This window comes from Agrococcus sp. AC640b, assembly GCF_979255995.1.
The window spans coordinates 1-46,395 of the sequence record NZ_CEEDMM010000022.1; the positions used below are offsets into that span (position 1 = coordinate 1).

Here is a 46,395-nt window from a genome sequence, read left to right on the forward strand (position 1 = left end):
GGGGGCGGGGGGGGCGGGCTCGCCGGCAGCCCGGCGCCGTCGAGCGAGTGCACGCGGGCGAGCGCGGACGCCATCGCCGCGGCGATCGCCATCGGGGCGAGGGTCGCGTCCGGCGCGCCGCCGGGCAGCAGCGTCGTCACGATGACGGGATGCCTCCGGTCGCCGCCGTGCGCGACGAGCCGCGGCACGAGGTCGCCGAGCGTCTCGATCCTGCGCAGCACCTCGACCTCGCGTCGCACGGCGTCGTCGCCAGGCGGGAAGCGGCGCACCACGAGACGCGCGTCGCCGTCGGCGACGACGATCGTGAGCGCATGCTGCCCGCCGGAGAGCGTCCGGAGGGGAGCGACGCTGCGGCCCAGCAGCTCGCTGGCGGCTGCGGCGAGGGCGACGGCATCGGGGTCGGGAGACGGGTGCACCCGACCATGATCCACGACGCGTCTCTCCACAGGGTTGTCCACACCTGTGCAGAAACCACAGCGGTGTGATTCGAATCGTTCGAACGTTCGCTGTGCGCCCCTGGGAACGCAGCAGGCCCGCACCGATCTCGGTGCGGGCCTGCTGGCGACGGTGCGGGGCGCCGGCTACTTCCAGCGCGTCGTCATGAGGAAGCCGACGAACATGATGCCGAAGCCGATGGCGATGTTCCACGGACCGATCGACTCGATGGGCAGCATCGAGCCGGAGATGTAGAAGACGATGACCCAGAGCAGCCCGACGATGATGAAGCCGAGCATGACCGGCACGAACCACTGCGGGTTGCGCGAATCCTCCTGGTCGCGCGATGCGCGCGAGCGGGCGATGCTGTTCCTAGCCATGATCCGCGAGTCTACCTCAGCACGCCGCGTAGACTGCTCGCGTGCCGACGACTCCCCGCCCTCGCCGCCGCACGACCGTCGGTGGCGTGCTCGGCGAGCTGCTCGTGACGGTCGGCGTGCTCGTGCTGGGCTTCGTCGGCTGGCAGGTGTGGCTGAGCGACGACATCCTGGGCGGCCAGCAGCAGCAGGCGGCCGAGACGTTCGCGCAGTCGCTCGCAGGCGAGTCGCCGGAGGGCGAGCCCGCGACCGAGCTGCGCACCGACGATCCGCCCGTCGCAGAGGCTCCCGCCGCGCAGGAGGCGTTCGCGGTCGTCTACATCCCACGGTTCGGCAACTTCCAGCGCGTCGTCGGCGAGGGCACGAGCCGCTTCGTGCTCGACTCGCTCGACCTGGGCCTGGCGCACTACGACACCTCGGCGATGCCGGGCGAGGTCGGCAACTTCGCGATCGCAGGCCACCGCAACGGGCAGGGTGGGCCCTTCACGCGGCTCGACGAGCTCGTGGTCGGCGATCGCATCTACGTGCAGACCGCCGGCATCTGGTACGTGTACGAGTACCGCGACAGCGAGTACGTGCAGCCGACGCAGGTCGACGTCGTCGCCCCCGTGCCGAACCAGCCCGACGCGGTGCCCACGGATCGGATCATGACGATGACGACGTGCCACCCCGAATGGTCGGCTGCCACGCGACTCATCACGTACTCCGTCTTCGTCGGCTGGTCGGAGACCATGCCCGCGGAGCTCGCGGCGATCCAGGGAGGTGCCTGATGTACGGCGCGCTGTGGAGGGTCATCCCCGGCCCGTGGCCCGTGAAGACGCTCGTCGTGCTCGCGCTGCTGGCCGCGGTGGTCTACGCGCTCATCTTCCACGCGTACCCGTGGGTCATGCAGACGTTCTTCCCCACGCCGGATGCGACCGTCGCATGACCCGCATCCTCGTCGTCGACAACTTCGACAGCTTCGTCTACACGCTCGCCGGCTACCTCTCGGAGCTCGGTGCAGACGTGGAGGTCGTGCGCAACGACGTCGTCGACCCCGCCTCGATCGTCGAGTGGGATGCCGTGCTGCTGTCGCCAGGGCCCGGCACGCCCGCCGAGGCCGGCGCGTCGATCCCGATGGTGCACGCGGCGATCGCCCATGATGTGCCCCTGCTGGGCGTGTGCCTCGGGCACCAGGCCATCGCCGAGGCGCTCGGCGGCGTCGTGACGCACGCCGAGCAGCTCATGCATGGCAAGACCTCGCGGGTCGTGCACGACGACGCATCCGTCTTCGAGGGGGTGCCGTCGCCGTTCACGGCGACCCGCTACCACTCGCTCGCCGTCGTCGAGGGCACGGTGCCCGACGCGCTCGCCGTCACCGCCCGCACGGAGTCGGCGAGCGGCGACGGCGTCATCATGGCGCTCGAGCACCGCGAGCACCCCGTGTGGGGCGTGCAGTTCCACCCCGAGTCGGTGCTCACCGAGGGCGGCTATCGCATGCTGGGCAACTGGCTCGAGCGAGCCGGCCTCGCAGGCGCTGCCGAGCGGGCGTCGTCGAAGGCGCCGCTCGTGGCGTTCGGCGACTGACGAGCAGCACGGCCCGAGACGCACGGATCGAGACGCATCGGCTGGGTCCCGCACCCTGCGCGACGCCGACGGTCACTCGCCGTCGGGCTCCTCCGTGGGCGGTGCCGGCTCCTCGCTCGGCGGGGACGACGGCGCGGGCGGCGGCGGAGGCTGGCCGTTGCAGTAGGTGAGCGTGATGGTGCCGCCCTGCGGGTGCGAGCCGGGCGCGAGATCCTGCTGCACGACGCGGCCGCCCATGCACGACGTCACGAACCGCTGCAGCACCTGGTAGCCGACGTCCGGCGACTGCATCGTCGCGACGGCCTGCGCGATCGGCTGATCGATGACATCGGGGATCGTGACCTCGCCGCTGGAGACCACGAGCGTGATCGTGTCGCCCTGCGACACCATCGTGCTCGCGGTCGGCTGCGTGCTGAGCACGGTGCCGGCCGGCAGCGACGGATGGTTCTCGGTGACGACGGCCTCGGCGACCTGCAGGCGCTGGCCCTCGATGGCGTTCGTCGCCTCGACGACCGTGTTGCCGAGCACGTTCACGAGCGCGAACGGCGGCGGCCCGCTGGAGACGAAGATCGTCACGGGGGTGCCTGGCGACACGACGGTGTCGGCAGGCGGATCCGTGCGCAGCACCGTGCCCGCGTCGGCGTCGTCGACCGTCGGGCGCACGCTGGGCGAGAGCCCTGCCTCCTCGACCGCGGCGCTCGCCGCCTCCTCGGTGAGCCCCGTCACCGACGGCACCGTCGACGACAGTCCCGCGATGGGCAGGTTCGGTCCCTGGCTCACCGCCCAGAAGACGATGGCGACCACGAGCACGCCGATGAGCGCGATGCCGCCCCACAGCCATGCGACAGGCGGGCGCGACTGCGGAGCCGGACGGTAGTCGTCGACGTCGAGCACCTGGAACATCGTGGTGGCCGCGCCGCCCTGGACGCCGGTGGTGAAGATCGCGGGCTCGTCGTCGTCGACCTCGACGACCTCGCCGACGAGCGCGGCCTCGAGCGCCTCGCGGAACTCGTCGGCCGACTGGAAGCGCTCCTCCTTGCGCTTCGTGAGCGCCTTGAGCACGACGGAGTCCATCGCGGGCGAGATGCCCTCGCGCAGCGACGACGGTGCGGCGGGCTGCTCGGAGACGTGCTGGTACGCGACGGCGACGGCGGTGTCGCCGCGGAACGGCGCCCTGCCCGTGAGCATCTCGAACAGCATGACGCCCGTGGAGTACAGGTCGGTTCGTGCGTCGACGACCTCGCCGCGCGCCTGCTCGGGCGAGAAGTACTGGGCGGTGCCGAGGATCATGCCCGTCTGGGCGACCGACGTCGACGTCTCGCTCACGGCCCGGGCGATGCCGAAGTCCATGACCTTGATGTGGCCGCCCGGCGTCACCATGACGTTGCCGGGCTTCATGTCGCGATGCACGATGCCCGCGCGGTGCGAGTACTCGAGGGCCGTGAGGATGCCCTTCGTGATGCGCACCGCCTCGGACTCGGTGAGCGGCGCCTCGGCGATGATGTCCTTCACCATGCGGCCGTCGACGTACTCCATGACGATGTACGGCACCGAGACGGATCGGCCGTGGCCGTCCTTCGTGACCTGCTCGCCGGCGTCGAAGACGCGCACGACCGTCGGATGCGACATGCGCGCCGCCGACTGGGCCTCCTGCCGGAAGCGCACGCGGAAGTCGTCGTCCTCGCCGAGCTCGGGCTTCAGCAGCTTGATGGCGACGAGGCGGTCGAGCCGCCGGTCGCGCCCGCGGTGCACCTCGGCCATGCCGCCGCGCCCGATGAGCTCGCCGATCTCGTACCGGTCTCCGAGCACGTCGAGGGACGCGATGACGTCGGTCATGCGCACCCCCTCCCGGACCGGATGAGTCTAGCGGTCTGGAGGGGGTGCGGACCTGTGGCGCAGGTGGGGTGCGTCAGGGCGTCTCGGACGGCGGCGTCGACGGTGCGGGCTCCTCCGAGGGCGGAGGCGTCGTCGGGTCGGGCGTCTCGACCGGGGCGGTGACCGTGAACGTCAGCGGCGGCGACGCGGGGCTCGTGAGCGTGTCGCGGCCGGATGCCGCGCAGCTGACGATGTACGTGACGGTGTACTGGCCCTCGGACACGTTGTTGATCGTGACCCTCGTGCTCGAGTCGGTGACGTCCTGCGTGTTGCCGGTCGGGAACGTGATCGTCGAGACGTACGACGTCGTGTATCCGGCGGGGCACGACGAGACGTCCCACGTCACGTCGACGTTCTGTCCCGGAGCGATGTCGGCCTCGACGACGCCGTCTGCGAGCACGGGCGCCGCCGTGGGCGCGTCGAGCGTCGGCATCGGCGCGTAGATCGTCGCCTCGATCGCCGTGCCCGGTGCCACGGGCCCCGTGGGGTTCACCGAGTAGACCGTGCCGGCATCCCCTTCGGTCGGCGCCGTCTCGTCACCCGTCTGCACGTCGGCGACGAGGCCCAGGTCGTCCATCGCGTCGCGGAACTCGGCCTCCGTCATGCCCAGGTAGTCGTCCTCCGAGATCTGCACGGTCTCGATCGTCTCCGACGGCGTCGGCTCGGGGCTCGTCGACGGCTCCGGATCGCCGCCACCCTGACCGAACACGGCCCACGCGAGCGCGAGGAGGCCCGCGATGAGCAGGATCGCGCCGATGATGATGACGGGCAGCACCCACGGGCGTCGCTTGCGCTCGTCGACGGGCCGCTCGTCCTCGATCGCCACGGGCAGCGCTGCCGTCGCGGGATGCGACTGGGTGCCGATGACGCGCGTCGTCGCCTGCGTGGGCGCATCGATCGTCGCGAACGAGTCGGTCGAGGCGATGCCGGGCACGATCGCCGCCGCACCCGCGATGTCGCCGCGGCGCAGCATCGTCGCAGCACGCGAGAGGTGCGCTGCCGACGTCGGGCGGTCGGCGGGCTTCTTCGCGATGCACGACAGCACGAGGTTGCGCACCGGCTCCGGCACGGTGCCCGGCAGCTCGGGCGGGGCGTCGTTGATGTGCGCCATCGCGATCGCCACCTGCGACTCGCCCGTGAACGGACGCCTGCCGGCGAGGGCCTCGTAGGCGACGATGCCGAGCGAGTAGATGTCGGTCGCGGGCGCGGCCGGCTGCCCGCTCGCCTGCTCGGGCGAGAGGTACTGCACCGTGCCCATCACCTGGCCGGTCGCCGTGAGCGGCACCTGGTCGGCGATGCGTGCGATGCCGAAGTCGGTGATCTTCACGCGACCCTCTGGCGTGATGAGCAGGTTGCCGGGCTTGATGTCGCGGTGCACGAGCCCCGCCTGGTGGGCGGCGTGCAGCGCGGCCGACGTCTGCGCGACGATGTCGAGCACCTTGTCGGCGGGCAGCGTGCGATCGCGGTCGAGGATGGCGCTCAGCGGCTCGCCGGGCACGAGCTCCATCACGAGGAAGGCGCTGCCCTCCTCCTCGCCGTAGTCGAACACGTTGGCGATGCCCTCGTGGTTCACGAGCGCCGCATGCCGGGCCTCGGCGCGGAAGCGCTCCAGGAACCCCGGATCGCCCATGTACTCGTCCTTGAGGATCTTCAGCGCCACCGTGCGGCCGATGACGAGGTCGCTGGCCTGCCAGACCTCGCCCATGCCGCCGATGGCGATCCTCGACGTGAGCTGGTACCGCCCACCGAAGGTGAGTCCGCTCGTTGGTCTCATGAGTTCAGCACCGCCTCGATGATCGCCCTGCCGATGGGTGCGGCGACCTCGTTCGAGGTGTCCGCCGCGATGTTCTGCTCAGGGACGACGACGACGGCGACGGCGACCTGCTGGCCATCCGCCCCCTCGCCGAAGCCCGTGAACCACAGGTTGTAGGGGCTGTCGCCCGACTCGTCGTTCTCGGCCGTGCCGGTCTTGCCGCCGACCGTGACCCCTGGGATGGCCGCGTTCGACGCGAGACCCTGCTCGACGCCCTGCACCATCAGATCCTGCATGGTGTCGGCCGTGGACTCGCTGATCGCCGATCCCAGCTCCTGCGGGGCGGGCTCGGCGAGCACGTCGAGCGAGTCGGTGTCGATGACCTCGTCGACGAGCTGCGGCTGCATGAGCGTGCCGCCGTTCGCGATCGCCGCCGTCGTCATCGCCACCTGCATCGGCGTGACGCGCACGTCGTACTGGCCGAACGACGTCAGCTGCAGCTGCGACGGGTCCAGCCCCGTCGGGTACGTCGACGGCGTGACCGACATCGGGATCTCCAGCTGCTCGCCGTAGCCGAACGCGGCCGCCTGGTCGGCGATCGCATCCTCGCCCAGCTGCTCGCCGAGCTGCGCGAACGGGATGTTGCAGGAGTAGATGAGCGCGTTCGTGAGCGACACCTGGTCGCCCTCGCCGCCCGGGCACTGCTGCCGCGTCGCGTTGAAGATCGGCGTCGAGGTGCCCGTGAGGTTGAGCTCGGCGGGGTTCGCGAACGTCGAGTCGGGGGTGGCCTCGCCAGACTCGAGCGCCGCCGCCGTCACGACGAGCTTGAACACGGAGCCCGGGAAGTACAGGTCGCCGCCGATCGCGCGGTTCACGAGAGGATCGGTGGGGTCGGCGAGCAGCGCGTCGTACGCCGCGATCACCGCGTTCGTGTCGTGGTTGGCGAGGGCGTTCGGGTCGAACGACGGGTTCGACGCGAGCGCGAGGATGTCGCCCGTCGCGGGATCGATCGCGACCGCGGCACCCGTCGTGCCAGGTCCCGCGGCCTGCAGCGCCGACATCGCAGCCTCCTGCGCGGCGGGATCGATCGTCAGCTCGACCGACGAGCCCGACGGGTCCTGACCGGTGATGAGCTGCTCCACCTGCTGGAAGAACTGGCTCGACGCCTGTCCCGTCAGCTCGTCGTTCATCGCACCCTCGATGCCGCTGTTGCCCTGCCCGAGCGTGTTGTAGCCCGTGACAGGAGCGTAGAGCGCGCCCTGCGGGTACTGGCGCTGCCACTCGTAGACGTCGCCGGACTGGGTGCTCTGCGCGACGGCGGTGCCGTCGACCAGGATCGATCCCCGCTCCGTCGCGAACGACGCGAGGATCGTGCGCGAGTTGCGCGGATCGTCGCGCAACGCGTCGGCCTGCGCCCACTGGATGATCGACGACGACCCGAACAGGGCCACGAACATGCACACCAGCAGCAGGCTGACCCTCGACAGCTCGCGGTTCATGCGGTCACCACCCTTCGTTGCATGCGCACCGTGTCGCTGAGCCTCAGCAGCAGCGCCACGATGATCCAGTTCGCCAGCAGCGCCGAGCCGCCAGCCGCCATGAACGGCGTCGTGAGGCCCGTGAGCGGGATGACCCGGGTCACGCCGCCCACGACGATGAACACCTGCAGCGCGATGACGAACGAGAGTCCGACGGCGAGCAGCCTCGTGAAGTCGTCGGAGCCGAGGTAGCCGATGCGGATGCCGCGCGAGACGAGCACGAGGAACAGCGCGAGGATCGCGAAGACGCCGACGAGTCCGAGCTCCTCGCCCATCGACGCCATGATGAAGTCCGACTCCGCGTGGGGCACGATGCCCGGCCTGCCGAGCCCGAGGCCCGTGCCGATGACGCCGCCGGCCGCCATGCCGAAGATGCCCTGCACGAGCTGGTACGAGCTGCCCGAGGGGCGGTCGAACACGTCCTGGTCGAAGGCGCGCAACCATCCCTCGACGCGCGCCTCGACGCGGCCGATGCCGAGCCCCTCGAGCACCGAGGGGTCGAGGCGCAGCAGCAGGAACGCCACCACGATGCCGAGCGCTGCCGACAGGCCGCCCGAGACGACCCAGCCGATGCCCTTGTCGGCACGCCACCGCTGGAACGCCATCCACGTGAAGGCGCCCGTGATGGCGAGGAACGCGAGCACGATGACGCCGATGCCCACGCGCTGCATCCACTCGGCCTCGCCACGCGTGAGCAGCCACAGGAGCGCACCCGCGAGGACGACGAGCACGAGGCCGATGATGATCCAGGACCGGCGGCCCGTCGCGACGTAGAGCATGACCGTGAACAGGCCGAAGTACAGCAGGCCCGTGCCGAGGTCGCCCTGCACGACGAGCACGAGCATGCACATGACCCACACGACGGCGATGGGCCCCAGGTCGCGCAGTCGAGGCAGCTGCAGGCCCAGCACCTTGCGGCCGGCGATCGACAGCGAGTCGCGGGCCGTCACGAGATAGCCGGCGAAGAACACCGCGAGGGCGATCTTCGCGATCTCGCCCGGCTGGAACGAGAACGGGCCGAGCTGGATCCACACCTGCGCACCGTTGATCTCGGCGCCGATGCCGGGGAGCATCGGCAGCAGCAGCAGCACGATCGCCACCGCCATCGCCGTGAACCGGTAGCGCAGCAGCACGCGATGGTTGCGGATGAGCAGCAGCACGACGATCGCGGCGACCATCGCGATGCCCGTCCACGCGATCTGGCGGATGCCCGCGGCATCCCATCCGAGGTCGGCGCGGCCGATGTCGATGCGGTAGATCATCGCGATGCCGAGGCCGTTGAGCACGGTCGCGATGGGCAGCAGGAACGGGTCGGCGTCGCGGGCGACGAAGCGCAGCACGATGTGCAGCACGAGCGTCATGGCGGCGAGCCCGCCGAACAGGTACAGGAGGGTGAGGTCGACCGCCTCGAGCGCGCCGACCTGCACGAGCAGCATCGCCCCGCCCGCGATCGCCCAGGCGATGACGAGCAGGAACAGCTCGAGGGCCCGCAGCTTCTGCGGGTTGCGGATGCGCACGCGGATCGCCTCGGTCGCGTCGCGCAGCTGGATCATGCCGGTCTGGAGCGCGTTCGTCATGGCGACGGCACCTCCAGCCGGTCGATGATGCGCTGCGCGGCGTCGAGGTCGTCGGCGTTGATCGTCTGCTCGATGCGCTGGCGCTCGAAGTCGCTGAGGTCGTCGAGCTCGATGTCGGTGACCTGCACCTCCGACGACAGCACGATCGGGCCCACGTCGCTCTGCACGCCCTGGTAGATCGTGACGTAGCCGTCGTCGTTGGCGCCCACGAAGTAGCGGGTCTGCGTCCACGCGTAGAAGCCGAGGCAGCCCGCGACGACCGCGATGACCGCGAGGGCGACGCCGACCGTCCAGGTGATGCGCCTGCGCAGCTTCCACCTGCGGTGCTCGGCGAGCAGCTCGGCGAGGTACTCCTCGCTCTCGGGCTCGAAGTGCTCGTAGGCAGGCTGCTGCTTCGCCTGGATGGGATGCAGCAGCAGCTGGGTGAGGCTGAGCGGGGCGGCCTCGGGCTCGATGACGTCGTAGTCGATCTCGCCGGCGGCGCTGCCGACCGTCTGCGGCTCGACGCTCGAGGTGGGCGACTCGTCGACGTCGACGACGACGACGGTCACGTTGTCGGGCGCGCCGTGGCTCAGCGCCTCCTGCACGAGCCGGTCGGCCGTCGCTGCGGCGTCGCGACGCTGCCCGAGCAGCTGCGCGAGCCGTGACTCCCCGACGACGCCAGACAGGCCGTCGGAGCACACGATCCACCGATCGCCAGGCTGCACGTCCTCGAGGAGGCCGTCGACCTCAGGATGCGTCTCGATGTTGCCGAGGACGCGCATGACGACGTTGCGTCGCGGATGCGTCTCGGCCTCCTCGCGCGTGATGCGGCCCGCCTCGACGAGCTTCTGCACGAACGTGTGGTCGGTGGTGATCTGCGTGAGCGCGCCGACGCGGTAGCGGTAGATGCGGGAGTCGCCGATGTGGGCGATCGCCATGCGGTCGCCGACGCGCACGATGCCGGACACCGTCGTGCCCATGCCGACGAGCTCGGGGTGCTCGCGCATCGACGACTGCAGCGTCTCGCCAGCCGACTGGATGGCGTCGCGCAGCTCGTCGAGCGCCTCCTCGGCGCTCGCGTGCTCGTGATCGGCGTCGCGGAGCCTGCGGATCGTCAGCGCGGAGGCGACGTCGCCACCGGCGTGGCCACCCATGCCGTCGGCGACGACGAAGAGGTGCGCGCCCGCATAGCCCGAGTCCTGGTTGTCGCTCCGGACCCTGCCGACGTGGCTGCGTGCTGCCGCGAGCGCCACGTCACCGCCTCAGCTCGAACGTGGTGGTGCCGATGCGCAGCTCCACGCCCGGGGTCACGGGTGCCGATCCGGACACGCGGCGGCCGGCGACGAACGTGCCGTTCGTCGAGCCGAGGTCCTCGATGCGCCACTCGTCGCCGCGCAGCACGAGGCGTGCGTGGTTCGACGACGTGTAGTCGTCCTTGACCTGCAGACCGGAGCTGCTCGATCGGCCGATCGTGAGGCCCGTCACGGGAAGGTCGATCTCGATGCCCGAGCGCGGGCCGCCCGTGACGACGAGCCTCCTGGCGGGCTGCGCGGCCGCCGGCGCTGCGCTGCGGGATCCGCGGCCCATGTCGGTCACGGTCGTCGCCGCATCCGGGTTCGCAGGGCGTGCAGGAGCGGTGGCCGCCGCCGACGACGGCGCCGCCGGCCCCGACGGCGCAGGGGAGCCGGTGCTCTGCTGCTGCAGACGCGTGATGCGCGAGCCGAACAGGTCGCTGCGCAGCGAGTAGATGACGATGAAGATGAAGACCCACAGCAGCACGAGGAAGCCCACGCGCAGCAGCAGCAGCGTCAGGTCGCTCGTCATCGGCCACCCCGAGACTCCGCGAGCACGCGGTAGACGAGGCGCGTCGAGCCGATGTCGATGATCGAGTCGGGCTCGAGCAGCGACTTCTTCAGCCTGCGGCCGTTGAGCAGGGTGCCGTTCGTGGAGCCGAGGTCCGAGATCTGCGCTCGCGAGCCGTCCCAGACGATCTCGGCGTGCGCCCGCGATGCGCCGGCGTCGTCGACGGTGATGTCGGCATCCGACCCGCGGCCGATGATCGTGCGTCCCGTGCGCAGCGACACCCGGTTGCCCTTGATGTCGACGACGGCTCGCCACGCGACCTCGCCCTTCGCGAGCTCGGCGTCGACGGCGAGGATGCCGGTCGAGAGCGCATCGTCGCGCTCGAGCGTCAGGTCGATGCCGCCGGCGAAGGAGTACTGGTTCTCGGTGGCGTGCTTCTGCACCGCCGCGCGCAGCTCGTCGGTGAGCGACTCGCCGAGCCGCTCCATGCGCGCGTGGTCCTCGGGCGCCAGTCGAACCGTGAGGCGATTGGGCACGAGGATGCGGTCGCGCGAGACGACGGAGGCGTTGGTGTCGAGCTCGCGCTTCAGCGCGGCCGCGATCTCCAACGGCTCGACGCCGCTGCGGAACGTCTTGGCGAAGGCGCCGTTGACGACCCGCTCGAGCCCGCGCTCGAAGCTGTCGAGGAATCCCACGTGTCTGTCATGCCTCTCACTCGTGCGCCCCCCAGGGTACGGGACGATCCGCCAGAGCGCGTCGCGCGGGTCTGCGGACCTGGTAGAGTCGCGTGGTTGGCTCGCAGCGATGCGGGCTCTCGCGCGAGTGGCGGAATTGGCAGACGCGCTGGCTTCAGGTGCCAGTGCCCGCAAGGGCGTGGGGGTTCAAGTCCCCCCTCGCGCACGGTGTCCATCGGACAGCGACGAAGGCCCCGGATCCATCGGATCCGGGGCCTTCTGCGTGCGCGGACCCATGGCGGATCCATGCAGCGCTCATGGCGGGGATGCCCCCTACGGGTCGCGGCGGCGCGAGCGCAGCAGCGCGACGACGAGCAGCACGATGCCGACCGCCGCCAGCGGCAGTCCGAGCACGACGAGCAAGCCGGCGCCGATGTTCGCATCCGGGGTGGGGGCCAGCAGCGTCCAGAGCCAGCCTGCGATGGCGGCGAGCACGCCGATGGCGACGACGATCGTGGCGATCCTGCGGAGCATGGGTCCTCCTCGTGGGTGGTGCACCCATTCGACACCGTGCCGTCGGGGCACGGTCGAGCGATCTCGCACATCCGAGGCTTGACTCGGCCCCGAGGGCACGGTCTTCGATGGAGGCATGCGGTCGGCGTCGCGCCGATCGCACCACGATCCCAGGAGACGACCATGGACGACGACCTGCTGCTCGTCGAGGACCTGCTGCTCGTGCTGCTCGACGACGACGGCGGCCACATCCTCGGCGAGGGGATGCTGTACGCGACGCTCGGCGGCGCCGTGATCGTCGAGCTCGCGCAGCGCGGCCTCGTGCGCACCGACGCCGGGCAGACCGTTGAGGTCGTGCCCGGCGCGACGCCGCCGAGCGATCCGCTGCTGCGCTCGGCGTTCGAGGCCATCGCGACGAAGCGCAGGCTCGTCATGACCCGCATCGCCGAGATCGGACCGACGTTGCGCGAGACCGTGCTCGATCGGCTCGAGGAGCGCGGGCTCGTGCGACGCGAGCGCGACAGGCTGCTCGGCTTCATCCCCGTCACCCGCCTGCGCACGCTCGAGACCGCGCATGAGGACGCCGTCGTCGCGAGGCTGCGCGCCGTGCTCGTCGACGGCGTCGACCCCGACCCGCGCACGGCTGCGCTCGCGGCGCTGCTGTGGGCGAGCGACCAGCTGCCGGCGCTGCACGCGCGCATCCCGTGGTCGGGCGACGTCGCCTCGCGGGCGCTGCGCCTGCAGCAGGGCGACTGGGGCGCCACGGCCGTCGACCAGGTGATCGCGGCGTCGATCGCCGCCACCTCCGCCGTGGCGGTCGCGGTCGCGGCGAGCGCCGGCGTCGGCAGGTCGTAGGCGCGCTCCCTCCCGTTGCGAGGTGCGGTTGCTGCACCCAGGTGCGGTTGCAACCGCACCTGGGTGCAGCAAGCGCACCTCGCAACGAGATGGCGGCGACGAGGGAGGCCCTGGCGGTACCCGTCTCACCGAGGACTCCCGCATCCGCGCCCCGCGGGATGGGATGGACGCATCCAGCCTGCGACGAGGGAGCACACGATGCAGCAGAGGACGCTCGGACACGGCGTGACCGGCGAGGGCCCGACGGCGAGCGCCATGGGCATGTCGATGGGCTACGACCCGAACCCCGGCGACCGCGACGACGCGGGGCTCTGATGGCGACCACTCGCCAGCGGCGCCGCCCCACGGCGAAGGGACCCGCCGAGCTGTTCGTCGGCGACGTGCACGTCGACGCCCTGTACGCAGGCGAGGAGCCGTCGCGCGCGCGACTCAACGTCGTGCGGTTCGCGCCCGGCGCGCGCACCGCCTGGCACGCCCACGCCGTCGGACAGACGCTGCACGTGACCGAGGGCGTCGGCTACGTGCAGTCCCGCGGTGGCGAGCTGCTCGAGCTGCGCCCGGGCGACACCGTCCACACGCCGGCGGGCGAATGGCACTGGCACGGCGCCTGCGCCGACCGGTTCATGACGCACCTCGCCCTGTGGGAGGCGCCCGACCCATCCGCCGACGAGCCCGAGACGACGTGGGGCGAGCACCTCGCCGACGACGAGTACCCGGGCTGAGCCCTCGAGGAGGATGCGGGGTGCGCCGAGCCGGCTCGCGACGCATCCGCGCCGACCGAGCACCGAGGATGCACCCGTGACGAGGAGACGACCCATGACCGACGCACCGACCCTCGACGACCTGCTGACCGCGCTCGACGCGGGCGAGACGATCCCGGGAGGGTCGCCGCTGCACGCCGTCATGCACGCCACGAGCCAGGAGGCGCTGCGCATCACGGGCGAGCTCAACGGCGGCTACCACGAGCCCGCGCGCGTGCGCGAGCTGCTGTCCGCGCTCATCGGCTCGCCCGTCGACGACTCCGTCGCGCTCTTCCCGCCGTTCACCTCCGACTTCGGCAGGAACACGACGATCGGGCGACGCGTCTTCATCAACGCCGGGTGCCGCTTCCAGGATCAGGGCGGCATCACGATCGGCGACGACTGCCTCATCGGCCACGACGCGATCATCGCCACGCTGCAGCACGGCATGGCCCCCGACCGCCGCGCCGACCTCATCCCGGCACCCGTCGTGCTGGGCAGGAACGTGTGGCTCGGCGCGCGTGTCACGGTGCTGCCGGGCGTGACGATCGGCGACGACGCCGTGATCGGCGCCGGGTCGATCGTCACGCGCGACGTGCCTGCACGCGTCGTCGCGGTCGGGTCGCCTGCCAAGGTCGTGCGCACGATCGAGTGATCGGTGCATCGCCGCGCCGACGACCCGCGCCCTGCGCCGCGCGACCGACGTACGCGCGGGGATCGGGGCGTCAGGCCTCGGCGGTCGCCCTCGCGGGCTCGGCGTCGTGCGTCGCGACCCATGACGCCAGCAGGCGCAGCGCATCGGCAGACGGCGTGTCGGCGGGCGCCGTGTAGACGTTGAGCACGAGGCCCGGCTCGCTGGGCAGGTCCATCGACTCGTAGTCGAGGTCGAGGTCGCCGACGACCGGGTGGTGCAGGCGCTTGCGGCCCGAGCGGTGCAGGTGCACGTCGCGCGACGCCCACCGCTCGCGGAACGTCTCGCTCTGCGTCGACAGCTCGCCGACGAGGCGGATGAGGTCGGGGTCGTGCGGCGAGCGGCCCGCCTCCATGCGCAGCATCGCGGCGCTGTCGTTCGCGATGCGATCGTAGTCGCGCCAGAACGTGCGCGCCGCAGGGTTCAGGTACGTGAAGCGCGTCGTGTTGACCGGGCGATGCGGATCGTCGAACACCGGCTGGTACAGCGCGCGCCCCATCGCGTTCGCCGCGATGATGTCGTGCCTGCCGTTGCGCACCCACGCGGGGCCCGTGATGGCGTCGAGCACCTGCAGCACCGCGGGCCGCACGGTCGTCGCGGCAGGCGTGGGCGCCTTGCGCGACGGCGCGACCGAGCGTGCGAGGTCGTGCAGGTGCATGCGCTCGGCCTCGTCGAGCTGCAGCGTGCGCGCGAGGGCGTCGAGCACGCTCTCGGACGCGCCGCCGAGGTTGCCGCGCTCGAGGCGCACGTAGTAGTCGACCGAGACGCCCGTGAGCATCGCGACCTCCTCGCGGCGCAGCCCCGCGACGCGGCGGTTGCCGCCGTACGCGGGCAGGCCCGCCTGCTCCGGCGTGATGCGGGCGCGCCGGGTCGTGAGGAACTCGCGGATCTCGCGACGCATGTCTCCCATGGCTCCACGGTACGACCGCGCCGACGCGGATGGGAGGGTCTGGCACTCCCCGCCGCCCGGCGGCGAGCACGCGGACCGGTCTGGCACGATCGACCCATGGCCTGGCCGACCCTGACGCTCTTGGAGACCCCGCGTCTGATGCTCGAGCCGCTGACGACGCAGCACGCCGCCGAGATGGTGTCGGTGCTCGCGGCACCCGCCCTGCACGCGTTCACCGGCGGCGAGCCCCCGAGCCGCGCGACGCTCGAGCGGCGCTTCCGCGCGCAGGCGGCAGGGGCGTCGCCGGCGGGCGACGCCGGCTGGCTCAACTGGATCGTGCGCGAGCGCGAGACCAGCCGTGCGGTCGGCACCGTGCAGGCGACGTGCACGATCGAGGGCGACGACCTCGTCGGCGAGGTCGCATGGGTCGTGGGTGTGGAGGCGCAGGGGCGGGGGATCGCGACGGAGGCCGCGCTCGCGATGACCGCGTGGCTCCAGGAGCAGGGGGTCGCCGTGCTCCGAGCCCACATCCATCCCGAGCATGCAGCGTCCGCGAGCATCGCCCGTCGTCTCGGGCTCCTCGTGAGCGACGAGGTCGTCGACGGCGAGGTGCGCTGGCAGCGACGCACGCGGTGACGGCCGCGCAGATGCGCACCTGAGCGGGCCGTCGAGTGGCATGCACCCTCGAAGGCCCGCTCAGGTGCGCATCCGCGTCGCGGGTCAGCGCTGCGTGACCGGCACCGCATCCTCAGCAGGCGCCGAGCCGCCGCGCACGAACGCAGCGAGCACGACCGCCGCGAGCGACAGGCTCGCCCCGACGACGAACGCGAGGTGCACGCCGTCGGCGGTCGCGGCTGCCGCGTCGGTCGCTCCCTCGGCCACGGCGGCGGATGCACCCACCGCCATGAGGGTGACGAACAGTGCCGTGCCCGCCGCGCCCGCGACCTGCTGCAGCGTCGACATGATCGCCGAGCCGTGCGAGTAGAGGCGACGCGGCAGCGAGCCGAGCGCCGAGGTGAGCAGCGGCGTGAACATGAACGCGAGGCCGGCGTTCAGCACGAGGTGCATCGCGATGATGGTCGGCACGGTCGAGTCGGCGTCGAGCGTCGTCATCCACCACAGCGCACCGCTCGTCACGATCGCGGCGGGCAGCACGAGGGGCCTGGGACCGAAGCGGTCGAAGAGGTTGCCGACGATCGGGGCGAGCACGCCCATGAGCACGCCGCCGGGCAGCAGCATGAGGCCCGTCGCGAGCGTGTCGAGGCCGAGCACGTTCTGCAGGTACAGCGGCAGCAGGATGAGGGTGCCCAGCAGCACCGCGAACACGACGATCACGAGCACGACGGCGATCGCGAACGACCGGGTGCGGAACACCGACAGGTTGAGCAGCACGCGGTCGGTCGCGCCGAGCGCGAGCTGCCGCCACACGAAGGCACCGAGCGAGAGGACGCCGATCGCGAGGGGGATCCACACCGGCACGGCCGCGTGCCCCTCTGCCGACTCGCCGATCGTCGAGAGCCCGAACACGAGTCCGCCGAAGCCGATCGCGGCGAGCGGGATCGACACGACGTCGAGGTGGCTCGCACGCGTCTCGGTGAGGTTGCGCACGAAGATCGAGCCGAGCACGAGCGACAGCACGGCGATCGGCAGCACGAACACGAACAGCCAACGCCACTCGAACGCCGAGAGGATGAGGCCAGACACCGTCGGCCCGACCGCGGGCGCGACGGCGATGACGACCGACACGACGCCCATGAAGCGGCCGCGCCGCTCCGGCGGGACCACCGAGAGCACCGTCGTGAACAGCAGCGGCATCATGATGGCCGTGCCCGCAGCCTGCACGATGCGGCCCACGAGCAGCATGCCGAAGCCCGGAGCGAGCGCGGCGATGAGCGTGCCGGCCGTGAACAGGCCCATGGCGACGAAGAACAGCGTGCGCAGCGGGAAGCGCTGCAGCAGGAAGCCCGTCGTGGGGATGACGATCGCCATCGTGAGCAGGAAGCCCGTGGTGAGCCACTGCGCCGAGCTCGTCGTGATGCCGAGGTCGACCGTGAGCTGCGGGATCGCGACGCCCATGATCGTCTCGTTGAGGATGACGACGAACGCGCTCGCGACGAGCAGCGCGAGCACGGGGCCGGGCCGCGGCGGCGCGGCGGGGCTCGCCGTGGTGGGCGCCACCGTGGGGATGGAGGCGGTGGAGGTGGGGCTGGTCATCGGTTCCTCGTTCTGCGCTGCGTCTCGTCTGCGTCTGTGCGGCGTTCCCCGCCCCTGGGTGGGAGCGAAGGCCACGCCCGCTCCCTGAGGTGCGAGCGGAGTGAGCCTCGAAGGGTGCCGCCCGCGCAGAGCCCCGTCGATCTGCGCGTGGTGCCGAGTTGGCAGTGACTGCCAACACGGCGCGCACTACCGTAGCATGTCGTCATGACCATCCAGGAGACGGCGAGCATCGACCTGCGCGAGCGACGACGATCGCAGACCCGTGCCGAGGTCGCCGACGCCGCCCTCGACCTCTTCGAGCGGCAGGGCGTCGCCGCCACGACGGTCGAGGACATCGCCGCCGCCGCCGGCATCTCGCCGCGCACCTTCTACCGGCTGTGCGGCACGAAGGAGCAGGCGGTGCTCGACGACGAGGAGATCACGGGCGCCATGGCCGCCGCGGTCTCCGCACTCGACGCGACCCAGCCGCTGCGGCCGCAGCTCGTCGCGTTCTGGCGCGAGCAGATGGTCGATCTCGAGGCGAATGGCGAGGGCCACCGGCGTCACCTGCGCGTGCGCAGGCTCATCGGCGACGAGCCGGCGCTGCTCGCCGCCGCGCTGGGGCAGGAGCACGAGCGCGACGAGCGGTTCGTCGCCGACCTCGTCGCCGCGACGGGTCGCGGCGAGCTGCAGGTGCGGGCGCTCGTCGAGTGGCAGTCGGTGCTCATCCGCCTCGCGATCGAGGAGTGGGTGCGTGCCTCCGCCGACGGCCCGGAGGCGCGCCTGCAGGCGATCTACGACCGCGCGCTCGCCGCGCTCATGGGATGCGAGTCGGTCTGAGGGTCGACGCTGCGCGTCCCGCTCGTCACGAGCGGGCGACCGCCCGCTGCTCCTCGTCGAACGCGGGCCGCATCGCGTCGATCTGCGAGAGGGGGAGGCCCAGGTCCGCTGCGACCGCTTCCCACTGATCGACCGCCTGCGCGACGCGTCGCAGGATGGCGCGCGCTGCATCGTCGTCGAGTCGATGCGCATCGGCGATGCCAAGCAGGCTCGCGATCGAGCGATCTCGCGGATCGTCGGTGGGCGCGATCGGCCGCGAGCGGAGCTGGCCCGCGCCCGCGTCCGGGTTGACGTCGAACACGGGAGCGAGACGCCAGCGGTCGGCGCCTCGAAGGAATCCGTGGTTCCGCCAGTGGTCATCGACGTCGTTCACGAGCACCGTCAGCGCGATCCGCGCGATCTGGCATCTGCAGGTGCCAGATTGCGCGATCGCGCAGGTGGAGATGGCGGCTCGTGCGTCTCATCCCACCTGGCGGTCGCGCAGCGCTCCCTCCTCCACGGTCCACCGTCTGGTGATGCCGACGTCGGCGAGGAACCGCTCGTCGTGGCTCACCACGATGAGCGCGCCCTCGAAGCCGGCGAGCGCCTCCACGAGGTGGCCGAGGGCTTCCACGTCGAGGTCGTTCGTGGGCTCGTCGAGCAGCAGCAGCCGCGGCGCGGGGTCGGCGAGCAGCAGGCGGGCGAGCGCCAGACGCAGGCGCTCCCCGCCGGAGAGGCCGGCCGCGAGCCGATCGCCGTCGTCGCCACGGAACAGGAACCGCGCGAGCATCGCTCGCGCAGCGTGCGGCGTCGCATGCGGGTTCGCCTGCCGCAGCACCTCCACGAGCGTCGCGTGCTCGTCGACGTCGGTGCGCTGCGTCAGCATCCCGAGCTCCGGGATGCGGTGCGCGACCGTGGCGACGGCGGCCCGCTCCGGCGGCTGCGGCCACGACCGGATGGCGTGCAGCAGCGTGGTCTTGCCCGAGCCGTTCGCTCCGGCGAGCGCGATGCGCTCGGGCCCGCCCACCACGATCGGAGCGTGAGGCCCGGCGAGCTCGAGCACGGTCGTGCCGCCTGGCACTCGCGTCTCGGGCATCGCGATGCGGATCGAGCGGTCGTCGCGCACCGCCTCCTCCGCCGACGCGATCGATGCGAGCGCCGACGCCTCGCGGCCCAGGTGCAGGCGCCTGCTGGATGCGGTCGTCTGCTCCGACCGCATCCGCAGGCCGTTGGCCATGATCTTCGGGATGCCGCCTGCCGCCTGCTTCCGCCGACCGGCCGCCTCCGCCTGCTGCCTGCGCTCGTGCGCCGCGATGCGGTCGGCCCGCTCGCGGCGATGGTGCTGCTCGGCGTCCTGCAGGTGCCTGCGGGCGGCGGCCTGCTCGATCGCGATCGCCTCCTCGTACACGGGCCACGCGCCGTCGAACGTGCGCAGCTCGTGACCGTGCACCTCGGCGATGCGGTCGACGTGCTCGAGCAGCGCTCGGTCGTGGCTCGCGACGACGAGCGTGCCCGGCCAGTCGCGGATCGCCGCGATCAGGGCGGCGCGGGCGTCGGCGTCGAGGTTGTTCGACGGCTCGTCGAGCAACGCGATCGGCGCACCCGACATGCGGATGCTCGCGAGACCCACGCGGATCGCCTCCCCGCCGGACATCGAGCGCATCGGCCGATCGAGCAGCGCCTCGTCGCCGTCGACGCCTGCGACGGCGAGCGCTGCGAGCGCCTCGGCATCCACGCCCCAGCGGTCGCCGACGGCGTCGAAGCGCGCGGGGCGCACGTCGCCGCGCTCGATCGCGGCGATCGCGTCGCGGATGCTCGCGATGCCGAGCGCATCCGCGACGGTGCCCGGATGCGACGGCAGCGACTGCGGCAGCATCGCGACGGCGCCGCTGGTCTGCACGGTGCCGGACGTGGGGTCGAGGTCGCCTGCGATGAGGCGCAGCAGGGTCGTCTTGCCGGTGCCGTTGCGGCCGACGAGGCCCGTGGAGCCTGCGCCGAACGTGCCGGAGACGTCGTCGAGCGCGACGGCGCCGTCTGGCCAGACGACGCAGACATGGGTGAGCTGGATGATCGAAGACACGGTGTCCTCCGTGAGCGCGTGTGGGCGCGCTGAGGACCGATGCGGTGCGTGTGCCGCTGCTCAGCGCGCGATGGTCGCGGCGCGGAGGGTGTCCGTCATGCTCTCGTCTTCGTGTCGTGCTGCCGCCGCGCTCTCACCGCGGGCTGGTCGGGAGGCGACGATACCCGCTGGCTGCCGCGTGCGCCAGACGGGCTCGGGCGTGACTGGTCGCTCGTGGCAGCACCGAGCGACCAGTCGGATGCATCGAGTGACCAGTCGACGCGACGAGCGTCGTCCGCAGCGCGACGCGGCTCGCCGGGGGCGAGGCTCAGGTCAGCAGCGACATGCCCGTGCGAGCGGGTGCGACGTCGTCGAAGCCGTGCGCCTCGTAGAGGCGTCGGCCCGGGGGATCGGCCGTGAGCGTGACGTAGGCGCCGGGCTCGGCGCGCTCGCGGATCTCGGCCAGCAGCGAGCGCAGCACCGCCGTGCCGATGCTCTTGCCCTGATGCTCGGGCAGCGTCGCCATGTCGGCGACGAGGAAGTACCAGCCACCGTCGCCGATGACGCGGCCCATCGCCACGGCCTCGCCGGCGGGCGAGCCGTCGGGCGAGCCGTCGACGCGGCGCACCGTGCGCCACGTCCACGTGCCTGCGATCGCCCCCTCGGCCTGCCCGGCCGACTTCGGCGACAGGCCGCTCACCGCACGCAGCCGCCTGTACTCGTCGATCGTGGGCGGCTCGAGCAGCATGCGGTAGCCGGAGGCGAGGGCGTCGTCGGTCACGCGGCCACGCTAGCGACGACGACCGACGCGGCAGCGGATCCGCGCGCCGAACCCGAGCCGACGCCTGCGAGGATCGACGCATGCGTCCCTACGACGAGCTCGTCGCCGAGGCCCTCGCCGCCGACGTCGACGGATGGGGCTTCGGCTTCCTCGACGGCCGCGCCACCGAGGAGCGACCGCCGTGGGGCTACGCGCGCCTGCTGGCGGCGGCGCTCGCAGCCGCGCCGTCGGCGCTCGACCTCGACACGGGAGGCGGCGAGGTCGTCGACGAGGCGCCCACGCTGCCGCCGCGAATGGCGGCGACGGAAGGGTGGGCGCCGAACCTCGACCGGGCGCGGGCTCGGCTCGAGCCGCGCGGCGTCGACGTGGTGCACGCGAGCCCGGGGGCACCGCTGCCGTTCGCCGACGCGTCGTTCGCGCTCGTCTCGTCACGGCATCCCGTCGCTCCCGACTGGCACGAGATCCACCGCGTGCTCGAGCCGGGCGGCACCTACCTCGGCCAGCACGTCGGCGCCGAGTCGGCCTTCGAGCTCGTCGAGCGCTTCGTGGCACCCACGCCCTCGCAGCGCGCCGGCCGCGACCCGCACCGGGAGGCGAGCGACGCCCGCGCCGCGGGTCTCGAGGTCGACGACCTCCTCACCGCCAGGCTGCGCATGACGTTCGCCGACGTCGGCGCCGTCGTGTGGATCCTGCGGAAGTGCGTCTGGTGGGTGCCCGGGTTCGACGTCGATCGCGACGACGCGGCGCTGCGCGCCATCGACGCCGAGCTGCGCGCAGGCGGCGAGCTCGTCGCGCACGCCACCCGGCATCTCGTGCGCGCCCGCAAGCCCAGCTGAGGGCCTACCGCATCCACCCGCGCGCCGCCACCTCGCTGCGCCTGCGCCGCCAGCCCAGCAGCCGCGGCTACCGTGGAGGCATTCCGCGAGGGGGATGCATGGGACTGTTCCAGCACAAGGGGCCCACGGGTCCGACCGAGGTCGTGCAGCGCGCTGCCCGCCCGCCGTGGTCGCTGTGGGGCGACTCGTTCGGCAGGCTCGCCACGCGCGCCCTGCAGATCATCCTCGTGCTCATCGTCGTCGCAGGCCTCGTGTTCGCGATGACGCAGCTGACGCTCGTCATCATCCCCGTGGTGCTCGCGCTCATCCTCGCGTCGGCGTTCGCGCCCGCGATGACGTGGATGCGCCGCAAGGGCGTGCCGTCGATCCTCGCGACCATCCTCGCGCTGCTCGCGATCGTCGTCGTGCTCGGCGGGGTCGTCACGCTCATCGTCAACGCCGTGCGCAACCAGTTCGGCGAGCTGCGAGACCAGGCCGTCGCCGGCTTCGACCAGGTCGTCGAGTGGGTGTCGACGCTGCCCTTCGCGCCGACCGACGATCAGATCACCGAGTTCCGCGACACGGTCATCGACTTCGTCACGAGCGCGCAGTTCGGCTCCGGCGCGCTCGCAGGCGTGAGCGCGGCCGCGAACTTCCTCACGGGCCTCGTGCTCATGATCGTCGTGCTGTTCTTCTTCCTGAAGGACGGCCCGAGGATCTGGGAGTTCCTGCTGCGCCCGTTCGAGGGCCGGTCGTACGCTCGTGCGCAGCGCATCGGCGACAAGACGGTCGACACCCTCGGCGGCTACGTGCGCGGCACCGCGACCGTCGCCGCCGTCGACGCGATCGGCATCGGCCTCGCGCTCGCGATCCTGCAGGTGCCGCTGGCGCTGCCGCTCGCCGTGCTGGTCTTCCTGCTCGCGTTCATCCCGCTCGTCGGTGCCACGGTCGCCGGCGCGCTCGCGACGCTCGTGGCGCTCGTGGCCAACGACCTCGTCACGGCGCTGATCGTGCTGGGTGCCGTCGTGCTCGTGAACCAGCTGGAGGGCAACTTCCTGCAGCCGGTCGTCATGGGGCGCTCGCTGAAGCTGCATGCCCTCGTCATCCTCATCGCCCTGACCATCGGGACCGTGCTGGGCGGCATCGTCGGCGCGGTGCTGTCGGTGCCGATCGCCGCGGTCGCATGGGGCATCACGCAGGTCTGGGACGGCCCGGACACGCCTGCGCGGATGTTCAGGCAGAAGCGGCCAGAGGCCGTCTGACGCGCGGAGGATGCTTCAGGGCGACGCGCGAGGCCTGTCCCCCGCCCATCGGCGGGGGCGCGCACGCGGTGAAGCATCTTCGACCGACGGTGTCAACGCCTGGCGGGTGTGGGTGGTTGCCGATTGGCTATGAGTCGGCACGCAGCATCCGCAGTCGACGAGCATCACCCGACCCGCGAATGCCCCGTGCCTCGCGCAGCGCCGCACGAGCGGCGCGCGCTGGATGGAGGGGGTCGGAGATGACCATGGCACCGCACCGGGAGTCGATCCACCGAGCCGAGCCCGACGCCGCCCTGCTGCTGCAGCAGGTGCGGCTGTCGACGCATCGCCTGCTCGGCGCGACCATGCGCCTCGGCGACGTCGAGCTGCTGCATCCGGCCGCGAGCGGGCTCGGCACGCGTCGGCACGTGATCGCACGACTCATCCGCCACGCGCGGCGCGTGACGGCCTCGCCGACCGACGACCCCACGCAGCGGCTCGCGAGCGACTCGCTGCTGAAGGTCCCGGCCGCCGACCTCGTCGACGCGCTGTCGACGACGCTGACCATGGTGGTGCGCAGGCTCGACGCGCAGCCGAGCGCGCGCGTGCCCAGCGACGACGGCGATGAGCTGTGCGCGAGCGATCACCTCGCATGGCTCGAGCTCACGCACGTCGACCTCGGCGTCGGGTTCGAGATGCACGACATCCCCGAGCCGGCGCTGCCCGCGATCGCCGCGCACCTCGAGCGGTGGACGACGTCGGACTCCGCAGCGGGCCTCGCGGGCAACAGCCCGTTCGCGCTGCTCTTCGCAGGCGACGAGGCGCGCGGCCGCCGCTGAGCCGGTCGCGCTCCCGCCCCGCTACCCGCGGAACGCCGCGATGCCGGTGAGCGCCTGCCCGACGACGAGGGTGTGCACCTCGTCGGTGCCCTCGTAGGTGCGCACGCTCTCGAGGTTGGCCGCGTGCCGCATGGGCGACAGGTCGAGGGTGATGCCGTTGCCGCCGAGGATGGCGCGCGCCTCGCGACTGATGCGGATCGCGGCACGGCACGAGGCGAGCTTGCCCATCGAGATCTGGTGCGGCTCGAGCAGACCCGCATCCTTGCGCCTGCCGAGGTGCAGCGCGAGCAGCTGGCACTGCTGCAGCTCGAGCGCCATCTCGGCGAGGCGCTGCTGCGTCAGCTGCATCGCAGACAGCGGCCTGCCGAACACCTGCCGCTCGCCTGCGTAGGCGAGCGCGACCTCGAGCGAGTCGCGCGCCGCGCCCAGCGCGCCCCACGCGATCCCGAACCTCGCCTCATTGAGGCACTCGAACGGCGCTCGCAGCCCGCGTGCCTCCGGCAGGCGCATCGACTCGGGCACGCGCACGCCGTCGAGGGCGATGTCGCACTGGATGCTCGCCCGCATCGACAGCTTCTGCGCGATGGGCGTCGCCGTGAACCCGGGACTCGAGGTCTCGACGAGGAACCCGCGCACGCCGTCGTCGGTCTGCGCCCAGATCACGGCGAGGTCGGCGATGGAGGCGAGGCCGATCCAGCGCTTCGCGCCGTCGAGGATCCAGTCGTCGCCGTCGCGGCGCGCGAACGTCTGCATCGCGCCCGGGTCGCTGCCCGCGTTCGGCTCGGTGAGGCCGAAGCAGCCGATCGCCTCGCCCTTGGCCATGCGCGGCAGCCACGCCGCCTGCTGCTCGGCGCTGCCGTGCTTCGCGATGGCGCTCATCGCGAGCGAGCCCTGCACCGATGCGAACGTGCGGATGCCGCTGTCGCCGGCCTCGAGCTCCTGCATGGCGATGCCGTACTCGACGCTCGATCGGCCCGCGCATCCATGCCCTTGGATGTGCATGCCCAGCAGTCCCTCGGCGGCGAGCGCGGGGATGATCTCGGTGGGGAAGTGCGCGGCGTCGAACCAGTCGGCGATGTGCGGGCGGATCTCGCGGTCGACGAGCGCGCGCACGCGCGTGCGCACGGCGCGCTCCTCGTCGGAGAGCAGCGCTTCGATGTCGAGCAGGTCGGTGGTCACGGTGCTCCAGTCGTCGGTGTCCGAAGATCTGAGGTTCTCGGGCGGAGGGGGTCGGGGTGGGCGAGCCAGGCTCGCAGGGTCTCGTCGTGCTCGCCCAGCAGCGGCGGGGGGATGGGGGAGGTGCCGGCGTCGCCGTCGATGCGGATGGGCGAGGCGAGCGTCGAGCCGTGGCCCGTGCTGCCGTGCAGCTCGCGAGTGGGGTCGAGGCCGACGTCGCGGGCGAGCGCGAGCCCCTCGGAGATCGTGCGCACGCGACCGGCGACGAGCCCGGCCTCGAGCAGCCGCTCCTCCCACGCCTCGGCCGACGCGTGCGCGAGGGCGTCCTGGAGCAGCGGCACGAGCGCGTCGCGGTGCGCGACGCGCTCGGCGTTCGTCGCGAATCGTGCGTCGTCGGCGAGCGCAGGCACCCCCAGCACCGCGCAGAACCTGCGGAACTGCCCGTCGTTGCCGACCGCGACCGCGAGCGGCGCATCCGCGGTGGCGAGCAGCTGGTACGGCGCGATCGACGGATGCGCGCTGCCGGCGCGCGAGGGCTCGGCAGCCGGGTGCAGCACGCCGCCGCGGTCGCGGGGGTCGAGCGTCGGCGCGCCCAGCACCGCCTGCAGCTGGTTCACGAGCGCCGCCTGCGCGCTCGTCAGCAGCGCGACCTCCACGAGTCCGCCGACGCCCGTGCGCTCGCGCCGCAGCAGCGCGGCGAGGATGCCGGCGGTCGCGTCCTTGCCCGTGAGCACGTCGACGAGCGCGACGCCCGCCTTCGTGGGCGGCCCGTCGGCCTCGCCCGTGACGTGCATGAGGCCGCTGACGGCCTGGATGACGAAGTCGTACCCCGCCCGGTCGGCCCCGCCCGGCGCCCTGCCGTAGCCGCTGATCGAGCACCACACGAGCCGGGGGTGCGCGGCGAGCAGCGCATCGCGGTCGAGCCCGAGACGAGCGCTCGTGCCTGGCGTGAAGTTCTCGATCACGACGTCGGCGCGGGCGACGAGCTCGGCGGCGAGCGCCCGATCGGCGGGGTCTGCGAGGTCGAGCGCGACGGACTCCTTGCCGCGGTTGGCGCTGTCGAAGTACGTCGATCCGGTCGCGGAGCTCGGCGGCGACCACGATCGGGTGTCGTCGCCGGTGCCGGGCCGCTCGACCTTGATCACGCGCGCGCCGAGGTCGGCGAGCGTCTGGCCGACGAGGGGGCCCGCGAGCACGCGCGAGAGGTCGGCGACGAGGATGTCCGCCAGCGGTGCCTCGTGCATCGCACTCCTTCGTCGTGTGTGCAGCCCAGCATGCCGGATCGTTCCGTCACCAGGCAATGCCGAGGTATCGTGCCGGTGTCGGCGCCGCATCCGAGCGGGCCGGGAGGAGCGCGAGCATGGCCTACCGATCCGTCGATCCCGCCACCGGCGAGCTGCTCGCCGAGCATGCAGACGCCACCGACGCCGAGATCGAGGCGACCCTCGCCGCCGCGGCCGACGCGCACGCATCCATGCCGCCGCTCGGCGAGCGCATCGCCGCCATGCGGTCGATCGCCGCCGCGTTCCGCGCGAACGAGACGGCGCTCGCCACGACGATCGCGCGCGAGATGGGCAAGCCGCTGCAGCAGGGCATCGGCGAGGTGCGCCTGGTCGCCTCGATCTGGGACTGGTACGCCAGCCGCCCCGAGCTGCTCGCCGACCGCGCGCTCGAGACCGGCTGGCGCGGGCGCGACGCCCGCGTCGAGCTGCGACCGACGGGTCCGATCGTGGGCGTGATGCCGTGGAACTTCCCCTACTACCAGGTGGCTCGCCTCGCGGCCCCGAACCTGCTGCTCGGCAACCCCGTCGTCATCAAGCACGCGGGCACCTGCACGCAGGCTGCGCTCGCGATGCAGGCGATGGCGGATGCGTCGGGCCTGCCCAGCGGCGTCTACCAGACGGTGCTCGCGTCGAACGAGCAGATCGCGACGATGATCGCCGACCCGCGCGTGCAGGGCGTCTCGCTCACGGGCTCGGAGCGCGCGGGTGCCGCGGTCGCGGAGGTCGCCGGTCGCTCGCTCACGCGGTGCGTGCTCGAGCTCGGCGGCTCCGACCCGTTCGTCGTGCTGTCGACCGACGACCTCGACGCGCTCGTCGAGGTCGCGATCGCCGCGCGCACGCGCAACTGCGGCCAGGCCTGCACGTCGGCGAAGCGGTTCATCGTGCACGAGTCCCTGCACGACGCGTTCGTCGAGCGCCTCGCTGCCGGCATGCGGGCGTTGCGCATCGGCTCGCCGCTCGACGAGGACGTCGACCTCGGCCCGATGTCGAGCGAGGCGGCAGCAGCCGACCTCGTCGCGCAGGTGGCCTCCGCCGTCGCGGAGGGCGCGACGCTCGTCGCAGGCGGCATCCGCATGCCGGGCGCCGGTGCGTTCGTCGAGCCCGGCATCCTCACCGGCGTCACGCCCGACATGCGCGTGTGGCACGAGGAGCTCTTCGGCCCCGTCGCGATGGTCGTGCCGGTCGCGGACGCCCAGGAGGCGGTGCGGGTGGCGAACGACTCGCCGTTCGGGCTCGGCGCGACCGTGTTCGACGATGCCGATCCCGAGCGTGCGGCGTGGGTCGCGGAGCGGCTCGAGGCGGGCATGGTGTCGATCGGCGCGTTCGGCGTCTCGCGCCCGGAGCTGCCGTTCGGCGGCGTGAAGCGCTCGGGCTTCGGGCGCGAGCTCGGACCCGACGCCGTGCTGGAGTTCGCGAACCGTCGGCTCGTGACCCAGCCCGCTTGAGCCGGGAGCGGTCGCTCGGTGCGGCGATCCCGCCCGGAGCGCCGCATCGAGCGACCACTCGCGTGCATCGAGCGACCACTCGGTGAGGGAGGCTCCGCCCGGTGACGCAGCGTGCACCCGAGATGCGGTGCAGCGCAGGGCTGCGGTAGCGTCGCTCGCGAGCGCGGCAGGGATGAACCGGGTCGCATGGCATCACCGACACCCGTTCCGAGAGGTCGCAGACGCATGATCCACGGCTCCCGCGACGCGAGCGCGCTCGCGCGTGCACGCGCAATCCTGTTCGACCTCGACGGCGTGCTCACGCCGACCGCCGAGGTGCACATGCGCGCGTGGTCCCGCCTGTTCACCCCGGTGCTGGCAGAGCACGGCGCCGCGCCGTACACGGATGCCGACTACTTCGCGCACATCGACGGCAAGCCGCGCTTCGACGGCGTGCGCAGCATGCTCGCCGCTCGCGGCATCGTGCTGCCCGAGGGCGAGACGACCGACGGACCCGAGCTCGACACCGTGCACGGCCTCGGCACCCGCAAGGACGTCGCGTTCAACGCCGAGGTCGACGAGCACGGGGTGGCGCCGTACGAGGGCTCGGTCGCGTTCCTCGCCGCCGCCGAGGCCGCAGGTCTGCAGGTCGCGGTCGTCACGAGCAGCCGCAACGGGCAGCGCGTGCTGACCGCCGCGGGCCTGCGCGACCGCTTCGAGACGGTCGTCGACGGCGTCCACGCCGCCGCGCACGGCCTCGCGGGCAAGCCCTCGCCCGCCACCTACCTCGAGGGTGCCCAGCTGCTGGGCCTCGCTGCGCACGAGTGCGTCGTCGTCGAGGATGCCCACTCCGGCGTCGCCGCCGGTCGCGCGGGCGGGTTCCTGCTCACCGTGGGCGTCGACCGCGGCGCGGGCGCCGACTCGCTGCTCGAGCACGGCGCCGACCTCGTCGTCGACGACCTCGCCGAGCTCATCCCCTCGCTCCCGACCGGAGGTGACGCGTGAGGCGCGACGCTGCAGACCCGCTCGACCGTCAGCGGTTCCCCATCGACGAGTGGGCGCTCGTCGAGACCGAGTTCGACGCCGACGCGCAGGGCACGAGCGAGACGCTCTTCGCCGTCGGCAACGGCTACCTCGGCATGCGCGGCAACGTCGACGAGGCGCGGCACGGCCACGCGTTCGGCACGTACGTGAACGGGTTCCACGAGACGTGGCCCATCCGGCACGCGGAGGAGGCGTTCGGCTTCGCCCGCGTCGGCCAGACGATCATCGACGCACCCGACGCGAAGATCATCCGCCTCTACGTCGACGACGAGCCGTTCGTGCTCGCCGACGCCGACCTCACCGCCTACTCGCGCCGCCTCGACTTCCAGCGCGGCGTGCTCGAGCGCGAGTGCGAGTGGCGCATGCCCAGCGGCAAGCGCATCCACATCCGCACGTCGCGGCTCGTGTCGTTCACCGAGCGGCACCTCGCGCTGCTCGAGTACGAGGTGACGCCGCTCGACGACGCGTCGATCATCATCTCGAGCCAGCTCATGAACCGGCAGGACCTCCGCGACGACCTGCACGCGACGAACGAGGCGGAGGGGTTCGACCCGCGCAAGGCGGAGATCGTCGACGGACGCGTGCTCGAGCCGGGCCACACGCACGACCGCGAGAGCCGCGTCATCCTGGGGTTCCGTGCCGTCAACTCGGGCATGACGATCGCGGTCGGCATCGAGCACGCCCTCGAGACCGACGACGAGTGGTCGTGCGTGGGCCATGTGGAGGACGACCTCGCCAAGCACGTCTTCCGCATCGAGGCGAAGGCGGGCAACCGCATCCGCCTCACGAAGTGGGCGGCCTACCACACGGCCCGCGTCGTGCCCGTGCGCGAGCTCGTCGACCGCGCGAAGCGCACGCTCGATCGCGCGAAGGGCCTCGGCGCGCATGCCGTGAAGACCGCGCAGCGCGAGTGGCTCGACGACTTCTGGGCGCGCTCCGACGTGGAGGTCGAGGGGCAGGCCGCCCTGCAGCAGGCGGTGCGGTGGAATCTGTTCGCCCTCGCGCAGGCCGCGGCTCGCACCGACGGCGGGGGCATCGCGGCGAAGGGCGTGTCGGGCTCCGGCTACGGCGGCCACTACTTCTGGGACACCGAGGTGTACGTCATGCCGTTCCTGACGTACACGTCGCCCGGCGTCGCCCGCAACGTGCTGCGCTTCCGGCAGGGCATGCTCGACGCCGCCCGCGATCGCGCGTCCGAGATGAACCAGCTGGGCGCCCTGTACCCGTGGCGCACGATCAACGGGCAGGAGTCGAGCGCGTACTACGCCGCGTCGACGGCGCAGTACCACATCGACGCCGACATCGTGCATGCGCTCATGCAGTACGTCGAGGCCACGGGCGACGCCGAGCTGCTGGCTCGCGGTGCGATCGACGTGCTCGTCGAGACGGCGCGCATGTGGGAGGACCTCGGCTTCTGGCGTTCCAACGGCCTCGACGTCTTCCACATCCACGGCGTCACGGGCCCCGACGAGTACACGACCGTCGTGAACGACAACCTGTACACGAACGTCATGGCGCGCGCGAACCTGCGCGCGGCCGCGGGAGCGGTGCGTCGCCTGCGCGAGGAGGACCCTGCCGCGTACGAGCGGATGGTCGCGCGCGTCGGCGTCACGGAGGCCGAGATCGCCGAGTGGACGCGTGCCGCGGACGGCATGCACATCCCGTTCGACGAGGAGCTGCGGGTGCATCCGCAGGATGCGCAGTTCCTCGAGCGGGAGGTGTGGGACCTCGCGAACACGCCGGCCGAGCACCGCCCGCTGCTGCTGCACTTCCACCCGCTGGTCATCTACCGCTTCCAGGTGCTGAAGCAGGCCGACGTCGTGCTCGCGCTGCTGCTGCAGGGCAACCACTTCACGCCGGAGGAGAAGCGGCGGGACTTCGAGTACTACGACGCCCTCACCACGGGCGACTCGACGCTGTCAGCGGTGGTGCAGTCGATCATCGCCGCGGAGGTCGGCTACCGCGACCTCGCGCTCGAGTACCACCTCGACGCCTTGTTCGTCGACCTCGCGAACCTGCACGGCAACACCCCGGACGGCGTGCACGTCGCGTCGACGGGTGGCATCTGGCTCGCCTACGCGGCCGGCTTCGGCGGCATGCGCGACCACGACGGCGAGATCTCGTTCGACCCGCGCCTGCCAGAGGGTTGGGATGGCATCGCGTTCCGCATGACGCTGCGTGGCACGCGCCTGCGCATCCGCGTGCAGCAGGATGCCATGACCTTCACGGTCGAGGAGGGCACGGATGCGGTCGTGCGCGTGCGCGGCGAGCGCGTGCTCGTGCGAGCGGGCGAGCCGCGCACCGTCGACCTCGACGGCCAGGGGCCGCTCGTGACCGGCGATGCGCCCTCGACCGACGACCTCGAGGGCTTCCGTCGCGCAGACGGCACGCTCATCACGGCGTCGCTGCCGACCTTCGCGCACGACGACGAGCGCTGACGCGCTGCGGCGCCCACCGAAGGGCGGGCGCCGCAGGCGGGTCGATCGCGACGGCTCTCAGCGCGCGGCGGCGCGCCCCAGCGGCGCGCGCCGACGCAGCACGCCGTTCGCGTGCAGCGTCGCGAGGTGGGCGCGGTTCGATGCGTCGTGGCCGTCGTGCCGCAGCTTCGTGCGCGCGCGCCGCAGGTAGGTGCGCACGCTCTCGTGCCCGATGTCGAGCTCGGATGCGATGACCGCGATGGGGCTGCCCAGCGCGTAGCGAGTCGCGACCTCCAGCTCCCGGGCGCTGAGCGCAGAGCGTGCCTCCCCCTTCGTGGCGGGCCCCGCGAGCCCTGCGATCGCGTGCGCGATCGCCGACAGGGTCGCCTGCCGCGGCAGCACGCGCACGCCAGCGCGATCGCCGACCGCCATGTCGGTCAGCTGCACGACCGGCACGCCGTCGCGCGTGAGTCGCGCCGCGACCCCGGAGGCGAGGTCGTCGTGCAGCACGAGGCCGACGTCGAAGCGCGCGGTGCCCTCGTCGTGGTCGGCGAGCCGCTCGGCGTCGAATCCGACGGCCGAGGATCGGAGGCGGTCACGCAACGCCTCGGCCGCGACGGGGTATGCCGACCACACGGCGACGCGGATCGTGCAGGCCGGGCGAGGTGCGGACTCGCCCGTGCGGAGGAGGACGCTGCGGGTTGCATGCATGATGATGTCCATCATGGTGAGTGGTCGCCACGGCTGCAACAGGCGTTGCGCGATGCGGCCGCGCGAGAGGGGTGCAGGACATGGGCGAGGCGGAGCGGCTCGAGGGGTGGGGCCCGCGTCGGAGGTCCCAGGAGCGCCGCGACTCGCTGATCGAGGCCGCTGCGGCCGTGGTGGATCGCGTCGGGCTCGACCACCTCACGACGACGCTCGTCGCGAAGGAGGCGGGCGCGTCGATCGGCACGATCTACCGCTACTTCCCCGATCGCATCGGCGTCATCGACGGGTTGCGCGAGCGCAGCTCGGCCATCCTCCACGAGCGACTGCACGATGCGCTGTCGCGACCGGTCGACGGCTGGGACGCCGCGATCGACGCGGTCCTCGACGTGATCGTGGGCGCCTACCGAGCGGTGCCGGGGTTCCGGGCGGTGACGGTGCGCGACTGGCTCGGCGACGAGGGATCGGCGGTCCTCGCGTGCGTCGACCGACTCGCACGCGCGAGCGTCGCGCATCTGCCGTCGACGAGGCGCGAGGCGGTGACGAGCGCGCGGCTCGAAGGCGCCGTGCGCATCCTCGACGCGTTGGCGCGGTCGGCGTTCGAGGCCTCTGCGGATGGCGACGCCGAGCTGCTGGCGCTCGCTCGCCGACATGCGCTCGACGAGATCGGGCTCGGCATGGGCGTGACGCAGCCAGACCCGGCGCGCGGGGGCGCACGCCGATGGCGGCTGCTGCGCTGACGCCGGCGGTGCCGACGCGTCAGCGTCGTGGCGGTGCCGTCGAGTCGCGCAGCACGAGCCGCGTGGGGTACATGCGCTCGACGGGCTCGATGGGCTCGGGATCGGTGAGCGCTCGCACCGCGTCGCGTGCCATGTCGGCGACGGGCACGTGCACGGTCGACAGCGCCGGGGCGGCGTACTCGGCGTCCTCGGTGTCGTCGAAGCCCATGACCGAGATGTCCTCGGGCACGCGCAGCCCTGCCTCGCGGATGGCGCGCAGGATGCCGAGGGCGACCATGTCCGAGCCTGCGTACACCGCGGTGGGCGTCTCGTCGGCGAGCACGGCGCGCATGCCCTCGTAGCCTCCGCGCCTGCTGAGCTCGACGATCTCGAGCCTGCCGGGCTCGACGCCGCGCTCGCGGTGCGACTCCTCCCACGGGCCGATCTTCGCGTCGATGGGGGAGCGCCCGCCCACGTAGGCGATGCGCTCGTGGCCGAGGTCGACCAGGTGGCGCACGGCGGCGGCGGAGCCTCGACGCAGGTCGGTGTCGAGTCGCACGACGCCCGGGATGGGCCCTTCGGACTCGAGCTGCACGATGCGTGCGCGCAGCCGCGAGGCCTCGGCGACCGCGTCGCGGGAGAGGTAGGTCGTGACGATGATGCCGTCGACGTGGCGTGCGTCGAATGCGCGCATGAGCGGCAGGGCGCGCGAGCGATCGTCGAGGGTGGTCGCGACGATGACGCTCATGCCGCGGACGTCGGCCTCTGCCTGCACGGTCGCTGCGATGCGGCTGTAGAACGGGTTCGTGATGTCGTGCACGATGAGCCCGATGACGCCGCTCGATCCCATCGAGAGGGCGCGCGCGGCGGCGTTGGGCGTGTAGCCGAGCTGCGCGACGGCCTCGAGCACCCGCTTGGCGGTCTCGCGCGCGACGGGCCTGGGCCCGCCGTTGAGGGTGAAGCTGACGACAGCCGGGCTGACGCCTGCGAGTCGTGCGACGTCGGCGCGCGTGGCTCGCCTCGTCGGCTCGGTGGGCATGGGGTCCATCCTGGCCGAACTTTCCTCAATCCGGGGCCGACGCTCCCGAGGAGGGGCGTGGCGCGCGGGCATCCCTCCGGTCGCGCCGCGTCATCGCGGCGTCGACCCGGCGCCCTGGGTGCTCGCGCGGTAGCGCACCTCGATGGGCAGCGGCGACTCGGCATCGGCGGGGCGCTCGCCGCGCACGATGTCGAGCAGGAGCCGGATGCACGCGGCGCCGGCGGCCCTCGGGGTGAGGTCGATGGCCGTGACCGGCGGATCCGTGTACACGTAGGCGGGGTTGTCGACGAGGGCTGCGACGAGCACGTCGTCGCCCACGTCGCGGCCGAGGTCCTGCAGCACGTCGATGACGACGATCGCGGAGCCGTCGGGGCCGCAGAGGAAGGCGTCGACCTCGGGCCTCGCGACGAGCAGCTCGCGGGCCGCGGCGGCGTAGACGGAGGAGTCGGATCCGAAGGGGCGCTCGACCATCGCGGGCTCGATGCCGTGCTCTGCGCACCACGCGCCGTATGCGCGCTGCACGCGACCGCCCCAGTCGGTGACGGCGGGGGAGGCGAGCAGTGCGGGGGCGGTGGCGCCGCGGGCGGCGAGGTGGCCCAGCAGCTCGCGCACGGATGCCTCGTGGTCGGCGGAGACGATGCCGGTGGGCCTGCCGCCCAGGACGCCCTCGAGCGTCACGATGGGCTGATCGAGGGCGAGGAGGCGCTCGGCGACGGGGTCGTCGGCGAGCGGGTCGAGCAGGATGACGCCGTCGACGGCGGGCGGCGCCTGCCCGCCTGCGAGGCGACGCGACGTGATGAGCGTGACGTCGACCTCGTCGATCGCCGCCTGCTCGAGCGCGCCGTAGACGGTCTGCAGGTAGTACTCGATGCGCGTCATCGCCTCCGGCAGGTGGATGCCGACGGTGCCGGTCGTGGCGGCGCGCAACGAGCGGGCCGCCGAGTTGGGCCGGTAGCCGAGCGCGGCGGCTGCGGCCTCGACGGCGGTGCGCGTCGCCTCGGAGACGCGGCCGTGCCCGCGCAGCGCGTCTGACGCGGTCGTGCGACCGACCCCGGCTGCGCGTGCGACGTCGACGATCGTCGCGGCGCGCGTCGAGGGTGGCCGGGGGCTCATGACCCTGTGTCTATCACAGCGTCGTCCCCCGGAACCGCGCGGGCCGGATCGTTCCGTCATCGCGTGTTACGAGTCTGTGACGACATGGCCGCTCTGCGGCATCCGCTCTTGACCGCGTCGACGGCCCCGCGTAGATTCCGGGCAATGCCGGAACGATCCGGCACCGGCGCCCGACGATCAGCACCCCTCGCTGGGTCGCCACCAGGACTCGACCGGGAGGCCCCCGTGCGCACCACCTCCACCACAGCCATCGCGGTCGCCGCCGTCGCGGCGATCGCGCTCGCAGGATGCTCGGGCGGTGCCGCGCCCTCCGAGCCGGACGCCGACGTGCCGGGCGGCTACGTCGCCTACGCCGACGAGTCCGTCGAGAGCGTCGGCGGCACCCTCCAGGTGCAGATCGACTACGACACCGCCGAGGCGCAGGGACTCGACCCCGCCTTCGCGGAGGTCGCCCGCTCCTGGTCGATCATGGGACTCGTGTACGAGTCGCTCGTGACCGTCGGCCCCGGCTCCGAGATCGAGCCGGAGCTCGCCTCCGAGTGGGAGCAGCCCGACGACACCACCTACGTCTTCACGATCCAGCCCGACGCGACGTTCTCCAACGGCCGCGCCGTCACCGCCGCCGACGTCGTCGGCTCGCTGCAGCGCCTCATCGACTCCGGCTCCGTGTGGTCGGGGCAGCTCGGGCCCGTCGCATCCATCGAGGACACCAGCGGCGACGCGCAGCAGGTGACCGTGACCCTGGGCAGCCCCTACACGCCGTTCCTCGCAGCCCTCGCGAACACCCCCGCCGCGATCCTGCCCATGGAGGAGCTGACCGCAGGCGCCTTCGACCCCGTGAGCGAGATGCTCGGCAGCGGCGCCTTCACCGTCGGCGAGCACCGGCAGGACGAGTCGTGGACCTTCGAGGCCAACCCCGAGTGGTGGGACGCCGACGCGCTCGGCGTCGACACGCTCGAGCTCGTGATCGCAGGCGACGAGCAGACGCGCCTCGCCGGCCTGCGCGACGGCTCGACGCAGCTGGCGAACTTCTCGAACCCCGACGCGCTGCAGCTGCTGCAGTCGGCCCAGGACGTCACGGCCGTGAGCCAGACGCAGAGCGACTTCTTCTACGCGATGCTCAACTCCGTGGATCCCGCCTCGCCGTTCGCCGACCCCGAGGTGCGACAGGCCGTCAACGCGGTCATCGATCGCGACGCGCTCGTCGACGTCGCGCTCGCAGGTGCCGCCGTGCCCACCGCCGTCACCCCGGCGAACCTGCCGGACGCGTGCGCCGCCGACTCCGTGCCGTCGGCATCCGCCGAGGTCGACGCCGACGCGCTCGACGGCCTCGAGGCGTCGATCCTCATCTACAACTCCGACCCCGCCCTCGCCGCGATCGCGCAGCTCCTCCAGCAGCAGCTCGAGGCGGCAGGCGCCCAGATCGAGCTCGAGAGCGTCGACGACGGCACCTTCGGCGAGCGCGTGTACGTCTCGCAGCCCGGCGACTTCGACATCGCCCTGTCGTGGTTCGCAGGCTACGGCGACGCGTCGATCGTGACGAGCTGGTGGAACCCCGACACCGCGTTCTTCAACGTCGGGTTCACGCAGACGCACGACGACCTGTCGGAGGCGATCGTCGCCGCGCAGCAGCTCGCCCCCGGTGCCGAGCGCGCCGAGGCGCTGCAGACCGTGTGCGACCTGGCCGACGAGTACGCGGAGATGCTGCCGCTGGCGACGCGTCCCCAGGTGATCGGATTCGCGAGCGACCAGCTGTCGCCGTCGATCCTCGCCGACGAGGGCTACGGCGACTTCCTGCGCCTCGTCGCCGACTTCCGCATCCTCGAGGGCTGACGTGCAGGCGGTGCGATGGGTCGGCGGGCGAGTCCTCACGGGGCTCGTGACGCTGCTGGGCATCGCGCTGCTCGTGTTCCTGGCCGTGCGCGTCGTGCCCGGCCAGGCAGAGCGCGTGCTGCTCGGCCCCCTCGCGACGCAGGAGCAGCGCGACGCGCTCGTGGAGCGGCTCGGGCTCGACCGCGACCTCGTCAGCCAGTTCGGCATCTGGATCGGCCAGATCGTCACGGGCGACCTCGGCACGTCGATCGTGTCGAGGCAGCCCGTGCTCGACGAGCTCGTGCTGCGCCTGCCGGTCACGGCGACCATCGCGATCATGGCACTCGCGATCGCGCTGCTCGTCGGGGTGCCCGTGGGCGTGCGGCAGGCGCTGCGGGCACGCCGACGCGGCGGCGCCGTCGCATCCCGCGTGCTCGGCGGGCTCGGCATCTCGGTGCCCGAGTTCGTGCTCGGCGCCCTCGTCGTGCTGCTCTTCTCGACCGTGCCGCTCGGCATCACCATCGGCGCCTTCACGCCCGTCTCCGACGACGTCGGGCAGGGGCTGCTGTCGTCGCTGCTGCCAGCGCTCGTGCTGTCGGTGTTCTGCGCGGCGGCGACCGCCCGCACCACGCGCGACGCCACGCTCGGCGTGCTCGTCGAGCCGTACGTGCACGCCGCCGTCGCGCGCGGCGAGCGACCGTGGTCGATCGTGCGGCACCACGTGCTGCGCAACGCGACGATCCCCATCCTCACGCTCGCCGCCACGTTGCTCGCGTACCTGCTCGGCGGCGCCGTGATCGTCGAGGGGCTCTTCAACGTGCCAGGCGTCGGCTCGTACCTGCTGCTCGCGATGGATCGCCGCGACTACGCCGTCATCCAGGCCGGCGTCATGCTCGCCGCGATCGTCTTCGTCGTCACGAGCGTGCTCGTCGAGCTCGCCTCGAGCCTCGTCGACCCGCGCGTCTCGACGATCGGGGCCCGGTCGTGACCGGCGTCGCCGCCGGGCTCGCGGCCGCACCCGGCCGCCTCCGCAGGCTTCGCACCAAGGATGCCGTGCTCACCGCGGCGCTCGGCGTGCTCGCGCTGCTCGTGCTGCTGTCGATCGCCGGCCGCATCGTGCCGGGGCTCGACGACGGCACGACGACCGTCGGCGGCCGCTTCGAGCCTCCGAGCCTCGCGCATCCGCTCGGCACCGACTCGCTCGGACGCAGCCTGCTCGCGCGGCTGCTCGAGGGCATCGGCACGACCTTCCTGCTCTCGGCGGTCGCCGTGGCATGCACCGCCGTCATCGCGACGGCGCTCGGCATCCTCGCCGCCTACCTCGGCGGCTGGGTGCGCGAGGTCGTCATGCGCATCGGCGACGTGCTCTACGCCTTCCCGTCGATCCTGCTCGCACTGCTGGTCGCGGCGGCGTTCGGGGCGGGCATCTCGGCCTCGCTCGCGGCGATCGTGCTCATCACCGTGCCGCTCATGACGCGCATGGTCGCAGCGGCGGCATCGCAGGTCGTGCGCCGCGACTTCGTGATCTCCGCCCGCATCTCGGGCGTGCCCGCCCCGGTCATCATGGTGCGGCACCTGCTCGCGAACGTGTCGGGCACCGTCGTCATCCAGGCGACGTACGCGCTGTCGGTCGCGATCCTCGTCGAGGGCGGCCTGTCGTTCCTCGGCTACGGCGTGCAGCTGCCGGCGTCGTCGCTGGGGCTGCTCGCGAGCGAGGGCAACCTGTACCTGCTCACCGCCCCGTGGATCCTCGTCGCCTCCGGCGGCGCCATGGTGCTCGCGATCCTGTCGGTGACGCTCGTGGGCGACAGCCTGCGCGACCGCCTCGAGCCTCGTCAGACGGTGGACCTCACATGACCCTCATCGAGATCGACGACCTCGTCGTCGAGTTCCAGACGTCGCGCGGCGTCGTGCGCGCCCTCGACGGCGCGACGCTGTCGGCGGAGGCGGGCGAGGCGCTCGCGATCGTCGGCGAGTCGGGCTCCGGCAAGTCGACGCTCGGCTCCGCGATCGGTGCGCTGCTGCCCGCGAACGGACGCTTCGCCAGCGGCACGGTGCGCGTCGACGGCGTCGACGTCGCCGCGCTCGACCGGCCGGGGCTGCGAGCGCTGCGCCGCGACGCGCTCGGCTTCATCCCGCAGGACCCCATCGCGACGCTCGACCCCACGCAGCGCGTCGGCCGGCAGCTCGCGCTCGTCGTGCGAGCCCTCGGTGGCGACGCATCGCGCGCCGCGCTCGCTGCGATGCTCGAGGAGGTGCGCATCGCCGACCCGGTCGACGTGCTGCGCCGCTACCCGCACGAGCTCTCCGGCGGCATGGCGCAACGCGTGGCGATCGCGATCGCCATGGCGAGGCGGCCGCGCATCCTCGTCGCCGACGAGCCGACCGCCGCGCTCGACGCCAACGTGCGCCGCGAGGTGCTGCGGCTCATCTTCGAGGCCGCCGAGCAGACAGGGGCGACGGTGATCTGGCTGAGCCACGACCTCGAGGCCGTCGCGCGCTGGTGTCGGCGCGTCGCCGTCATGTACCGCGGGAAGGTCGTCGAGGTCGGACCGCCTGACGTGGTGCTGCAGCATCCCGAGCACCCCTACACGCGCTCGCTCATCGCCGCGATGCCCTCGCGGCTGCGGCGCGACGTGCCCGTGCGCACGTACACCGAGCTGCTCGCGGCGCAGGGTGAGGATGCGGCGGGGTCCGCGGCCCCTGCGCGGCCGGCGGTCCCGTCTGCAGACGAGGAGGCCCGCGCATGAGCCTCGTCGAGCTCGACCGCGTCAGCGTGCGCTTCGGCACGGGCGCCCGCGCCGTGCACGCCATGCGCGACGTGTCGATCGCGGTCGAGGAGGGGCAGACCGTCGGCCTCGTCGGCGAGTCGGGCTCCGGCAAGTCGACGGCGGCGTCCGTCGCCCTCGGCCTGCGCGCGCCCACCTCGGGCACCGTGCTGTTCGACGGGCAGCCGCTGCGTCGCCGCCGCGTCGCCGGCGACATGCAGGCGGTGCTGCAGCATCCGATGTGGGCGCTGAATCCCCGCATGAGCGTCGCGGCGTCGATCGCCGAGCCGCTGCAGGTGCGCACGCGCGACCGTGCGATCGTGCGCGAGCGGGTCGCGGGCATGCTCGAGCAGGTCTCCCTCGCACCCGACCTCGCCACTCGGCATCCGCACGAGCTCTCGGGCGGGCAGCGGCAGCGCGTCGCGATCGCCCGGGCGCTCATCACGAGCCCGCGCTTCATCGTCTTCGACGAGGCCGTCAGCGCCCTCGACGTGTCGGTGCAGGCGCAGACGCTGCAGCTCATCCAGCGCCTGCAGGCCGAGCACGGCTTCGGCGCGCTCTTCATCTCCCACGACATGGCCGTCGTCCGCTACCTCGCCGACCGCATCGTCGTGATGCGCGCAGGCGAGGTCGTGGAGGCCGCCGACACCGCGACGTTCGTCGAAGGACCGACGCACCCGTACTCCCGAGCACTCCTGGAGGAGCGATGACCACCACGTCCACGACCGGCACCACCTTCGCGGCGCAGCCCGAGTGGGATGCCGAGCCGCGCCGCACGCCGCGGTCGTCGTTCGCAGGCCTCACGACGAACGACGACGTCGCGCTCACGCCCGTGCCGGGAGCCGGACGCGCAGCGGTGCCGTTCGACTTCCCGCGCGTGCGCATCGGCACCGCGCAGTACGACGAGGGCCCCACGGGCGTCACGGTCATCGAGGTCGAGGGCGGCGCGCGCACCGCGATCGACGACCGCGGCGGCGCCGTCGGCATCGCAGGCCGCTACCCCTTCAACCACGCCATCTGCCTCGCAGGCGGCTCCGTGCACGGCATCGCAGCGGCGACGGGCGTGACGGATGCGCTGCTCGAGCGTGGCGGCCGCCGCACCGGCTTCGGCGACCTCGCCGTGGTCTCCGGCGCCGTCATCTACGACTTCGCCGTGCGCGACAACGCCATCACGCCCGACAACGCCCTCGGCCGTGCCGCGTTCGCGAACGCGCGCGAGGGCGTCGTGGAGGTCGGCCGCGTCGGCGCGGGCGTCGGAGGCTCATGCGGCAAGATGCGGCCCACCGCCACCGAGTGGGCGGGGCAGGGCGCCGCGTTCCGCCAGGTCGGCGAGCTCAAGATCCTCGCCCTCACGGTCGTGAACGCCGTCGGCGCCGTCGTCGACCGCGACGGCACGGTGCTGCGCGGCAACGTGCAGGACGACGGCACGCGCAGGCACCCCTCCATCGACGGCCAGGCGGCGTTCGTCTCCGCCGAGGGGCCGGCATCCGGCGGCCCGCAGCGCGGCAACACCACCCTGTCGGTCGTCGTCACGAACGCGCGCCTCGAGGAGATCGACCTGCGCCAGCTCGCCACGCAGATCCACTCGTCGATGCACCGCGGCATCCAGCCGTTCCACACGGCGCTCGACGGCGACACGCTCTTCCTGCTCACGACCGACGAGGTCGACCTGCCCGCCTACGACGCGCGCCAGGGCCTCGGGCCGTCCGTCGCATCGTTCGGCGCCATCGCGTCGGAGGTCATGTGGGATGCCGTGATCGAGAGCGTGCGCTGACGTGCACACCTTCCCCGGCTACCACCCGCCGAACGGCAGGGCGCTCGTCGACCTCGTCGCCGCGACGCCCTTCGCGCTCGCGGTGACGTCGCAGACGGGTGCCCCCATCGCCACGCACGTGCCCGTCGTGCTGCCGCCGACGCTCGACGCCGCCGAGCTCGACACGCTCGTGGGGCAGACGCTGTGGTCGCACATGGGCCGCGCCAACCGGCACTGGAGGGCGATGCGCAGGCACCCGGAGGTGCTGCTCATCCACACCTCCACCCACGGCTACGTCTCGCCGTCGCTGTACGGCACCGACGGCGCCGTGCCGACCGTCGACTACGCCGCCGTGCACCTCACCGGCACCGTCCGGCTCATGGACGACGACGAGGCGCTCGACGTCGTCGTGCAGACCGTCGCGCAGCTCGAGGGCGCACGCGCTCGCGCCGGTGGTCCGCCGTGGGACATGGCAGGCTCGCTCGAGACGTTCCGCGACATCATCACGGGCGTCACCGCCTTCGCCATCGAGGTCACAGGGGAGCAGGCCGTGTTCAAGCTCAGCCAGGACAAGCCGGCCGACATCCGCGGTCGCGTGCGCGACGAGTTCGCAGGGCGCGGGTCGTTCGACGGCGCCGGCGCCATCGCCGGCTGCCCCCACGCCGACCTCGCCGCGCTCATGGATGCGCTGCCCTCCGAGCACGAGCGCCGAGGCCACCTGCCACCGCTGTCGACGCGCGTCGACGGAGAGGATCCTCGATGAAGGTCGCCGAGCTGCGGCTGCCCGCCACCGATGCCGTGTCGCGCGGCGTCTCCTACGGGTCGGCGCTCGCGGGCCCCATCCGCGAGACCATCGCCCTCTACCGGCAGGCGTACGCCGTCATGGGCGTGCCCGACGGCGTCGCGACGTCGGTCGCCGACGCCTCGATCGACGCCGTGCGCGCATGGGCTCCCGCGATCGCCGCCGAGCTCGACGGCGTCGCGGTCGGTGCCGACGTGCCCCTCGCCGACCTCATGCTGCTCACGGCGCGCACCGAGATCCTCGCGCACGCACCCGTCGACGCCCTCGAGTGCTCGACGATCGTCGCCCTGCACGACGATCGCCGGCCCATGACGATGCAGACGTGGGACTGGCACGGCGAGCTCGCCCCCACGGGCGTGCTGCTCGAGATCCCCCTCGATGGCCGCGTCGTGCGCACGTTCAGCGAGACCGGCATGGTCGGCAAGATCGGCGTCGCCCGCACCGCCGCCGGCCGGGGCCTCGGCGTGCACTTCAACATCCTCCATCACGTCACCGACCGCTCGGCCGGAGGAGTGCCCGTGCACGTCGTCGCGAGGCGCATCCTCGAGGAGGCGTCGACGCTCGACGAGGCGATCGCGCTGGCGCGCGACGCGGTCGTGGGCGCGTCGACGGTGCTGACGGTCGTCGAGGCCGCATCGGACGCCGGGCCTGCGCGAGCGGCGTGCATCGAGCTCGCGCCTGCGCGCGTCGCCGTCGTGGAGCCGACGGACGGGTACCTCGCGCACACGAACCACTTCCTCGACCCGGGCCTCGCCGAGGGGGAGGCGACGAGCGACACGTCGACGACGGGGCCGCGCCTCGAGCACGCGCTCGCGCAGCGCGATGGCGTCATGGCGGCGCCGGATGCCGTGACGCTCGCGGCGGCCATGTGCGGCGCCGCGGGTGCGGATGCGCCCGTGTGCGTGCGGGTGCGCCCCGCCGCCGACCTCGCCGAGCGCTGGGAGACGCTGCTGACCGCGTCGCTCGACGTCGATGCGGGAGCGATCGACTGGTTCGCGGGCCCGCCGAGCGGCCTCGACGCCGACTCGGTGCGCCGGTTCGAATGACCGTCGGGCGCCCGCCACAGCACCGCTCGTTGCGGTGCGCCCTTCGAGACGGCAGCTCGCTGCGCTCGCGGCCCCCTCACGACCCGCGCAGCGAGCCTCGAAGCGAGCCCACCGGGCGGAGACATCGCTGATGCGCGTGCTCGAGATCGTGGGCGCGACGCCCCGCGACCGCGGCATCGACCGCGGGCGCCAGGTCGGCGACGTCGTGCGCGCGCACTGGCCCGTCTACCTCGAGCTGTTCGCCATCGCAGGGTGGTCGGAGTCGGAGGTGCGCACCCACGCCCTCGCATCGCTCGACGCGCTCGGCGACTGGTGGCCGGACGGCCGAGACGAGGTGCTGGGCGTCGCAGCGGGCGCGGGCCTCGAGCCGTGGGTCGCCGCGGCGCTCGCGGCACGCACCGAGCTGCTCGTCGCTCGCGGCGGGCCGGGCGCCGTGCAGCCGGGGCGCGAGTGCACGATCCTCGCGACGGTGCGCCCCGCGATGGCGGCGCAGGTGTGGGACTGGCACCGCGAGCTCGCAGACGCCTGGCATGTGCAGCAGGTGCGCGGCACTCCCATCGAATTCGCAGGCGTCACCGAGCACGGCATCTGCGCGAAGGTCGGCATGAACGACGCGGGCGTGGGCGTGCTGCTGGCGATCCTGTCGCACGTCGACGACCGCCCAGGTGGCGTGCCCATCCACTCCGTGCTGCACCGCATGCTCGCCGAGGCGGAGACGGTGGATGCCGCGCTCGCGATCGCGAGGTCGGCTGCGGTGTCGTCGTCGAGCGTCGTCACGCTCGTCGGGCCCTCCGCCCACGGTGGTCGCACGGCGACGGCGATCGAGCTGAGCCCGGCGGGCAGCGAGGTCGTGGAGCCCGAGCCGGATGCGCACGGCCACGACTGGCTGCCGCGATCGAACCACTTCCTCTCCCAGCGGCTCGCCGCGGCGTCGCGCACGTTCCGAGGCGACCCCGACTCCCCGGATCGGCTCACCCTGCTGCGCCGCCGCATCGCCGCGCGGCCCGCGCCGGTGACGCGGGCGGACGACCTGCTGCCGATGCTGCGCACGGCACCCGGCGAGGAGATCGGCGACATCTGCTGCGTCGCCAGGCCCGACCAGCCGCTCGGCAGGGCGTGGCAGACGCTCGCGACGGTCGCGATCGACGCGTCGGGGCTCACGGTGCTCGACGGCTCGCCGCTCGACGCGCCGGGCGCGCGGCTGCGGGTGCCGTTGCGGTAGCCAGGCGGGCAGCTCGCTCGCCGAATCGGCACGTGAGCGCGGCGTCGAGTGCCATGTGCACGCATGGTGCACCTCACGTGCCGGTTCGGCGGTCAGCGGCCCCCCTCGCGCTCACCGGGCCGCCGCGATCGCAGCAGGCGCTCGCGACGCGCCTCAGGAGAGCGAGCCGCGCCAGACGCTGTCGCCGCTGTGCGTCGGATCGCCGTCGAGCGGCTCGACCGACACGTCGACGATCGGGTACCTGCCCAGGTCGAGGTCGTCGGGCAGCACGTACTCGCCGGAGGTGCCGTCGAGGATGCCGACGTTGACCATGCCGACGACGTCCTCATCGATGAGCCACACGTCGAGGTAGCCGCCGTCGGCGGGCGGCAGCCCGTCGGTCTCGATGACGAGCAGGCGGTGACCGTCGCGCTCGACCACCTGCGCCGTCGCCACGTCGAGCCCGCCGGTGAGCGGCTCGAGGGGGATGTCGGCGAGCACGGCGTCGTCGGCGGGACGCTGCGCGATCCACGCACCCACCGCGACGCCGCCGACGACGACGAGCGCCGTCGCGACGCATGCGGCCACGAGCGCTCGCCCCGAGAACCGGCGCCGGCGTGCGCGCCGCGGTGAGCGGACGGCCGCCGCCGCCGGAGCGGGCGCCGCACCGGTGACGGGCTCGCCGCTCGCGACCGCCCGCTCGCGCTCGTCGGACTCGCCGGCGTCGGGCTCTGCCACCTCTGCCGCGATGCGCGACCAGAGGCCCTCAGGCAGCGGCTCGGGCTCGACGGCGTCGACGCGCAGGCTCGCGACGGTGCGCTGCAGCGCAGCGAGCTCGTCGCTGCACTGCACGCACGTGCGCAGGTGCTCGTCGATGGGACCGACGCCCTCGACGCGCGAGGCCGCGCGCCATGCGAGGTCGTCATGCGGGATGTGCGGCATGGGTTCCCTCCCATCGGTCTCGGAGTCGGCGCAGCGTGCGCGACAGGTGGCTCTTCACGGTTCCCACAGGGAGTTCGAGGCGGTCGGCGATCGCGGATGCCGAGAGGTCCTCGAGCACGGCGAGTCGCACGATGGTGCGCTGCGGCTCGTCGATGCCCGCGAGGGTCTCCTCGACCAGCATGCTGCCCGCGACGAGGTCGGGCAGATCGTCGGGCTGGGCGGCATCGGCACGGTCGAGCGCGATCGTCGGATCGACGGCGTGCTCGCGGCTGACGGCTGCGCTGCGGAAGTGGTCGACGATGCGCCGCCTGGCGATCGCGACGATCCAGGCGCCGAGCGGGCCGGCGTCCGGGTCGTACCGCTGGCGCGAGCGCCACGCGGAGACGAAGGTCTGCTGCACGACGTCCTCGGCATCCGGTCGCGGCATGACGCGCAGGGCGAGGGCGAGCACGAGGCCACCCCATCGCTCGTAGGCGAGCCGCAGACCCACGTCGCTCGACGCGGTCGCGAACGCGTGGGCGATGTCGTCGTCGCTCACCGACCTCGCCGTCACGGCGTCACCGTATCCCACGTGCCGCCCCTCACGAGTCGACGGGTACCGCGGTCACGACGAGATTGTCCTCGTACGCACCGACGATCGGATCCCATGCGCCCGCGCAGGTCACGAGCCGCAGCACGGCAGGCCCGTCGCGGGCGAAGAGCGCGTCGAGCGGCAGCCGCTCCTTGCCGAGCTGCTCCACGGTCTCGACGCGGTACGTCAGCACGGCGCCGCTCGCGGTCGTCACCTCCACGAGCGCACCGGGCTGCGCGTCGAAGAGCGCGGCCATGGGTGCCGGCCCGATCTCGGAGTCGACGTGCGCCGAGAGCACCGCCGACCCGGCGTCGGAGCCCGGCTCGGGCCCGAACCGGTACCAGCCGACCTCGCTCACGAGCAGCGGCACGTCCATCTGCCCGTCGTCGCGGACGCCGACCGGCACGACGGCGAGGTCGAGGCCAACGTCGGGCACGCGCACCGCGACGGGCGCGTCGGTCGTCGCCGTCTGCTGGGCGCCGATGCCGGCATCCGCACGTCCCACGGGTGGCGCGGGGGTCGATGGCGACGGGGTCGACGGCGACGGGGAGGCGGTCGGCGACCC

The 46,395-nt window shown here is 72.7% G+C and carries 47 protein-coding genes and 1 tRNA gene; 25 read left to right on the forward strand and 23 right to left on the reverse strand.

Translation table 11 applies throughout. The annotated features are described in order from the left end of the window. Positions 1 to 416, reverse strand: a 416-nt coding sequence (locus ACZ6H8_RS10290) for a phosphotransferase (protein ID WP_464146710.1), incomplete at its 3' end; no start/stop codon positions are given. A gap of 165 nt (positions 417 to 581) precedes the next feature. Continuing rightward, complete coding sequence (locus ACZ6H8_RS10295; RefSeq protein WP_464146711.1) at positions 582 to 815, reverse strand: cell division protein CrgA; 234 nt, start codon at positions 813 to 815, stop codon at positions 582 to 584. A gap of 41 nt (positions 816 to 856) precedes the next feature. Between ACZ6H8_RS10295 and ACZ6H8_RS10300 the strand changes: the two genes are divergently transcribed. The 3 genes from ACZ6H8_RS10300 to ACZ6H8_RS10310 are packed head-to-tail and all read left to right on the forward strand — an operon-like array spanning position 857 to position 2,378. Then, positions 857 to 1,582 (forward strand): class E sortase, encoded by a 726-nt coding sequence (locus ACZ6H8_RS10300; protein WP_464146712.1) that lies wholly within the window; start codon positions 857 to 859, stop codon positions 1,580 to 1,582. Beyond that, a complete protein-coding gene (locus ACZ6H8_RS10305; RefSeq protein WP_464146713.1) occupies positions 1,582 to 1,740 on the forward strand; it encodes a hypothetical protein in 159 nt (52 codons plus the stop codon). Before ACZ6H8_RS10300 ends, ACZ6H8_RS10305 begins: the two co-directional genes overlap by 1 nt. Beyond that, positions 1,737 to 2,378: an anthranilate synthase component II gene (locus ACZ6H8_RS10310; RefSeq protein ID WP_464146714.1), complete on the forward strand. Its 642-nt coding sequence runs from the start codon at positions 1,737 to 1,739 to the stop codon at positions 2,376 to 2,378. The genes ACZ6H8_RS10305 and ACZ6H8_RS10310 overlap by 4 nt, the downstream gene beginning before the upstream one ends. Positions 2,379 to 2,450: 72 nt before the next feature. On the opposite strand, the gene pknB is transcribed toward ACZ6H8_RS10310, so the two are convergent. From pknB to ACZ6H8_RS10345, 7 genes are all read right to left on the reverse strand, one after another. Then, a complete protein-coding gene (gene pknB / locus ACZ6H8_RS10315; protein ID WP_464146715.1) occupies positions 2,451 to 4,214 on the reverse strand; it encodes a Stk1 family PASTA domain-containing Ser/Thr kinase in 1,764 nt (587 codons plus the stop codon). Between the two features lie 73 nt (positions 4,215 to 4,287). Continuing rightward, the gene (locus ACZ6H8_RS10320; protein WP_464146716.1) at positions 4,288 to 6,027 is read right to left on the reverse strand and encodes a serine/threonine protein kinase; all 1,740 of its coding nucleotides are present in this window, start codon (positions 6,025 to 6,027) and stop codon (positions 4,288 to 4,290) included. After that, complete coding sequence (locus ACZ6H8_RS10325; RefSeq protein WP_464146717.1) at positions 6,024 to 7,505, reverse strand: peptidoglycan D,D-transpeptidase FtsI family protein; 1,482 nt, start codon at positions 7,503 to 7,505, stop codon at positions 6,024 to 6,026. Before ACZ6H8_RS10325 ends, ACZ6H8_RS10320 begins: the two co-directional genes overlap by 4 nt. Further along, positions 7,502 to 9,121, reverse strand: a complete 1,620-nt coding sequence (locus tag ACZ6H8_RS10330; protein ID WP_464146718.1) for an FtsW/RodA/SpoVE family cell cycle protein — start codon at positions 9,119 to 9,121, stop codon at positions 7,502 to 7,504. Before ACZ6H8_RS10330 ends, ACZ6H8_RS10325 begins: the two co-directional genes overlap by 4 nt. Continuing rightward, a complete protein-coding gene (locus ACZ6H8_RS10335) occupies positions 9,118 to 10,356 on the reverse strand; it encodes a PP2C family protein-serine/threonine phosphatase (RefSeq protein ID WP_464146719.1) in 1,239 nt (412 codons plus the stop codon). Before ACZ6H8_RS10335 ends, ACZ6H8_RS10330 begins: the two co-directional genes overlap by 4 nt. Before the next feature lies 1 nt (position 10,357). Continuing rightward, positions 10,358 to 10,927, reverse strand: coding sequence for an FHA domain-containing protein FhaB/FipA (locus ACZ6H8_RS10340; protein WP_464146720.1), 570 nt, complete (start codon positions 10,925 to 10,927; stop codon positions 10,358 to 10,360). Then, positions 10,924 to 11,601 carry an FhaA domain-containing protein gene (locus ACZ6H8_RS10345; protein ID WP_464146721.1) on the reverse strand — a complete coding sequence of 226 codons (678 nt, stop codon included), beginning with the start codon at positions 11,599 to 11,601 and terminating at the stop codon, positions 10,924 to 10,926. Before ACZ6H8_RS10345 ends, ACZ6H8_RS10340 begins: the two co-directional genes overlap by 4 nt. A 121-nt stretch (positions 11,602 to 11,722) precedes the next feature. Here ACZ6H8_RS10345 and ACZ6H8_RS10350 point away from each other — a divergent pair. Beyond that, positions 11,723 to 11,806 (forward strand) — tRNA-Leu (locus ACZ6H8_RS10350). 107 nt (positions 11,807 to 11,913) lie between these two features. On the opposite strand, the gene ACZ6H8_RS10355 is transcribed toward ACZ6H8_RS10350, so the two are convergent. Continuing rightward, positions 11,914 to 12,114, reverse strand: coding sequence for a hypothetical protein (locus ACZ6H8_RS10355; protein ID WP_464146723.1), 201 nt, complete (start codon positions 12,112 to 12,114; stop codon positions 11,914 to 11,916). A gap of 162 nt (positions 12,115 to 12,276) precedes the next feature. Between ACZ6H8_RS10355 and ACZ6H8_RS10360 the strand changes: the two genes are divergently transcribed. The 3 genes from ACZ6H8_RS10360 (at position 12,277) to ACZ6H8_RS10370 (ending at position 14,343) form a co-directional block, all read left to right on the forward strand. Further along, positions 12,277 to 12,948, forward strand: a complete 672-nt coding sequence (locus tag ACZ6H8_RS10360) for a GOLPH3/VPS74 family protein (RefSeq protein WP_464146725.1) — start codon at positions 12,277 to 12,279, stop codon at positions 12,946 to 12,948. A gap of 314 nt (positions 12,949 to 13,262) precedes the next feature. Beyond that, on the forward strand, positions 13,263 to 13,670 hold the full coding sequence (locus tag ACZ6H8_RS10365; RefSeq protein WP_464146726.1) for a (R)-mandelonitrile lyase: 408 nt from the start codon (positions 13,263 to 13,265) through the stop codon (positions 13,668 to 13,670). 94 nt (positions 13,671 to 13,764) lie between these two features. Then, positions 13,765 to 14,343, forward strand: coding sequence for a DapH/DapD/GlmU-related protein (locus ACZ6H8_RS10370; RefSeq protein WP_464146727.1), 579 nt, complete (start codon positions 13,765 to 13,767; stop codon positions 14,341 to 14,343). 70 nt (positions 14,344 to 14,413) lie between these two features. Here the strand turns inward: ACZ6H8_RS10370 and ACZ6H8_RS10375 are convergent, their stop codons facing one another. Continuing rightward, a complete protein-coding gene (locus tag ACZ6H8_RS10375) occupies positions 14,414 to 15,289 on the reverse strand; it encodes a helix-turn-helix transcriptional regulator (RefSeq protein ID WP_464146728.1) in 876 nt (291 codons plus the stop codon). Positions 15,290 to 15,385: 96 nt separating this feature from the next. On the opposite strand from ACZ6H8_RS10375, the gene ACZ6H8_RS10380 reads away from it, so the two are divergent. After that, positions 15,386 to 15,904 carry a GNAT family N-acetyltransferase gene (locus ACZ6H8_RS10380; protein ID WP_464146730.1) on the forward strand — a complete coding sequence of 173 codons (519 nt, stop codon included), beginning with the start codon at positions 15,386 to 15,388 and terminating at the stop codon, positions 15,902 to 15,904. A gap of 84 nt (positions 15,905 to 15,988) precedes the next feature. Here the strand turns inward: ACZ6H8_RS10380 and ACZ6H8_RS10385 are convergent, their stop codons facing one another. Further along, positions 15,989 to 17,482 carry an MDR family MFS transporter gene (locus ACZ6H8_RS10385; RefSeq protein WP_464146731.1) on the reverse strand — a complete coding sequence of 498 codons (1,494 nt, stop codon included), beginning with the start codon at positions 17,480 to 17,482 and terminating at the stop codon, positions 15,989 to 15,991. 204 nt (positions 17,483 to 17,686) lie between these two features. Between ACZ6H8_RS10385 and ACZ6H8_RS10390 the strand changes: the two genes are divergently transcribed. Beyond that, entirely contained in the window at positions 17,687 to 18,301 is a 615-nt protein-coding gene (locus ACZ6H8_RS10390) for a TetR/AcrR family transcriptional regulator (protein WP_464146732.1), read from the forward strand. A gap of 25 nt (positions 18,302 to 18,326) precedes the next feature. On the opposite strand, the gene ACZ6H8_RS10395 is transcribed toward ACZ6H8_RS10390, so the two are convergent. The 3 genes from ACZ6H8_RS10395 to ACZ6H8_RS10405 all read right to left on the reverse strand — a co-directional run bounded on the left by ACZ6H8_RS10395 (position 18,327) and on the right by ACZ6H8_RS10405 (position 21,120). Then, positions 18,327 to 18,746, reverse strand: coding sequence for a HipA domain-containing protein (locus ACZ6H8_RS10395; protein ID WP_464146761.1), 420 nt, complete (start codon positions 18,744 to 18,746; stop codon positions 18,327 to 18,329). Positions 18,747 to 18,761: 15 nt separating this feature from the next. Next, entirely contained in the window at positions 18,762 to 20,360 is a 1,599-nt protein-coding gene (locus tag ACZ6H8_RS10400) for an ATP-binding cassette domain-containing protein (RefSeq protein ID WP_464146733.1), read from the reverse strand. Positions 20,361 to 20,667: 307 nt separating this feature from the next. Beyond that, positions 20,668 to 21,120, reverse strand: coding sequence for a GNAT family N-acetyltransferase (locus ACZ6H8_RS10405; RefSeq protein WP_464146734.1), 453 nt, complete (start codon positions 21,118 to 21,120; stop codon positions 20,668 to 20,670). Positions 21,121 to 21,200: 80 nt separating this feature from the next. Here ACZ6H8_RS10405 and ACZ6H8_RS10410 point away from each other — a divergent pair, with 80 nt between their 5' ends. From ACZ6H8_RS10410 to ACZ6H8_RS10420, 3 genes are all read left to right on the forward strand, one after another. Further along, positions 21,201 to 21,956 carry a methyltransferase domain-containing protein gene (locus tag ACZ6H8_RS10410; protein WP_464146735.1) on the forward strand — a complete coding sequence of 252 codons (756 nt, stop codon included), beginning with the start codon at positions 21,201 to 21,203 and terminating at the stop codon, positions 21,954 to 21,956. A gap of 98 nt (positions 21,957 to 22,054) precedes the next feature. Continuing rightward, positions 22,055 to 23,197, forward strand: a complete 1,143-nt coding sequence (locus ACZ6H8_RS10415) for an AI-2E family transporter (RefSeq protein WP_464146736.1) — start codon at positions 22,055 to 22,057, stop codon at positions 23,195 to 23,197. 245 nt (positions 23,198 to 23,442) lie between these two features. Next, positions 23,443 to 24,015: a DinB family protein gene (locus tag ACZ6H8_RS10420; RefSeq protein ID WP_464146737.1), complete on the forward strand. Its 573-nt coding sequence runs from the start codon at positions 23,443 to 23,445 to the stop codon at positions 24,013 to 24,015. A gap of 21 nt (positions 24,016 to 24,036) precedes the next feature. On the opposite strand, the gene ACZ6H8_RS10425 is transcribed toward ACZ6H8_RS10420, so the two are convergent. Together ACZ6H8_RS10425 and ACZ6H8_RS10430 are read right to left on the reverse strand one after the other, a co-directional pair. After that, on the reverse strand, positions 24,037 to 25,194 hold the full coding sequence (locus tag ACZ6H8_RS10425) for an acyl-CoA dehydrogenase family protein (protein ID WP_464146739.1): 1,158 nt from the start codon (positions 25,192 to 25,194) through the stop codon (positions 24,037 to 24,039). Beyond that, the gene (locus ACZ6H8_RS10430) at positions 25,191 to 26,435 is read right to left on the reverse strand and encodes a CaiB/BaiF CoA transferase family protein (protein ID WP_464146740.1); all 1,245 of its coding nucleotides are present in this window, start codon (positions 26,433 to 26,435) and stop codon (positions 25,191 to 25,193) included. The genes ACZ6H8_RS10425 and ACZ6H8_RS10430 overlap by 4 nt, the downstream gene beginning before the upstream one ends. 116 nt (positions 26,436 to 26,551) lie before the next feature. On the opposite strand from ACZ6H8_RS10430, the gene ACZ6H8_RS10435 reads away from it, so the two are divergent. The 3 genes from ACZ6H8_RS10435 (at position 26,552) to ACZ6H8_RS10445 (ending at position 31,380) form a co-directional block, all read left to right on the forward strand. Beyond that, positions 26,552 to 27,919 carry an aldehyde dehydrogenase family protein gene (locus ACZ6H8_RS10435; RefSeq protein ID WP_464146741.1) on the forward strand — a complete coding sequence of 456 codons (1,368 nt, stop codon included), beginning with the start codon at positions 26,552 to 26,554 and terminating at the stop codon, positions 27,917 to 27,919. 225 nt (positions 27,920 to 28,144) lie between these two features. Then, the gene (locus tag ACZ6H8_RS10440) at positions 28,145 to 28,903 is read left to right on the forward strand and encodes an HAD family hydrolase (protein WP_464146742.1); all 759 of its coding nucleotides are present in this window, start codon (positions 28,145 to 28,147) and stop codon (positions 28,901 to 28,903) included. Then, positions 28,900 to 31,380: a glycoside hydrolase family 65 protein gene (locus ACZ6H8_RS10445; RefSeq protein ID WP_464146743.1), complete on the forward strand. Its 2,481-nt coding sequence runs from the start codon at positions 28,900 to 28,902 to the stop codon at positions 31,378 to 31,380. Before ACZ6H8_RS10440 ends, ACZ6H8_RS10445 begins: the two co-directional genes overlap by 4 nt. 57 nt (positions 31,381 to 31,437) lie before the next feature. Here ACZ6H8_RS10445 and ACZ6H8_RS10450 read toward each other — a convergent pair whose 3' ends face one another. Beyond that, entirely contained in the window at positions 31,438 to 32,070 is a 633-nt protein-coding gene (locus ACZ6H8_RS10450) for a helix-turn-helix transcriptional regulator (protein ID WP_464146744.1), read from the reverse strand. A gap of 80 nt (positions 32,071 to 32,150) precedes the next feature. Between ACZ6H8_RS10450 and ACZ6H8_RS10455 the strand changes: the two genes are divergently transcribed. After that, on the forward strand, positions 32,151 to 32,804 hold the full coding sequence (locus ACZ6H8_RS10455) for a TetR/AcrR family transcriptional regulator (protein WP_464146745.1): 654 nt from the start codon (positions 32,151 to 32,153) through the stop codon (positions 32,802 to 32,804). Positions 32,805 to 32,823: 19 nt separating this feature from the next. On the opposite strand, the gene ACZ6H8_RS10460 is transcribed toward ACZ6H8_RS10455, so the two are convergent. Then, positions 32,824 to 33,822: a LacI family DNA-binding transcriptional regulator gene (locus tag ACZ6H8_RS10460; protein WP_464146746.1), complete on the reverse strand. Its 999-nt coding sequence runs from the start codon at positions 33,820 to 33,822 to the stop codon at positions 32,824 to 32,826. A gap of 90 nt (positions 33,823 to 33,912) precedes the next feature. Then, complete coding sequence (locus ACZ6H8_RS10465) at positions 33,913 to 34,935, reverse strand: LacI family DNA-binding transcriptional regulator (RefSeq protein ID WP_464146747.1); 1,023 nt, start codon at positions 34,933 to 34,935, stop codon at positions 33,913 to 33,915. 225 nt (positions 34,936 to 35,160) lie between these two features. Here ACZ6H8_RS10465 and ACZ6H8_RS10470 point away from each other — a divergent pair, with 225 nt between their 5' ends. The 9 genes from ACZ6H8_RS10470 (at position 35,161) to ACZ6H8_RS10510 (ending at position 44,338) form a co-directional block, all read left to right on the forward strand. Continuing rightward, complete coding sequence (locus ACZ6H8_RS10470) at positions 35,161 to 36,768, forward strand: ABC transporter substrate-binding protein (RefSeq protein ID WP_464146748.1); 1,608 nt, start codon at positions 35,161 to 35,163, stop codon at positions 36,766 to 36,768. Between the two features lies 1 nt (position 36,769). After that, a complete protein-coding gene (locus ACZ6H8_RS10475; RefSeq protein ID WP_464146749.1) occupies positions 36,770 to 37,735 on the forward strand; it encodes an ABC transporter permease in 966 nt (321 codons plus the stop codon). After that, the gene (locus ACZ6H8_RS10480; RefSeq protein WP_464146750.1) at positions 37,732 to 38,604 is read left to right on the forward strand and encodes an ABC transporter permease; all 873 of its coding nucleotides are present in this window, start codon (positions 37,732 to 37,734) and stop codon (positions 38,602 to 38,604) included. The genes ACZ6H8_RS10475 and ACZ6H8_RS10480 overlap by 4 nt, the downstream gene beginning before the upstream one ends. Next, positions 38,601 to 39,497, forward strand: a complete 897-nt coding sequence (locus tag ACZ6H8_RS10485; RefSeq protein WP_464146752.1) for an ABC transporter ATP-binding protein — start codon at positions 38,601 to 38,603, stop codon at positions 39,495 to 39,497. The genes ACZ6H8_RS10480 and ACZ6H8_RS10485 overlap by 4 nt, the downstream gene beginning before the upstream one ends. Continuing rightward, on the forward strand, positions 39,494 to 40,225 hold the full coding sequence (locus ACZ6H8_RS10490; RefSeq protein ID WP_464146753.1) for an ABC transporter ATP-binding protein: 732 nt from the start codon (positions 39,494 to 39,496) through the stop codon (positions 40,223 to 40,225). Before ACZ6H8_RS10485 ends, ACZ6H8_RS10490 begins: the two co-directional genes overlap by 4 nt. Then, the gene (locus ACZ6H8_RS10495) at positions 40,222 to 41,289 is read left to right on the forward strand and encodes a P1 family peptidase (protein ID WP_464146754.1); all 1,068 of its coding nucleotides are present in this window, start codon (positions 40,222 to 40,224) and stop codon (positions 41,287 to 41,289) included. Before ACZ6H8_RS10490 ends, ACZ6H8_RS10495 begins: the two co-directional genes overlap by 4 nt. A 1-nt stretch (position 41,290) precedes the next feature. Continuing rightward, complete coding sequence (locus ACZ6H8_RS10500) at positions 41,291 to 42,031, forward strand: FMN-binding negative transcriptional regulator (RefSeq protein ID WP_464146755.1); 741 nt, start codon at positions 41,291 to 41,293, stop codon at positions 42,029 to 42,031. Further along, a complete protein-coding gene (locus ACZ6H8_RS10505; RefSeq protein ID WP_464146756.1) occupies positions 42,028 to 43,116 on the forward strand; it encodes a C45 family autoproteolytic acyltransferase/hydolase in 1,089 nt (362 codons plus the stop codon). The genes ACZ6H8_RS10500 and ACZ6H8_RS10505 overlap by 4 nt, the downstream gene beginning before the upstream one ends. A 130-nt stretch (positions 43,117 to 43,246) precedes the next feature. Next, a complete protein-coding gene (locus ACZ6H8_RS10510) occupies positions 43,247 to 44,338 on the forward strand; it encodes a C45 family autoproteolytic acyltransferase/hydolase (protein WP_464146757.1) in 1,092 nt (363 codons plus the stop codon). Positions 44,339 to 44,491: 153 nt separating this feature from the next. Here the strand turns inward: ACZ6H8_RS10510 and ACZ6H8_RS10515 are convergent, their stop codons facing one another. The 3 genes from ACZ6H8_RS10515 to ACZ6H8_RS10525 form a co-directional block, all read right to left on the reverse strand. Beyond that, positions 44,492 to 45,259 carry an anti-sigma factor gene (locus ACZ6H8_RS10515; RefSeq protein ID WP_464146758.1) on the reverse strand — a complete coding sequence of 256 codons (768 nt, stop codon included), beginning with the start codon at positions 45,257 to 45,259 and terminating at the stop codon, positions 44,492 to 44,494. Further along, positions 45,240 to 45,830 (reverse strand): RNA polymerase sigma factor, encoded by a 591-nt coding sequence (locus tag ACZ6H8_RS10520; protein WP_464146759.1) that lies wholly within the window; start codon positions 45,828 to 45,830, stop codon positions 45,240 to 45,242. The genes ACZ6H8_RS10515 and ACZ6H8_RS10520 overlap by 20 nt, the downstream gene beginning before the upstream one ends. Before the next feature lie 10 nt (positions 45,831 to 45,840). Beyond that, the coding region (locus tag ACZ6H8_RS10525; protein WP_464146760.1) for a class F sortase at positions 45,841 to 46,395 on the reverse strand (555 nt) is incomplete at its 5' end.

What these genes read in the sequence shown, in the direction of transcription:
- ACZ6H8_RS10295 (WP_464146711.1), bottom strand. Translation starts at nt 815, where the DNA reads ATGGCTAGGAACAGCATCGCCCGCTCGCGCGCATCGCGCGACCAGGAG.
- ACZ6H8_RS10305 (WP_464146713.1), top strand. Translation starts at nt 1,582, where the DNA reads ATGTACGGCGCGCTGTGGAGGGTCATCCCCGGCCCGTGGCCCGTGAAG.
- ACZ6H8_RS10310 (WP_464146714.1), top strand. Translation starts at nt 1,737, where the DNA reads ATGACCCGCATCCTCGTCGTCGACAACTTCGACAGCTTCGTCTACACG.
- pknB (WP_464146715.1), bottom strand. Translation starts at nt 4,214, where the DNA reads ATGACCGACGTCATCGCGTCCCTCGACGTGCTCGGAGACCGGTACGAG.
- ACZ6H8_RS10320 (WP_464146716.1), bottom strand. Translation starts at nt 6,027, where the DNA reads ATGAGACCAACGAGCGGACTCACCTTCGGTGGGCGGTACCAGCTCACG.
- ACZ6H8_RS10325 (WP_464146717.1), bottom strand. Translation starts at nt 7,505, where the DNA reads ATGAACCGCGAGCTGTCGAGGGTCAGCCTGCTGCTGGTGTGCATGTTC.
- ACZ6H8_RS10330 (WP_464146718.1), bottom strand. Translation starts at nt 9,121, where the DNA reads ATGACGAACGCGCTCCAGACCGGCATGATCCAGCTGCGCGACGCGACC.
- ACZ6H8_RS10340 (WP_464146720.1), bottom strand. Translation starts at nt 10,927, where the DNA reads ATGACGAGCGACCTGACGCTGCTGCTGCTGCGCGTGGGCTTCCTCGTG.
- ACZ6H8_RS10355 (WP_464146723.1), bottom strand. Translation starts at nt 12,114, where the DNA reads ATGCTCCGCAGGATCGCCACGATCGTCGTCGCCATCGGCGTGCTCGCC.
- ACZ6H8_RS10360 (WP_464146725.1), top strand. Translation starts at nt 12,277, where the DNA reads ATGGACGACGACCTGCTGCTCGTCGAGGACCTGCTGCTCGTGCTGCTC.
- ACZ6H8_RS10365 (WP_464146726.1), top strand. Translation starts at nt 13,263, where the DNA reads ATGGCGACCACTCGCCAGCGGCGCCGCCCCACGGCGAAGGGACCCGCC.
- ACZ6H8_RS10370 (WP_464146727.1), top strand. Translation starts at nt 13,765, where the DNA reads ATGACCGACGCACCGACCCTCGACGACCTGCTGACCGCGCTCGACGCG.
- ACZ6H8_RS10375 (WP_464146728.1), bottom strand. Translation starts at nt 15,289, where the DNA reads ATGGGAGACATGCGTCGCGAGATCCGCGAGTTCCTCACGACCCGGCGC.
- ACZ6H8_RS10380 (WP_464146730.1), top strand. Translation starts at nt 15,386, where the DNA reads ATGGCCTGGCCGACCCTGACGCTCTTGGAGACCCCGCGTCTGATGCTC.
- ACZ6H8_RS10385 (WP_464146731.1), bottom strand. Translation starts at nt 17,482, where the DNA reads ATGACCAGCCCCACCTCCACCGCCTCCATCCCCACGGTGGCGCCCACC.
- ACZ6H8_RS10390 (WP_464146732.1), top strand. Translation starts at nt 17,687, where the DNA reads ATGACCATCCAGGAGACGGCGAGCATCGACCTGCGCGAGCGACGACGA.
- ACZ6H8_RS10410 (WP_464146735.1), top strand. Translation starts at nt 21,201, where the DNA reads ATGCGTCCCTACGACGAGCTCGTCGCCGAGGCCCTCGCCGCCGACGTC.
- ACZ6H8_RS10415 (WP_464146736.1), top strand. Translation starts at nt 22,055, where the DNA reads ATGGGACTGTTCCAGCACAAGGGGCCCACGGGTCCGACCGAGGTCGTG.
- ACZ6H8_RS10420 (WP_464146737.1), top strand. Translation starts at nt 23,443, where the DNA reads ATGGCACCGCACCGGGAGTCGATCCACCGAGCCGAGCCCGACGCCGCC.
- ACZ6H8_RS10430 (WP_464146740.1), bottom strand. Translation starts at nt 26,435, where the DNA reads ATGCACGAGGCACCGCTGGCGGACATCCTCGTCGCCGACCTCTCGCGC.
- ACZ6H8_RS10435 (WP_464146741.1), top strand. Translation starts at nt 26,552, where the DNA reads ATGGCCTACCGATCCGTCGATCCCGCCACCGGCGAGCTGCTCGCCGAG.
- ACZ6H8_RS10440 (WP_464146742.1), top strand. Translation starts at nt 28,145, where the DNA reads ATGATCCACGGCTCCCGCGACGCGAGCGCGCTCGCGCGTGCACGCGCA.
- ACZ6H8_RS10450 (WP_464146744.1), bottom strand. Translation starts at nt 32,070, where the DNA reads ATGCATGCAACCCGCAGCGTCCTCCTCCGCACGGGCGAGTCCGCACCT.
- ACZ6H8_RS10455 (WP_464146745.1), top strand. Translation starts at nt 32,151, where the DNA reads ATGGGCGAGGCGGAGCGGCTCGAGGGGTGGGGCCCGCGTCGGAGGTCC.
- ACZ6H8_RS10460 (WP_464146746.1), bottom strand. Translation starts at nt 33,822, where the DNA reads ATGCCCACCGAGCCGACGAGGCGAGCCACGCGCGCCGACGTCGCACGA.
- ACZ6H8_RS10465 (WP_464146747.1), bottom strand. Translation starts at nt 34,935, where the DNA reads ATGAGCCCCCGGCCACCCTCGACGCGCGCCGCGACGATCGTCGACGTC.
- ACZ6H8_RS10485 (WP_464146752.1), top strand. Translation starts at nt 38,601, where the DNA reads ATGACCCTCATCGAGATCGACGACCTCGTCGTCGAGTTCCAGACGTCG.
- ACZ6H8_RS10490 (WP_464146753.1), top strand. Translation starts at nt 39,494, where the DNA reads ATGAGCCTCGTCGAGCTCGACCGCGTCAGCGTGCGCTTCGGCACGGGC.
- ACZ6H8_RS10495 (WP_464146754.1), top strand. Translation starts at nt 40,222, where the DNA reads ATGACCACCACGTCCACGACCGGCACCACCTTCGCGGCGCAGCCCGAG.
- ACZ6H8_RS10505 (WP_464146756.1), top strand. Translation starts at nt 42,028, where the DNA reads ATGAAGGTCGCCGAGCTGCGGCTGCCCGCCACCGATGCCGTGTCGCGC.
- ACZ6H8_RS10510 (WP_464146757.1), top strand. Translation starts at nt 43,247, where the DNA reads ATGCGCGTGCTCGAGATCGTGGGCGCGACGCCCCGCGACCGCGGCATC.
- ACZ6H8_RS10515 (WP_464146758.1), bottom strand. Translation starts at nt 45,259, where the DNA reads ATGCCGCACATCCCGCATGACGACCTCGCATGGCGCGCGGCCTCGCGC.